The sequence below is a fragment of the Allobosea sp. Tri-44 genome, assembly GCF_004123845.1.
Lineage (GTDB): Bacteria > Pseudomonadota > Alphaproteobacteria > Rhizobiales > Beijerinckiaceae > Allobosea.
The window spans coordinates 53,955-109,572 of record NZ_NBDP01000053.1 but is presented as its reverse complement, the minus strand read 5'-3'; the positions used below and the strand labels follow the sequence as shown (position 1 = coordinate 109,572).

The 55,618-nt window shown below is 65.9% G+C and carries 57 protein-coding genes and 1 pseudogene (2 of these 58 only partly in view); 32 read left to right on the top strand and 26 right to left on the bottom strand.

All coding sequences use genetic code 11. From position 1 onward, the window contains the following. From tlpA to B6S44_RS25560, 4 genes are all read left to right on the top strand, one after another. Positions 1-380: the 3' portion of a thiol:disulfide interchange protein TlpA gene (gene tlpA, locus B6S44_RS25575; protein ID WP_248309759.1), read on the top strand. Its footprint begins 250 nt before the window's first position; 380 of the gene's 630 nt are visible here — the last part of the coding sequence; its start codon lies off the left edge, out of view; its stop codon occupies positions 378-380. A gap of 169 nt (positions 381-549) precedes the next feature. Next, entirely contained in the window at positions 550-1,542 is a 993-nt protein-coding gene (locus B6S44_RS25570; protein ID WP_129159690.1) for a hypothetical protein, read from the top strand. 89 nt (positions 1,543-1,631) lie between these two features. Next, positions 1,632-3,362 carry a carbamoyltransferase family protein gene (locus B6S44_RS25565; RefSeq protein ID WP_129160000.1) on the top strand — a complete coding sequence of 577 codons (1,731 nt, stop codon included), beginning with the start codon at positions 1,632-1,634 and terminating at the stop codon, positions 3,360-3,362. 50 nt (positions 3,363-3,412) lie between these two features. Further along, positions 3,413-4,021 (top strand): AAA family ATPase, encoded by a 609-nt coding sequence (locus B6S44_RS25560; protein ID WP_129159689.1) that lies wholly within the window; start codon positions 3,413-3,415, stop codon positions 4,019-4,021. Between the two features lie 7 nt (positions 4,022-4,028). On the opposite strand, the gene grxD is transcribed toward B6S44_RS25560, so the two are convergent. Genes grxD through purL form a run of 3 tightly spaced genes read right to left on the bottom strand, consistent with a single transcriptional unit; the run spans position 4,029 to position 6,869 of the window. Then, positions 4,029-4,364, bottom strand: a complete 336-nt coding sequence (gene grxD, locus B6S44_RS25555; RefSeq protein WP_091836387.1) for a Grx4 family monothiol glutaredoxin — start codon at positions 4,362-4,364, stop codon at positions 4,029-4,031. A 46-nt stretch (positions 4,365-4,410) separates the two neighbouring features. Further along, positions 4,411-4,647 (bottom strand): BolA/IbaG family iron-sulfur metabolism protein, encoded by a 237-nt coding sequence (locus B6S44_RS25550; RefSeq protein WP_129159688.1) that lies wholly within the window; start codon positions 4,645-4,647, stop codon positions 4,411-4,413. 11 nt (positions 4,648-4,658) lie between these two features. Next, positions 4,659-6,869, bottom strand: a complete 2,211-nt coding sequence (purL, locus tag B6S44_RS25545; protein ID WP_129159687.1) for a phosphoribosylformylglycinamidine synthase subunit PurL — start codon at positions 6,867-6,869, stop codon at positions 4,659-4,661. A gap of 159 nt (positions 6,870-7,028) precedes the next feature. Here purL and B6S44_RS25540 point away from each other — a divergent pair, with 159 nt between their 5' ends. Then, positions 7,029-7,244, top strand: coding sequence for a type II toxin-antitoxin system VapB family antitoxin (locus tag B6S44_RS25540; RefSeq protein WP_129159686.1), 216 nt, complete (start codon positions 7,029-7,031; stop codon positions 7,242-7,244). Beyond that, the gene (gene vapC / locus B6S44_RS25535; protein WP_129159685.1) at positions 7,241-7,630 is read left to right on the top strand and encodes a type II toxin-antitoxin system VapC family toxin; all 390 of its coding nucleotides are present in this window, start codon (positions 7,241-7,243) and stop codon (positions 7,628-7,630) included. Before B6S44_RS25540 ends, vapC begins: the two co-directional genes overlap by 4 nt. Before the next feature lie 6 nt (positions 7,631-7,636). Here the strand turns inward: vapC and B6S44_RS25530 are convergent, their stop codons facing one another. From B6S44_RS25530 to B6S44_RS25520, 3 genes are read right to left on the bottom strand one after another with little or no spacing between them, the layout of a single operon-like run. Continuing rightward, positions 7,637-8,074, bottom strand: a complete 438-nt coding sequence (locus B6S44_RS25530; protein ID WP_129159684.1) for an acyl-CoA thioesterase — start codon at positions 8,072-8,074, stop codon at positions 7,637-7,639. Next, positions 8,071-8,958 (bottom strand): methyltransferase domain-containing protein, encoded by an 888-nt coding sequence (locus B6S44_RS25525; RefSeq protein ID WP_129159683.1) that lies wholly within the window; start codon positions 8,956-8,958, stop codon positions 8,071-8,073. The genes B6S44_RS25530 and B6S44_RS25525 overlap by 4 nt, the downstream gene beginning before the upstream one ends. Positions 8,959-8,971: 13 nt before the next feature. Next, positions 8,972-10,813 carry a M3 family oligoendopeptidase gene (locus tag B6S44_RS25520; protein WP_129159682.1) on the bottom strand — a complete coding sequence of 614 codons (1,842 nt, stop codon included), beginning with the start codon at positions 10,811-10,813 and terminating at the stop codon, positions 8,972-8,974. Positions 10,814-11,016: 203 nt separating this feature from the next. Between B6S44_RS25520 and B6S44_RS25515 the strand changes: the two genes are divergently transcribed. The 3 genes from B6S44_RS25515 (at position 11,017) to B6S44_RS25505 (ending at position 16,532) form a co-directional block, all read left to right on the top strand. Further along, positions 11,017-12,507: a sigma-54-dependent transcriptional regulator gene (locus B6S44_RS25515; RefSeq protein WP_129159681.1), complete on the top strand. Its 1,491-nt coding sequence runs from the start codon at positions 11,017-11,019 to the stop codon at positions 12,505-12,507. A gap of 150 nt (positions 12,508-12,657) precedes the next feature. Then, positions 12,658-14,538 carry a L,D-transpeptidase family protein gene (locus B6S44_RS25510; protein ID WP_129159680.1) on the top strand — a complete coding sequence of 627 codons (1,881 nt, stop codon included), beginning with the start codon at positions 12,658-12,660 and terminating at the stop codon, positions 14,536-14,538. Positions 14,539-14,726: 188 nt separating this feature from the next. Beyond that, positions 14,727-16,532 carry a peptidoglycan L,D-endopeptidase MepK gene (locus B6S44_RS25505; protein ID WP_129159679.1) on the top strand — a complete coding sequence of 602 codons (1,806 nt, stop codon included), beginning with the start codon at positions 14,727-14,729 and terminating at the stop codon, positions 16,530-16,532. Between the two features lie 170 nt (positions 16,533-16,702). Here the strand turns inward: B6S44_RS25505 and B6S44_RS25500 are convergent, their stop codons facing one another. After that, a complete protein-coding gene (locus B6S44_RS25500) occupies positions 16,703-17,311 on the bottom strand; it encodes a glutathione S-transferase family protein (protein ID WP_129159678.1) in 609 nt (202 codons plus the stop codon). A gap of 78 nt (positions 17,312-17,389) precedes the next feature. After that, positions 17,390-18,370: a LysR family transcriptional regulator gene (locus B6S44_RS25495; protein WP_129159677.1), complete on the bottom strand. Its 981-nt coding sequence runs from the start codon at positions 18,368-18,370 to the stop codon at positions 17,390-17,392. On the opposite strand from B6S44_RS25495, the gene B6S44_RS29510 reads away from it, so the two are divergent. Then, on the top strand, positions 18,369-18,530 hold the full coding sequence (locus B6S44_RS29510; protein ID WP_164985961.1) for a hypothetical protein: 162 nt from the start codon (positions 18,369-18,371) through the stop codon (positions 18,528-18,530). The genes B6S44_RS25495 and B6S44_RS29510 overlap by 2 nt on opposite strands. A 24-nt stretch (positions 18,531-18,554) precedes the next feature. Then, positions 18,555-19,142: a nitroreductase family protein gene (locus tag B6S44_RS25490; RefSeq protein ID WP_129159676.1), complete on the top strand. Its 588-nt coding sequence runs from the start codon at positions 18,555-18,557 to the stop codon at positions 19,140-19,142. A 126-nt stretch (positions 19,143-19,268) separates the two neighbouring features. On the opposite strand, the gene B6S44_RS25485 is transcribed toward B6S44_RS25490, so the two are convergent. Together B6S44_RS25485 and B6S44_RS25480 are read right to left on the bottom strand one after the other, a co-directional pair. Further along, positions 19,269-19,511: a DUF2312 domain-containing protein gene (locus B6S44_RS25485; RefSeq protein WP_057191700.1), complete on the bottom strand. Its 243-nt coding sequence runs from the start codon at positions 19,509-19,511 to the stop codon at positions 19,269-19,271. Between the two features lie 79 nt (positions 19,512-19,590). Then, complete coding sequence (locus B6S44_RS25480) at positions 19,591-20,376, bottom strand: N-formylglutamate amidohydrolase (RefSeq protein WP_129159999.1); 786 nt, start codon at positions 20,374-20,376, stop codon at positions 19,591-19,593. A 111-nt stretch (positions 20,377-20,487) separates the two neighbouring features. Between B6S44_RS25480 and B6S44_RS25475 the strand changes: the two genes are divergently transcribed. The 4 genes from B6S44_RS25475 (at position 20,488) to pncB (ending at position 25,265) form a co-directional block, all read left to right on the top strand. Further along, entirely contained in the window at positions 20,488-21,795 is a 1,308-nt protein-coding gene (locus B6S44_RS25475; protein WP_248309758.1) for a glycerate kinase type-2 family protein, read from the top strand. Beyond that, positions 21,792-22,229, top strand: coding sequence for a DUF1036 domain-containing protein (locus B6S44_RS25470; protein ID WP_129159675.1), 438 nt, complete (start codon positions 21,792-21,794; stop codon positions 22,227-22,229). Before B6S44_RS25475 ends, B6S44_RS25470 begins: the two co-directional genes overlap by 4 nt. Before the next feature lie 91 nt (positions 22,230-22,320). Next, on the top strand, positions 22,321-23,760 hold the full coding sequence (gene pyk / locus B6S44_RS25465) for a pyruvate kinase (RefSeq protein ID WP_129159674.1): 1,440 nt from the start codon (positions 22,321-22,323) through the stop codon (positions 23,758-23,760). Between the two features lie 200 nt (positions 23,761-23,960). Then, positions 23,961-25,265 carry a nicotinate phosphoribosyltransferase gene (gene pncB / locus B6S44_RS25460; protein WP_129159673.1) on the top strand — a complete coding sequence of 435 codons (1,305 nt, stop codon included), beginning with the start codon at positions 23,961-23,963 and terminating at the stop codon, positions 25,263-25,265. 450 nt (positions 25,266-25,715) lie between these two features. Here pncB and B6S44_RS25455 read toward each other — a convergent pair whose 3' ends face one another. From B6S44_RS25455 to ykgO, 6 genes and pseudogenes are all read right to left on the bottom strand, one after another. Next, positions 25,716-26,246, bottom strand: a complete 531-nt coding sequence (locus B6S44_RS25455; RefSeq protein WP_129159672.1) for a dihydrofolate reductase family protein — start codon at positions 26,244-26,246, stop codon at positions 25,716-25,718. Positions 26,247-26,403: 157 nt separating this feature from the next. Beyond that, positions 26,404-27,100 (bottom strand): annotated as a pseudogene (locus B6S44_RS25450) (endonuclease/exonuclease/phosphatase family protein). A gap of 19 nt (positions 27,101-27,119) precedes the next feature. Continuing rightward, entirely contained in the window at positions 27,120-27,830 is a 711-nt protein-coding gene (locus B6S44_RS25445; protein ID WP_129159671.1) for an RES family NAD+ phosphorylase, read from the bottom strand. A 112-nt stretch (positions 27,831-27,942) separates the two neighbouring features. Continuing rightward, the gene (locus B6S44_RS25440; RefSeq protein ID WP_129159670.1) at positions 27,943-28,353 is read right to left on the bottom strand and encodes an MbcA/ParS/Xre antitoxin family protein; all 411 of its coding nucleotides are present in this window, start codon (positions 28,351-28,353) and stop codon (positions 27,943-27,945) included. Between the two features lie 186 nt (positions 28,354-28,539). Further along, positions 28,540-29,184 carry a tetratricopeptide repeat protein gene (locus B6S44_RS25435; RefSeq protein WP_129159669.1) on the bottom strand — a complete coding sequence of 215 codons (645 nt, stop codon included), beginning with the start codon at positions 29,182-29,184 and terminating at the stop codon, positions 28,540-28,542. 165 nt (positions 29,185-29,349) lie between these two features. Then, a complete protein-coding gene (ykgO, locus tag B6S44_RS25430; RefSeq protein WP_038363015.1) occupies positions 29,350-29,475 on the bottom strand; it encodes a type B 50S ribosomal protein L36 in 126 nt (41 codons plus the stop codon). 276 nt (positions 29,476-29,751) lie between these two features. On the opposite strand from ykgO, the gene B6S44_RS25425 reads away from it, so the two are divergent. Continuing rightward, positions 29,752-30,648 carry a tellurite resistance TerB family protein gene (locus B6S44_RS25425; RefSeq protein ID WP_129159668.1) on the top strand — a complete coding sequence of 299 codons (897 nt, stop codon included), beginning with the start codon at positions 29,752-29,754 and terminating at the stop codon, positions 30,646-30,648. Between the two features lie 69 nt (positions 30,649-30,717). Beyond that, a complete protein-coding gene (locus B6S44_RS25420) occupies positions 30,718-32,031 on the top strand; it encodes an MFS transporter (RefSeq protein ID WP_129159667.1) in 1,314 nt (437 codons plus the stop codon). 19 nt (positions 32,032-32,050) lie between these two features. Here B6S44_RS25420 and B6S44_RS25415 read toward each other — a convergent pair whose 3' ends face one another. Then, positions 32,051-32,386: an NIPSNAP family protein gene (locus B6S44_RS25415; protein ID WP_129159666.1), complete on the bottom strand. Its 336-nt coding sequence runs from the start codon at positions 32,384-32,386 to the stop codon at positions 32,051-32,053. A 2-nt stretch (positions 32,387-32,388) separates the two neighbouring features. After that, entirely contained in the window at positions 32,389-33,573 is a 1,185-nt protein-coding gene (locus B6S44_RS25410) for a pyridoxal phosphate-dependent aminotransferase (protein ID WP_129159665.1), read from the bottom strand. Positions 33,574-33,914: 341 nt separating this feature from the next. Between B6S44_RS25410 and B6S44_RS25405 the strand changes: the two genes are divergently transcribed. The 9 genes from B6S44_RS25405 (at position 33,915) to B6S44_RS25365 (ending at position 41,439) form a co-directional block, all read left to right on the top strand. Further along, entirely contained in the window at positions 33,915-35,753 is a 1,839-nt protein-coding gene (locus tag B6S44_RS25405) for an IlvD/Edd family dehydratase (RefSeq protein ID WP_129159664.1), read from the top strand. 145 nt (positions 35,754-35,898) lie between these two features. After that, on the top strand, positions 35,899-36,738 hold the full coding sequence (locus B6S44_RS25400) for an isocitrate lyase/PEP mutase family protein (protein ID WP_129159663.1): 840 nt from the start codon (positions 35,899-35,901) through the stop codon (positions 36,736-36,738). After that, positions 36,735-37,061: a hypothetical protein gene (locus B6S44_RS25395; RefSeq protein WP_129159662.1), complete on the top strand. Its 327-nt coding sequence runs from the start codon at positions 36,735-36,737 to the stop codon at positions 37,059-37,061. Before B6S44_RS25400 ends, B6S44_RS25395 begins: the two co-directional genes overlap by 4 nt. Continuing rightward, positions 37,058-37,732 carry a GNAT family N-acetyltransferase gene (locus B6S44_RS25390; protein ID WP_129159661.1) on the top strand — a complete coding sequence of 225 codons (675 nt, stop codon included), beginning with the start codon at positions 37,058-37,060 and terminating at the stop codon, positions 37,730-37,732. Before B6S44_RS25395 ends, B6S44_RS25390 begins: the two co-directional genes overlap by 4 nt. 1 nt (position 37,733) lies before the next feature. Next, positions 37,734-38,180 (top strand): GNAT family N-acetyltransferase, encoded by a 447-nt coding sequence (locus B6S44_RS25385; RefSeq protein ID WP_129159660.1) that lies wholly within the window; start codon positions 37,734-37,736, stop codon positions 38,178-38,180. Between the two features lie 24 nt (positions 38,181-38,204). Next, the gene (locus tag B6S44_RS25380) at positions 38,205-38,951 is read left to right on the top strand and encodes an SDR family oxidoreductase (protein ID WP_129159659.1); all 747 of its coding nucleotides are present in this window, start codon (positions 38,205-38,207) and stop codon (positions 38,949-38,951) included. 19 nt (positions 38,952-38,970) lie between these two features. Beyond that, positions 38,971-39,963, top strand: coding sequence for a D-erythronate dehydrogenase (denD, locus tag B6S44_RS25375; protein ID WP_129159658.1), 993 nt, complete (start codon positions 38,971-38,973; stop codon positions 39,961-39,963). Between the two features lie 29 nt (positions 39,964-39,992). After that, a complete protein-coding gene (gene denD / locus B6S44_RS25370) occupies positions 39,993-40,976 on the top strand; it encodes a D-erythronate dehydrogenase (RefSeq protein WP_129159657.1) in 984 nt (327 codons plus the stop codon). 115 nt (positions 40,977-41,091) lie between these two features. After that, positions 41,092-41,439, top strand: coding sequence for an MliC family protein (locus tag B6S44_RS25365; protein ID WP_129159656.1), 348 nt, complete (start codon positions 41,092-41,094; stop codon positions 41,437-41,439). A 57-nt stretch (positions 41,440-41,496) separates the two neighbouring features. Here the strand turns inward: B6S44_RS25365 and B6S44_RS25360 are convergent, their stop codons facing one another. From B6S44_RS25360 to B6S44_RS25350, 3 genes are all read right to left on the bottom strand, one after another. Further along, complete coding sequence (locus B6S44_RS25360; protein ID WP_164985960.1) at positions 41,497-42,321, bottom strand: AprI/Inh family metalloprotease inhibitor; 825 nt, start codon at positions 42,319-42,321, stop codon at positions 41,497-41,499. Then, positions 42,306-43,280 (bottom strand): 2-hydroxyacid dehydrogenase, encoded by a 975-nt coding sequence (locus B6S44_RS25355; protein ID WP_129159654.1) that lies wholly within the window; start codon positions 43,278-43,280, stop codon positions 42,306-42,308. The genes B6S44_RS25360 and B6S44_RS25355 overlap by 16 nt, the downstream gene beginning before the upstream one ends. A 179-nt stretch (positions 43,281-43,459) precedes the next feature. Next, positions 43,460-44,221, bottom strand: coding sequence for a FadR/GntR family transcriptional regulator (locus B6S44_RS25350; RefSeq protein WP_129159653.1), 762 nt, complete (start codon positions 44,219-44,221; stop codon positions 43,460-43,462). Between the two features lie 247 nt (positions 44,222-44,468). On the opposite strand from B6S44_RS25350, the gene B6S44_RS25345 reads away from it, so the two are divergent. From B6S44_RS25345 to B6S44_RS25325, 5 genes are all read left to right on the top strand, one after another. Next, the gene (locus tag B6S44_RS25345; RefSeq protein ID WP_129159652.1) at positions 44,469-45,521 is read left to right on the top strand and encodes an ABC transporter ATP-binding protein; all 1,053 of its coding nucleotides are present in this window, start codon (positions 44,469-44,471) and stop codon (positions 45,519-45,521) included. A 107-nt stretch (positions 45,522-45,628) separates the two neighbouring features. Further along, the gene (locus B6S44_RS25340) at positions 45,629-46,936 is read left to right on the top strand and encodes an ABC transporter substrate-binding protein (protein ID WP_129159651.1); all 1,308 of its coding nucleotides are present in this window, start codon (positions 45,629-45,631) and stop codon (positions 46,934-46,936) included. A 95-nt stretch (positions 46,937-47,031) separates the two neighbouring features. After that, positions 47,032-47,949 carry a carbohydrate ABC transporter permease gene (locus B6S44_RS25335; protein ID WP_248309789.1) on the top strand — a complete coding sequence of 306 codons (918 nt, stop codon included), beginning with the start codon at positions 47,032-47,034 and terminating at the stop codon, positions 47,947-47,949. Continuing rightward, on the top strand, positions 47,942-48,844 hold the full coding sequence (locus B6S44_RS25330) for a carbohydrate ABC transporter permease (RefSeq protein ID WP_129159649.1): 903 nt from the start codon (positions 47,942-47,944) through the stop codon (positions 48,842-48,844). Before B6S44_RS25335 ends, B6S44_RS25330 begins: the two co-directional genes overlap by 8 nt. A gap of 49 nt (positions 48,845-48,893) precedes the next feature. Continuing rightward, on the top strand, positions 48,894-49,784 hold the full coding sequence (locus B6S44_RS25325) for an NAD(P)-dependent oxidoreductase (RefSeq protein ID WP_129159648.1): 891 nt from the start codon (positions 48,894-48,896) through the stop codon (positions 49,782-49,784). Positions 49,785-49,893: 109 nt separating this feature from the next. Here the strand turns inward: B6S44_RS25325 and B6S44_RS25320 are convergent, their stop codons facing one another. Continuing rightward, positions 49,894-50,979, bottom strand: a complete 1,086-nt coding sequence (locus B6S44_RS25320) for a LacI family DNA-binding transcriptional regulator (RefSeq protein WP_129159647.1) — start codon at positions 50,977-50,979, stop codon at positions 49,894-49,896. A gap of 104 nt (positions 50,980-51,083) precedes the next feature. Between B6S44_RS25320 and B6S44_RS25315 the strand changes: the two genes are divergently transcribed. Next, positions 51,084-51,986, top strand: a complete 903-nt coding sequence (locus B6S44_RS25315) for an NAD(P)-dependent oxidoreductase (protein ID WP_129159646.1) — start codon at positions 51,084-51,086, stop codon at positions 51,984-51,986. 134 nt (positions 51,987-52,120) lie between these two features. On the opposite strand, the gene B6S44_RS25310 is transcribed toward B6S44_RS25315, so the two are convergent. The 4 genes from B6S44_RS25310 to B6S44_RS25295 all read right to left on the bottom strand — a co-directional run. Then, positions 52,121-52,993 (bottom strand): DMT family transporter, encoded by an 873-nt coding sequence (locus B6S44_RS25310; RefSeq protein WP_248309756.1) that lies wholly within the window; start codon positions 52,991-52,993, stop codon positions 52,121-52,123. A 155-nt stretch (positions 52,994-53,148) separates the two neighbouring features. Continuing rightward, positions 53,149-53,622 carry a MarR family winged helix-turn-helix transcriptional regulator gene (locus B6S44_RS25305; RefSeq protein ID WP_129159645.1) on the bottom strand — a complete coding sequence of 158 codons (474 nt, stop codon included), beginning with the start codon at positions 53,620-53,622 and terminating at the stop codon, positions 53,149-53,151. An 81-nt stretch (positions 53,623-53,703) separates the two neighbouring features. Then, complete coding sequence (locus tag B6S44_RS25300; protein ID WP_129159644.1) at positions 53,704-54,297, bottom strand: NAD(P)H-dependent oxidoreductase; 594 nt, start codon at positions 54,295-54,297, stop codon at positions 53,704-53,706. 7 nt (positions 54,298-54,304) lie between these two features. Further along, positions 54,305-55,618: the 3' portion of an FAD-binding oxidoreductase gene (locus B6S44_RS25295; RefSeq protein ID WP_129159643.1), read on the bottom strand. Its footprint extends 114 nt past the window's final position; 1,314 of the gene's 1,428 nt are visible here — the last part of the coding sequence; the start codon falls outside the window, past its right edge; the stop codon is at positions 54,305-54,307.

Sequence of the window (55,618 nt, the reverse complement as noted above, 5' to 3'; positions counted from 1 at the left end):
CCTTTCGTGGCAAGACCGTTCTGGTCAACCTCTGGGCGACCTGGTGCCTGCCCTGCCTGACCGAAATGCCGGCGCTCGACGCGCTCCAGGGTGCGCTCGGCGGCTCCGATTTCGAGGTCGTGGCGATCAACATCGACACGCGCCATCCCGACAAGCCAAAGAAGTGGCTGGCCGACAAGAACATCACCCGCCTCGCCTATTATGCCGACCCGCAGGCCAAGGTCTTCCAGGACATCCGCGCGGTGAAGAAGGTCGAAGGCATGCCGATCAGCCTGCTGGTTGACCCCGCCGGCTGCGAACTCGCTCTGCTCCAGGGCCCGGCCGAATGGGCGGGAGCCGACGCCAAGGCGATGATCACGGCTGCGATCGGCCGGCGCTGACCACCGCCCTCCATCGATCACGGCGCTGACACGCACAAGAGCGACAAGCGGCTTAAGGCCTCATCCTTCGATCGTAAGATCGCGGGATGTGAACCCATACCCGCTCAGCCAGTTGCAGCAAGGCCCGCCATCGGTGACGCGGGCCCACCGATCGTACAGGAGCGATGCGATGATCCGTTTCGACATGAACACAGTGCGCCACGCCGCCCGAACGACCCTTCGCCTGGCGATGAGCGGCCTGCTGGTCACCGGGCTGACAGTGAACGTGCAGGCGCAGGAGCGCACCGCGATTTCCGGGACCACAGTCTCGCTGACGCCGCTGAAGGGCTTTGCGCCGTCGGCCAAGTTCGCCGGTCTGGAGAACGTCGAGGCGAAGGCCTCCGTGCTCGTCGTCGAGCTGCCGCCCGAGGCGCATCCGCAATTGTCGGCGCTGTTCACCAATCTCGAGACGGCGAAGACCAACTTCGCCAAGCAGAACATCACCATCGACGACGCCGAGGACATCGAGACCGCCGCCGGCAAGGGCCGCATCCTGACCGGCCAGCAGGCCCTCGGCGCAGCGACCTTCGACAAATGGATCGTGCTGCTCAAGGGCGCCAAGACCGTGATGATCACGGTGCAGGCGCCGGATGATTCCGACCTTGATGGCGACGATGTCGTCGCCATGCTGAAGACCGTGTCGCTCGGCGCGGAGCCGACGCTCGACCAGAAGCTCGCCGCCTTGCCCTTCCGCGTCCGCGCCGCCGAGCCCTTCCGCGTCGTCGACACCTTCGGCGGCCTCGGCGTGCTGATGACCGTCGGCCCGCTCAACGCCGATCCCAAGGGTCAGCAGCCGATGCTGATCGTCAGCTATCAGACCGGCGGCCAGGCCGCCGCCGGTCAATTGGCCGCTGTCGGTGAAAAGCTGCTGCAGACGACGCGTGGTTTCGAGAAGGCCGAGATCACCAAGCGCGACACCGTCGCCTTCGCCGGCGACAAGAACGGCACCATGCTGTCGGGCACGACCACGGAAGGCTCCGCCCGCAAGCGCTTCGCCCAGTATATGGGACTGGGTGCCGATGGCCGCTTCGTGCGCATGATCGTCAGCGCCGACGAAGCGACGTATCCCTCGCTCGAACCGGCGATCAAGTCGATCGCCGACAGCATCGCCTTCGCCAAATAGACCCCAAGCACGCAGCCGGTCAGCCGACCTGGCGTCACCGATCTGCAACATTTGCCATGGCCGGCCGGCTGCTCCATACGCTGCCGGCCATGAGCTACACCATCGGCCTCGCCACCACTTTCCACGACCCGGCCATCGCCATCATCGACCCCGGCGGAGAGGTCCTGTTCGCCGAGGCCACCGAGCGCTATTTGCAATATAAGCGGGCGCCGAACTGCGAGCCGGACACGGCGGTGCGGATGGAAAGCCTGCTCAAGCGCTACATCCCGAAGGGCGCGAAGATCAGGCTCGCGACAAGCTGGGGCGAGGAGTTCACCGGCTTCCTCGACCAGATGAGCCGCGCCGGCGCCTTCAGCCTCGATTCACTGCTGAAGCTCTCGCCCGCCTTCAATCGCTCGCTCGTGCCGGAACGCAGCGAGCGCGCCTTGATCGCCTCGTTGCATCACCAGCAGCAGCGCGCCGGCCTCGGCACCTTGCTCGGTCTCGACCGGGCTTTTGGGGAGGCGAAGGTCACCGGGATCAAGCGCTACGGCCACCATCTCAGCCATGCGGCTTACGCCTGCTGGTCGTCGCCCTTCCGCGATGCCGCCTGCCTCGTCGTCGACGGCATGGGCGAGACCGGCGCTTCTGCGATCTTCGCGCTCAGGGATGGCCGCCTCACCGAGCTGAAGCGCCATCGCGGCCGCGAATCGATCGGCTTCTATTTCGGCTTCGTCACCGACCTCGCCGGCTTCGACCAGGCCAAGGGCGAGGAATGGAAGATCATGGGGCTCGCGCCCTATGGCCGAAGCGATCCCGAATTGCTCGCTCTGCTGCGCAAGCTCTATCGCGTCGAGGGCACCAAGCTCAGCTTCGCCGACGCCGCGACGGTCCAGCAGGTCGCCGCCGACATCCTCGCCCGCCGCCCGGCCGACGCGCTCGACAAGGGCTGGGCCGATCTCTCGCGCTGCGGCCAGGACGTCTTCGCCGAGATGATGGAGGCGCTGCTGGCCGAGACGGCGGCGCTCTGCCCATCGGAGAATCTCGTGCTCGCCGGCGGCTGCGCGTTGAACTCCTCCTTCAACGGCAAGATCGTCGGCCGCCACGGCTTCCGGCAGGTCTATGTCCCCTCCGCCCCGGCCGATGACGGCAATGCGGTCGGTGCCGCCTGGCTCGCCCATGCCGAAGCCAATCCGGACTGGCAGGCGCCGAAGGGGCCGATGACGCCCTATCTCGGCTCGTCCCTCTCGACCGAGCCCTTCGAGCGCATGGCGGCTTGGGAGCCTCGGCTGCAGAAGCTCGCGCCCGACGAGATCATCGTCGCAACGGCCAAGCTCCTGGCCGACGGCAAGCTGATCGGCTGGGCGCAGGGGCGCGCCGAGTTCGGGCCGCGCGCGCTCGGCAACCGCTCGATCCTGGCCGATCCGCGTCCCGCAGATGCCAAGGACCTCCTCAACGCCAAGGTGAAGTATCGCGAGGCCTTCCGGCCCTTTGCGCCTTCGATCCTGGCCGAGCACGGCTCCGACTGGTTCGAGAACTATCAGGACTCGCCCTATATGGAGCGCACCCTGACCTGGAAGGAAGCGGTGCGCTCGCGCGTTCCCGCTGTCGTCCACGAGGATGCGACCGGACGCCTGCAGAGCGTCACCGCCGAGCGCAATCCGCGCTATCATACCTTGATCAAGGCGTTCCACGAGCTCACCGGCGTACCGGTGATCCTCAACACCTCGTTCAACATCATGGGCAAGCCGATCCTGCACTCAAGCGAGGACGCGATCCTGATGTTCTACACAAGCGGGCTCGATGCACTGGTGGTCGAGGACTGGCTGCTGGTGAAGTGACCTGCCGCCTGACCGTGGCCTGCGCTGTCTGGGCGTGCTAGCCAAGCGAAATGACCGCCCAAAAACCGCAATTCTGGATTGTCGCCGGACCCAACGGTGTCGGCAAGACTACCTACGCCTTCCGGCATATCAGGGCCGTCTCGGGTAGCACGAGCTTCGTCAATCTCGACGAGATCGCGCGTGGTCTTTCCCCGCTGGACCCGTCGGCCGAGCAGCAACGCGCGGCTCGCGTGGCGCTGGCAATGACGCGGTCGCTGATCGCCGAAGGGCGCTCGTTCTCGATCGAAACGACTGTGTCGGGCAAAACGCATCTTCGTACGATCGCTGCCGCGCGCGAAGCCGGCTTCGCGATCAACCTGCTCTTCTTCCTGGTCGCTTCGCCGGAAGTGTCGCTGTCGCGTATCGCCCGCCGCGTGAGCGAAGGCGGGCATGACGTCGCCGAAGCCGATGTGCGCCGCCGCTTCGATAGGGCGATCTCGAACCTGCCGATTTATATCGGGGCTGTCGATCAGTGGCGCGTCTTCAACAATGCCACATTGCGCCCGCAGGTTGTAGCCGAAGGGCGGCGAGGCTGCCTCGCTCTCCTTGAGCGATCCGACAATCTGCCAAAGGCGCTCTGGAGCGCCCTCGAAACATTGCCCGCCTGCGCCGAAGCTTGAGCTGGGTTCAGCTCGCCTGCTTGACGGCGATGCCCTTCTCTTCGAGCAGCGCCTGTAGTTCGCCGGCCTGGAACATCTCGCGGGTGATGTCGCAGCCGCCGACGAACTCGCCCTTGACGTAGAGCTGCGGGATCGTCGGCCAGTTCGAATAGGCCTTGATGCCCTCGCGGATCTCCTGGTCCTCGAGCACGTTGACGCCCTTGAACGGCACGCCGACGTAAGAGAGGATCTGCACGACTTGGCCCGAGAAGCCGCACATCGGGAATTGCGGCGTGCCCTTCATGAAGAGCACGACGTCGCTGGACTTCACTTCGGCATCGATGCGGGCGTTGACGTCGCTCATGTCTTTTCTCCTGCGGCGGGTTCAAGGCCCGCTGGATGAACTCGTTCTAATCTTGGGGAACCGTCGTCGTCAGCGCAAGGGCATGCAGCACGCCGCCCATGTTTCCTTGCAGCGCGGCATAGACCATCTGGTGCTGCTGGACGCGCGATTTGCCCGTGAAGGCCGCCGAGGTCACGGTCGCGGCATAATGATCGCCATCGCCGGCGAGATCCTTGATCTCGACGATAGCGTCGGGGAACGCCGCCTTGATCATGCGCTCGATCTCGCTTGCTTCCATCGCCATGACTGATCTCCTCAAGCGGCCTTGCCGGCCATGTAGTCGGGCAGCCAGCTCTCATGCGCCGTGCGCAGCGCGGCGATCGAAACGGCAGCTTCGCCCGGCAGCGCCAGCTCGCTGCCGCCCGTCTTGCCGATGAGCTGCGCCGGAACCCCGGCTGCCTTCGCCTCGGCAACGATCGCATCAATGGCGCCGGCGGCGACGCTGAGCAGATAACGGCCCTGGTCCTCGCCGAACAGTACGGCATGGGTCGGTCCGGCCGGCAGCGTCTCGATCGTGGCGCCGATGCCCTTCGCCATCGCCATCTCGGCGAGCGCGACCGCAAGCCCGCCATCCGACAGGTCGTGACAGGTGGTCACTCGGCCAGTCGAGATCAGGGAACGGACGAAATCGCCGTTGCGGCGCTCAATGGCGAGATCGACCGGCGGTGGCGCACCCTCCTCGCGGCCGCAGACCGTCGCAAGATAGGCGCCCTGTCCGAGCCAGCCCTTGGTCTCGCCGATCAGCAGGATCGCCTCGCCCTCGGCCTTGAAGCCGATCGTCGCATGCTTGGTCACATCGGCGAGCAGGCCGACGCCGCCGATGGTCGGGGTCGGCAGGATCGAGACGCCGTTGGTCTCGTTGTAGAGCGAGACATTGCCGGAGACGACCGGGAAATCGAGCGCCTTGCAGGCCTCGCCGATGCCGCGGATGCATCCGACGAGCTGGCCCATCACCTCGGGCCGCTCGGGATTGCCGAAGTTCAGATTGTCGGTGATGGCGAGCGGCAGTGCGCCGACCGCGGTCAGGTTGCGCCAGGCTTCGGCGACCGCCTGCTTGCCGCCCTCGAACGGGTCGGCCTCACAATAGCGCGGCGTCACATCGGCGGTCATGGCGAGGCCCTTGGGGCCGTCCTCGATGCGCACGATGCCGGCGTCCCCACCCGGCGTCACCGCCGAGTTGCCGAGGATCAGCGTGTCGTACTGCTCATAGATCCAGCGCTTCGACGAGAGGTCGGGCGAACCGACCAGCGCGAGCAGGGCTTCCGTGTTCGGCATCGGCGGGATGACGCTGGCGGCATCGACCACCGGCCGCTTCGGCGTCTCGACCCAGGGCCGGTCATATTCGGGAGCCTCGTCGCCGAGCTCCTTGATCGGCAGGTCGGCCATCGTCTCGCCGTCATGCTTGACGACGAAGCGCAGCGTGTCGGTGGTCTTGCCGACGACGGCGAAGTCGAGGCCCCATTTGCGGAAGATCGCCTCGGCCGGCTCCTCGTGGCCGGGCTTGATCACCATGAGCATGCGCTCCTGGCTCTCCGACAGCATCATCTCATAGGCGCTCATGCCATCCTCGCGGCAGGGCACCGCGTTGAGGTCGAGCTCGACGCCGAGATCGCCCTTGGCGCCCATCTCGACGGCCGAGCAGGTCAGGCCGGCCGCGCCCATATCCTGGATCGCGTCGACATGGCCGGCGGCCATGATCTCGAGGCAGGCTTCGAGCAGCAGCTTCTCGGCGAAGGGGTCGCCGACCTGCACGGTCGGGCGCTTCTCTTCGGCGCCCTCGCCGAAGGCGGCCGAGGCCATGGTCGCGCCATGGATGCCGTCACGGCCAGTCTTGGAGCCGAGATAGACGATCGCCTTACCGACGCCCGAGGCCTTGGCGTAGAAGATCTCGTCGGAGCGCGCGAGGCCGACCGCCATGGCGTTGACCAGGTTGTTGCCGTCATAGCGCCGGTGGAAACCGGTGGCGCCGCCGACATTAGGCACGCCGAAGGAGTTGCCGTAGCCGCCGATACCGGCGACGACGCCGGAGACCAGATGCCGGGTCTTGGGATGGCTGGGATCGCCGAAGCGCAGCGCATCGAGCACCGCGATCGGGCGCGCGCCCATGGTGAAGACATCGCGCAGGATGCCGCCGACGCCGGTGGTCGCGCCCTGATAGGGCTCGATGAAGGACGGATGGTTGTGGCTCTCCATCTTGAAGACCACGGCGAGCCCGTCGCCGATATCGATCACGCCGGCATTCTCGCCCGGGCCCTGGATCACCCAGGGCGCCTTGGTCGGCAGCGTCTTCAGGTGGATCTTTGAGGATTTGTACGAGCAGTGCTCGTTCCACATCGCCGAGACGATGCCGAGCTCGGTGATCGACGGCTCGCGCCCGATCAGGTGCAGGAAGCGCTGGTACTCGTCCGGCTTGAGGCCGTGCTCGGCGACCAGCTGCGGGGTGATCTTGATGTCGTTGGGAATCACGCGGCCTGTTCCTGACGGAGGGGGCGAACGCAGGGCTCGATCTCAAGCGGGGGCAATAGCCTAAAAGCGGCAGGCGAGACAATCACGGCGAGGCGCACAGATTGAACGGCCGGCAAATGATGTGTATGTTTTGCACAACTCTTACACATCGAGGCTGCCATGCGCACCAATATCGAGCTCGATGACGACTTGCTCGCCGAGGCGATGGAAGCGACGGGCTTGCCGACCAAGCGTGCGACTGTGGAAGAAGCGTTGCGCAAGCTAGTGCAGCAGTATCGCCAACGTCAGGCGCTGAAAGAGCTCGACGGACTGGGATGGGATGGCGATCTCGACACCATGCGGCGCGATATCGACGAGCCGGCCGAAACCTGGTGATCGTCGTCGACAGCTCCGCCTGGATCGGGCTGCTTCGCGGCGACCGCTCACCACCGGTGGACAGGCTGCGCGAGCTGGAGGAAACGCAGAACGTTCTCGTCGGCGACATCGTTCTCTTGGAGATCCTGCGGGGCGCCCGAAGCGATCAGCAAGCTCTCGCCATCGAGACAAGGCTGCGTCGGTTTGCGGTCGCCCGCATGCTCTCTCCTGCTCTCGCGCGAGAGGGGGCCGCGCACTACCGCGACCTGCGGGCTCGTGGCATTACCATCCGCAAGACGCCCGACTTGATCATCGCGACCTACTGCATCGCCAACCGCCATCGCCTTCTGCACCAGGACCGAGATTTCGAGCCTTTCGTCGCGCACTGCGGCCTGCTGCTGGCCTGACAGCCTTCAGACGAAGATCTCCGCCATGGCCGCGCGCAGTTTGGCTGGGATCGGCACCGGCGTCTGCGGACCGCGCTCGACATAGACATGGGTGAAGAGGCCCTGCGCCGCCGTCAGCTCCCCGCCCTGCCGGAAAATGCCGATCCGATAGGTCACAGAGGAGCGGCCGAGCTTCTCGACCGCCAGCGCTCCCTCGACGATCTCAGGGAAGGCAACGCTCTCAAAATAGTCGCAGCGCGTGCCGACCACGAGGCCGACGATCTCGCTGTCCTTGACGTCGAGGAAGCCCTGCTCGATCAGCCAGGCGTTCACCACCGTGTCGAACCAGTTGTAGTAGATCACATTGTTGACGTGGCCGAAGACGTCGTTGTCGGCCCAGCGCGTCGGGATCGTGCGGAACAGGCGGAAATCGGCCCGCCCGAGCCTGGCCGGCTTCTCGCTCATCGCTCTCCCCCGCCGCCCGCCTTGTCGCCCGTGCCGATCTCGATCGCGCCGAGCGCATCCGCCAGCCGCGCCTTGGCCGAGCCGGGCCGCAGCGGCTTCTGCTGGCTCTCATGCGGCGCCCAGCCCGAGAGCCAGACGATCTCGAAGGTCGCACGCAGGCGACCGTCGGAATCGGAAAAGCGCTCGGCATAGAGTTCGGCCGCCCGCAGCAGCACGCCGCGCCGCAGCGGCTTGCGGCTGCGCTCGGTCAGCGCATTGGCCCAGCCCATGGCGCGCAGATCGCGCAGCAGGCCGAACATGTCGCCATAGCGCACGGTCACGTTCTCGCTGTCGATCACCGGTAATGCGAAGCCCGCGCGCTGGAGCAGGCTGCCGAGATCGCGCAGGTCGGCGAAAGGGGCAACGCGCGGGCTCGCGCCGCCAGTCACCTCGACCTCGGCCGCGAGCAGCGACTGGCGCAATTCGGTCAGGCTCTGGCCAGCGAGCAGGCAGGCGATGAACAGGCCGTCCGGCCGCAGGCTCCGCCTGATCTGCACCAGCGTACCGGGCAGGTCGTTGACGACATGCAGCGACAGCAGGGAGGCGATGAGATCGAGCGATTCCGGCGTGAAGGGCAGTGCCTCCAGATCGCCGACGAGGCCGGCGCTGGCGTCTGGCACTTCCGCTATGCGCAGCAGTTCGCCTGCCCGCGCCCGCAGCGCCGGCGCCGCCAGTGGCAACGGCGTGCCGAGATCAGCCGCCCGCTCGAAGCGGCGCAGCACGGCGGAGAGCCGCTCGTCGAGATCGGCGACGCAGCGCGCGAGCAGGAAATCGGGATAACCGGCAGAAAGCGCTGCCGTGAGGCGGCGACGATAGAGCGCGCGATCGAAGACGACGGAGCTCATCGCGCGCCTCGCTTCATTCCATTCCTTCGAGCTCGATGATCAACCCCTCGATCATCTTGAGCCCGATCTGCCAGAAGGCCGGATCGCGCGCATCGAGACCGAACGGCTTCAGCAGCTCGGAATGGTGCTTGGTGCCGCCGGCCGAGAGCAGCGCGAAATAGCGCTCCTGAAAGCCCGAGGCCGAGTTCTGGTAGACGCCGTAAAGCGAGTTCACCAGGCAATCGCCGAAAGCGTAGGCGTAGACATAGAAGGGCGAGTGGATGAAGTGCGGGATATAGGCCCAGAAGGTCTCGTAGCCCGGCCCGAGCCGGATCGCGGGGCCCAGGCTCTCCGACTGCACGCTGAGCCAGAGATCGCAGAGATTCTCGGCCGTCAGCTCGCCCTGCCGGCGCGCCTCGTGGACCTTGCGTTCGAAGGAGTAGAACGCGATCTGGCGCACGACCGTGTTGATCATGTCCTCGACCTTGGCCGCCAGCATCGCCTTGCGCTGCTTTTGATCCGTGGTTCCATCGAGCAGCTTTCGGAAGGTCAGCATCTCTCCGAACACGCTCGCCGTCTCGGCAAGCGTCAGCGGCGTCGGCGCCATCAGCGCCCCGTTCGGCCCGGCGAGAACCTGGTGCACGCCATGGCCGAGCTCATGCGCCAACGTCATCACGTCGCGCGGCTTGCCCTGGTAGTTCAGCAGCACATAGGGATGTGCGGATGGCACCGTCGGATGTGCGAAGGCGCCCGGCGCCTTGCCGGGTCGGGCCGGCGCATCGATCCAGCTTTCGTCGAAGAAGCGCTGTGCGATCCCCGCCATCTTCGGCGAGAAGGCGCCATAGGCGTCGAGAACCGTGTCGCGCGCCTCGGTCCACGGAATCGTGCGCTGCTCGACCTTGGGCAGCGGCGCGTTGCGATCCCAATAGTCCAGCACCTCCTGGCCGAACCAGCGCGCCTTCAGCTTGTAGTAGCGGTGCGACAGCCTTGGATAGGCCTCGCGCACAGCGGCGACCAGCGCATCGACCACCTCGCGCTCGACCCGGTTCGCCAGATGGCGTGAATCGGCGACGTCCTCGAACTTGCGCCAGCGGTCCGAGATTTCCTTGTCCTTGGCGAGCGTGTTGGTGATCAGGCCGAAGGTACGCAGGTGCTGGCGGAAGACCGTGCCCAGTACCTCCGCCGCCTGCTTGCGCACGGCACCGTCGGCGTCCTGCAGCCGGTTCAGCGTCAGTTCGAGGGTGAGATCGTCGTCGCCGACCTTGAAGCGCAGCGAGGCGATGGTCTCATCGAAAAGCCGGTTCCAGGCGCCGTGGCCGGTGACCGACTTCTCGTGGAAGAGCTCCTCAATCCGGTCCTCGAGCTGGTGCGGCTTGTCCTTGGCGAGGTCTTCCAGCCAGGGCTTCCAGTGGCTGAGGGGAGCCTGCGCAGCCACCTTGGTCAGCAGCGCCTCGTCGATCCGGTTGAGCTCAAGCCCGAAGAACAAGAGCTCGGTCGAGATCGCGGTGACCTTGTCCTGCGTGTCGCCATAGAATTTGGCGCGCTGCGGGTCGGTGGTGTCGCCAGAATAGACCAGGCCGGCATAGGACATGATCTTGCCGACCAGGTCCTCCAACCGCTCATAGGCCTTGACCGCTTCGGTGAGCGCCGAGCTGGCATCGTCACGCGCGGCGAGTGCCGCAAGCTTGCCGCGGTAGAGCTCGGCGAAACGCCGCGCCTCCACCGCTGCACGCTCGACATCGGCAGCGAAGGCCGGCGAATCCATCGCCGGATAAAGATGCGTCAGGTCCCATTCCGGCAGGGCGCCGAGCGCCTCGGCCGCGCCTCCGGCATGGGCGGCGCGGGCAGGTGCGGGACGGTCGAAGGGGCGGGTCATGTCGTCGTCAGCCTCGGCCTGTCGGGAAGGATTGTGGCCCCCTCATATGCGCGGGCTGCCGCCCGCGATCAACGGCGACGCTGTCACAGGCGCCCGATTTCCTACGAGCTTCGCCGGCTTAAGCGGCGCTTAACCCTTCTCCCTGACAGTGACCCGAAACGGAACAGCCGCTTCCGGCTGATTGCCTGGCCTATCGAGGATTCATGTCCGCCACCATCCTCGTCGTCGACGACGATCCCGTGCAGCGCCGGCTGCTCGATGCGATGCTGAAGCGCTTCGGTTACGAGGTCGCGCTTGCGGAAGGCGGCGAGCAGGCCCTGGCCGTTCTCGTCGACGAATCACGTCGCATCGACTGCCTGATCCTCGACCTCGTCATGCCCGGCCTCGACGGCATGGGTGTGCTCGCGGCGCTGCGCGAGCGCGGCACCGAGGTACCCGTGATCGTTCAGACCGCGAACGGCTCGATCGAGACCGTGGTCACGGCGATGCGCGCCGGCGCCGTCGATTTCGTGGTCAAGCCGGCCGGCGCCGAGCGCCTGCAGATCTCGCTCAAGAACGCGCTCAAGCTCGGGGCTCTCGAGCACGAGATTCGCTACATGAAGCGGCGCGCCTCCGGCCAGCTCGGCTTTCGCGATCTCGCCAGCAAGAGCCAGGATATGGGCCGCGTCATCCAGTTGGCGGAACGCGCCGCCCGCTCAAACATCCCGATCCTGATCGAAGGCGAATCCGGCGTCGGCAAGGAGGTGCTGGCTCGCGCCATTCAGGGCACCAGCGACCGCAAGGGCAAGCCCTTCGTCACTGTCAATTGCGGCGCGATCCCGCACAATCTCGTCGAATCCATCCTGTTCGGCCACGAGAAGGGCTCCTTCACCGGCGCGACCGAGCGCCATATCGGCAAATTCGTCGAGGCCAATGGCGGCACGCTCTTCCTCGACGAGGTCGGCGAATTGCCGCTCGATGCACAGGTCAAGCTGTTGCGCGCCATCCAGGAGAGCGAGGTCGACCCGGTCGGCGGCAAGAAGTCCGTGCGCGTCGACATCCGCATCATCTCGGCGACGAACAAGAGCCTGCTGGAGCAGGTCAAGCGCGGCGAGTTCCGCGAGGACCTCTATTACCGGCTCAACGTCTTCCCGATCACCCTGCCGCCCTTGCGCCGGCGCCGCGAGGACGTGGCCGATCTCGCCCGCGGCTTTCTTGCCCGCTTCGCCGCGGAAGAAGGCCGCAAGCTGCGCGGCATCAGCGCCGAGGCGCTCGGCCTGCTCGCCGACTATGACTGGCCGGGCAATGTCCGCCAGCTCGAGAACGCGATGTTCCGCGCCGTCGTGCTCTCCGATGGCGACGAGCTCACCGTTGCCGAATTCCCACAGATCGCCGCGCAGATGGACGGGTTCGACGTCCGCATCCCACCGGCGCCGGCCTCCATCGCCAGCGAACCACGCGGTGAAGCGCCGCCGCGCATCATCCAGGTGCCGGTCCGCGATCCGAACGCGCTCGATCTCGTCGCCGGTTCCGATATGCGCACGCTCGATGAGCTGGAACGCGAGATCATCCGGTTCGCTCTCGCCCATTACCGCGGCCACATGTCCGAGATATCGCGCAAGCTCGGCATCGGCCGCTCGACGCTCTACCGGAAGCTCAAGGATTACGGGCTGATCGAAGGCGAGGACGCCGCCGACGGCGCCGACGCGGCTTAAGCCCGTCAAAATCGAAACGCGTTCTGCGACCCACAGGGGACGGGTAGCAGAGGGCGAATATGGGCCGCTGTTGCAGGGCGGCATCTTGTCGAAGCAGGCCGAGTCACGCAGTTATCGGCGTGGATCGGTCGGGACCGGGGAAGTTAATCGATGCGCCTTCGCCGTCTGGTGGAAACTGTCTCAGCCACCACTCTTGGCCTCGCGCTCCTGCTCGCTCCGGCGACTGCCCAGGAGACCACCGGCGAGCTCGGCATCCCGCTGCCCGAACAGCCTGCCCTGGTCATCGTCAAGCGCGATGCCGAGCCACAGAGGCTCGATATTCCCGCGCCGGTTGAGGTCACGCTCGATCTGCGCCCGTCCACCGACCTTCAATCGGCCGATGCCGCCGAGACCAAGGAGATGGTCACCGGCGCGCTCTCGACCCAACCCGATCGCAGCCTGATCGATCTCGACCTGCCCGAGCCGGAGATGCCGCCGGTCGACCCGGCGCTGACCAAGCCGATCGAGCCGGTGCAACCGCAGCTGGCCAAGCCGGCCGCACCGCAGATCGATCTGGCGCCTTTGCCAGAAGTCGCGCTCACGCTGCCGGCCGGGCTCGAACTCTCCGGCCGGATCGCAGCCCAGGCCGAGATCGCGGCCGCGCTGCCGCGCCTGTCCACTCGTGAGCGCGCCGATATCGTCGCCGCCTATGCAGCCAACGAGAACCGACCGTTCTGGATCGACGGCAAGGATCTCAGCGCCGCCGGCAAGCAGATCGCCGTCCGGTTGGGCCATGCCGGCGAGGATGGCTTGCGCACCGGCGACTACCTGCTGCCGGTCTTCGAGGCGAACGACAAGGACAGCCTCGCCGCGGCCGATATCCGGCTGTCGGCGCTCGCCGTGCTCTATGCCCGCGATGCCCGCGGTGGACGCATCGATCCGCGCCGCCTCTCGAAGCTGATCACGCCGAAGCTCGAGCTGCCGTCGGCGACAGAGGTGCTATCCGAGCTCACCGGCGCTGCCGATGCCGGCACCGTGCTTGCCGCCTACAATCCCCAGCATCCCGGCTATCAGCATCTGAAGGCAAAGCTCGGCGAGCTGCGTGCCGACAAGCCCGAGACGCCTGTCGCCCGCATCCCGGCCGGCCCCGCCCTCAAGGTCGGCATGCGCGATGCCCGCGTGCCGCTGGTCCGTGCCCGGCTCGGCCTCGGCAGCAGCGAAGAGCCGGTCTATGACCGCTCGATCGCACTGGCACTGGCCGATTTCCAGAAGCAGGCGGGCCTGCGCGCCGACGGCGTGCTCAGCGACCAGACCGTCGCCGCCCTCGCCATGCCGCGCTCGACGCGCCTGGAGAGCGACATCATCGCCCAGATGGAGCGCTGGCGCTGGCTGCCGACCGATCTCGGCGAGAACCACATCATCGTGAACATCCCCGAATACCGGATGCGCGTGATGCACGGCGACAAGATCGCGCATGAGGCGCGGGTCATCGTCGGCAAGCCGGAATCGGCGACGCCGGTCTTCTCGCACAAGATGGATCACGTCGTCGTCAATCCGTCCTGGTTCGTGCCGCCTTCGATCCTGAAGAAGGAATTCCTGCCCGGGCTCGCCGCCGATCCGAACTATGGTGCCAGGCGGGGCTATGTCGTGACGCGCGGCAAGAACGGCAACATCTCGGTGCGCCAGCCGCCGGGCGAGCGCAATGCGCTCGGCTGGATCAAGTTCATGTTCCCGAACGACCATGCCGTCTATCTGCACGACACGCCCAATCGCAGCCTGTTCGGCGCCGGCAAGCGCGCCTTCAGCCATGGCTGCGTGCGCGTCGAGAACCCCTTCGCCCTCGCCGACCAGGTGCTCGGGCCCGAATGGACGAGCGAGCGGCTGAAGCGGTTGATCGGCTCCGGCGAACGTACCATCAAGCTGCCGCAGCCTTTGGCGATCCACCTCGTCTACGAAACGTTCGTCGTCAACGAGGCCGGCACGGTCTCCACCTTCGACGATATCTACGGTTTCCACAGGCTGGTGCGGAACGCGCTCGAGCAACGTTCCTGACCAACCCGGCTGGGAAAAGTCCCATTCGGCACGGTTTCGCCACGATCTGCCGGTAGCGAGCAATCTTGCTTGCCGGAATCCGGCGGGGAGTTGCCTCGCTGGTAACCTCCCGTTAAGCCTTCTCGGCAACTGTTCCTTCACGTTTACCGCTCCGGCTTTCCCCGGCGCTTCGAGACGAGTCTGACAGAGTGAGCAGGTCGAAAGCCGAGATCGCAGCACGGCTCCCGCATTCTTTGCGGCACAGCACACGCGTCGGCTTGCTCCTGATCGCCAGCACGAGCCTCCTCGTCCTCGGGGCCCGCAGCACGCAGAACGCCGTCGCCAACGGCGACACCCGCACCATCACCATTAAGCACATGCACACCAAGGAGGAGACGACCGTCACTTTCAAGCGTGACGGGCGCTACGATTCCTCGGGGCTGGAAAAGCTCAACTGGGCGCTGCGCGACTGGCGCACAGACGAGCCGATCCGGATGGATCCGCGCCTGTTCGACATCGCCTGGGAGGTCCATCGCAAGGTCGGCTCAGACCAGCCCTTCCATGTCGTCTCCGCCTATCGCTCGCCCGGCACCAACTCGATGCTGCGCCGGCGCTCGCGCGGCGTCGCCAAGCACAGCCAGCACATGCTCGGCAAGGCGATGGATTTCTACCTGCCCGACACCCCGACGGCTCGCATGCGCGAGACGGCGATGCGGATGCAGCGTGGCGGCGTCGGCTTCTATCCCGGTGCCCATACACCCTTCGTCCATCTCGACGCCGGCTCCGTCCGCTCCTGGCCGCGCATGACCCGAGACCAGCTCGTGCGTCTCTTCCCCGATGAGAGGACCGTGCATTTGCCGGCCGACGGCAAGCCGCTCGGCGGCTACGAGACCGCGAAAGCCGAAATCCTCTCCGGTGGTGGCTCGGTGATGGGCTATGGCGCCGGGGATTATGATGAAGGCGCGATCATGGCCTCCAGCGGTGGCGGCAAGGGCTTCTGGGCCGCGCTGTTCGGCGGCGACGACGAGGAGGCCGACGCACGCCCGGCCCGCGGCCGCGCCGCAGCGCGTCGCGCTCCGACGCCGCAGCCGACCGTCATGGCCTATGCTGGGGACAGCAATAGCGGCGATGGCGGCCGCTTCTCCATCTTTGGTGGGCAGCCGGCCCAGCCCGAGCCAGCTGGGCGCGCCGTTCTCCGCGAGCGCTCGAACCGCGCGACCACGACCACGACGCAGCCGCCGGAGGAGACGCAGGTCGCAGCGCTCGCTCCCGCCCAAGCCGCGCCGCCCGAGCCGCCGAAGCCGAGCCCGATCGCGACCGCCCTGCCCGTCGCACGTCCGAACGATCTGACACCGCCCGCGCCGAACCCGCCGGCCGGCTCGCCTCAACTCGCCGCCCTGGCAGCGGAAGCTTCGGCCCTGCCGCTGCCCGCGGCCGAGCAGAAGCTCATCCTCGCCTCGCTGCCGCCGCGGCGGCCGACCGACCTGCCGGCAGCCCCGGCGCTCGAAACTATCCTGACCGGCCGGCCCGTCTCGGCGCCGTTGCCGCCGTCACGCCCGGTCGCGCTGGCGAGCCTGTCGACCGAGGGCCTGCGGCTCAACGACGAAACCGAGGACGCCGTCGCCGTTCCCGACGGCGCCAAGCTGGTCGCGGTCAATCATCCGCTGCCGCCGATGCGGCCGCGCCCGCCGGGTGCCGCGCCGGAGCCTGCCGGCACGACTCAGATCGCCGCGCGGCCGCGCACCACGCCGATCGCCGCCGAATACAACGCCGATCGCGCCGGCCTCGACTCGCTCTTCGCCGCCGCGTCAGCACCGGACGCGCCCGCACGCCGGACAACTGTCGCGACCGCCAAGGCGAAGGCCGGCTCGGAAGCCCAGGCCAAGGGCTGGGTCGTCGGCGCGAGCCCGGCCGCCGCTCTCGGCTTCTCCGCCAGCGAGCCGAGCGATGTCGGCACGAGTGGCTTCACGGGCCCCGCGGTAAAGCCGCTGCCGACCACTTTCGTCCAGAACTGACCGTCATTCCGGGGCAAGCGCGCAGCGCTTGAGCCCGGAACCCAGAACCGATGGACCCTGGTCGGAAGGCGAGCCAGCCTGTGAGCCTTTGCGAGCGCGCGCATCGGTTCTGGGTTCCGGGCTCGGCCCTACGGGCCGCCCCGGAATGACCGCGTGGTTCGTCGCCCAGCCTACTCCTTGTCGATCGGCCAGGCCTTGAACACGTCAAGCTCCTCGCAAGCCACCGCCTGACGCGCCAGCGCCGGCCAGCGCCCCTCCGGGGCGAAATCCGGGATGACGAAGCGGCAGAAGCCCCAGGCGATCGCCGCGGCGATGTCACCCGGCTTGAGTTCTGGCCCGGCGCGGATCTCGCCGCGCCCTGCAGCCTGGTCGAGCAGGTCGAGCGCGGTGTGGAGCTGCGCCAGGATGCGCTCTTGCCAGTTCTCGTAGCGCTTCTCTTCCGGCCGCTTGCGTTCGTACTCGACCGAGACGGCCTTGTCGGCGGCGACGATGCCGATGCCGGTCAGGCTGAGGTCTCTGACCCGTGCTGTCGGCTCGAGCGGCCGCAGCGAACGGCCCGCGACATCCTCGAAATGCTGGATGATCAGAGCTGAGTCGGTAATTACCGTGCCGTCGTCGGCGACCAGCGTCGGGGCCTTGATCAGCGGATTGATCTTGCGGAATTCCGGCATGTGCCGGAACACCGAGACGGAACGGTGCTCGAATTCAACGCCAAGCAAGGTTCCGGTGATGGCGGCGCGCCGCACATAGGGGCTGTCGAGCATTCCAACCAGCAGCATGATGATCTCCCGTTGTCGTGGGAGCAACACTGACGGCTTGCGCGCCGCTTGCCTCACGAATTCGCGTGAAGCAAGACTTCACGCCATTTGATGCTCGTCGGCAGGATAGTCCTCGGGTGCCAATTCACCGGCCGCGATCTTCGCCTGAACGGCCGCCTGGCAGGGATCCCAGGAGGGCGTGTCACCGAAGCGCTCCAGCATCAGATCGATCAGGACACGCACCTTGCCGGGCACGTAAGGTCCCGGCGGGCGCACGACGTGTAGCGCGCTCTCGCGCATCGGATAGCGCCAGAGAATGTGCTCGACCGTTCCGGCGCGGATCGCATCGCTGGCGATGAAGGTCGGCAGGACGGTGATGCCGAGCCCGGCCTCGGCCCAGCTCAGCAACGTGTCGCCATTGTCGGAACGCAAGCGGCTGGAGGGGCGCACGGAAACCCAGCGCCGGTTCATGCGAAACCCCCAGTCGACGACGCTGTTGCCCGAATAGACCAGGCATTCATGGCGGGCGAGGTCGAGCGGTGTCTCCGGCCGGCCATGGCGGGCGAAGTAATCCGGGCTGCCGAGCACCGCTCCTTTCACCGGCGCGATGCGGCGTGCGACCAGGCTGGAATCCTTGAGCGAGCCGATGCGGATCGCGGCGTCAAACCGCTCGCCGATCAGGTCGACCTGGCGGTCGCTGGCCTCGACGTCGAGCTCCAGTCGCGGGTGCCGCTGTGCGAGTTCCGCCAGCACCGGCGCGAGATGGCGGTAGCCAAACGAGAGCGGCATCGACAGGCGCAGCCGCCCGGCAACGCCCTCGGATTGCTGCGTCATCGCCTCGCGCGCCTCGGCGAGCTCCGAGAGGATGCGTTCGCCGCGCGCCTTGAATTCCAGACCTGCCTCGGTGGCGGCGACGCCGCGCGTCGTGCGGCTGAGCAGCCTTGTGCCGAGATCGGCCTCCAGCCGAGCGATGCGGCGGCTGACGATCGATTTCGCCAGGCCGAGGCTATGCGCGGCCCGGCCGAAGCCACCGGCATCGGCGACGGCGATGAAGCTTCTGATATCGTCGATCTCGGACATGAAGCGTTCCTGGATGAGCAACAGACTGGTGCCCAATATGGGCATTCCGGTGCGGCAAGTGAACCGCTACCTCTCCCTCATCAAATCCCGGTTCCGCAGGGACGGCGCCTTACGAGGCGCTCCGAGAAAAACCACCCGTTTCATCGGCCTGCCGGCGTGACACGCGTTCACAGATGAGGAAGCCATGCTCGAAAAGCTCAAAAGGCGCCGTACGCAATACGCGCTTGGAAAGAATCTGCCGATTACCGAAACGCAGGTGGATGGCCTGATCCGGGAGGCGATCCGCCTGTCGCCCTCCAGCTTCAACTCGCAAAGCTCGCGCGCCGTCATTCTGTTCGGCAAAGAGAGCGACAAGTTCTGGAACATTGCCAAGGAGGCGCTTCGCGCGATCGTGCCGGCTGCCGATTTCGAAGGGACAGCCAAGAAGATCGACGGCTTCGCAAACGGCGCCGGGACCGTGCTGTTCTTCGAAGACCAGGAGCCGGTCAAGGCTCTCCAGGCCAACTTCCCGCTCTACGCGCACAACTTCCCGATCTGGTCCGAGCATTCGACCGGCATGGCGCAGTTGGCGGTGTGGACCACGCTTGCCGATGTCGGTATCGGCGCGAGCCTTCAGCACTACCATCCGCTCGTCGACGCGGAAGTCGCCAAGACCTGGAACATTCCTGCGTCCTGGAAGCTCACTGCGCAGATGCCTTTCGGCTCCAATGAGGCGGCGTTCCAGGAGAAGACCTTCATCGATGATGAGCTGCGGTTCCGCACCCACCGTTGACCGAAGCTCGGGATCAGGCGGCACCGCCCAGGCCAAGCTCAAGCTCGTCGCCTGAACCACATCCCTGAAAAGCAAAACGCCGCCCGGAATGTCCCGGGCGGCGTTTTGGCGTTCGATGGCTGAAGCTCAGGCGCTCTCGCCAACCGCCTGGAGATAGAGGTCGAGGATCGCCTCCTCTTCCTTGCGCTCGTCGAGGTCGCGCTTGCGCAGCGCGACGACCTTGCGCAGCACCTTGACGTCGTAGCCATTGGCCTTGGCCTCGGAATAGACCTCCTTGATGTCGTCGGAGATCGTCTTCTTCTCTTCCTCAAGCCGCTCGATGCGCTGCACGATGCTCTTGAGCTGGTCGCCTGCAACCGGATCGTCCATTCTCAAAACCCTTCTTCGGAATTCGGCCGCAGGGGTTCGCAAGGATGAGCGGCGAGGTCAAGCAAGAACGAGCCTGAGTTCACATCTCTCGTGCCGCAGCGAGCGCTCCCGGCAGCAGACGCGCCAGCCGGAGACCCCAGGCACGCGCTGCATGCGGCTCCCCGATCAGGTCCTGCCTGATCTCGATCAGCGCGTCGAGCAGGCCGCGGCGCGTCGCATGGCGGTCGATCGTGTCGCCGGGCAGGCCGCCATTATAGGGCTCGTTGTCGCCGACGATCAGGTCACCCTCCACCTGCAGCGCGGCGATCAGGGCCTTTGCCAGCCGGCCCTCGTGATCCCAGAGCACGCCGGCGTGCCAGGGCCGCGCCACACCTTTCCAGAATGGGGTGAAGGAGTGCAGCGAGACGATCGCGGGTGGATGGCCGGCTGCGATCGCCGTCTCGATCGCAGTATCGATCGCCGCGTCATAGGGCGCGTAGTAGCGCGTAGTCCGCTCGGCGATGCCAGCTTCGTCGATGCGGGCATTGCCCGGCACGATCGCGCCGTCCGAAATCCGCATCACCAGGGTCGGATCGTCGCGGCCGCGATTGGGATCGATCAGCAGGCGCGAGAAATTGCTGAGCACGGCCGGCGCACCGAGCGCCTGCGCCATCGCCCGCGTCATCTCGGCGGCGCCGATATCATAGGCGATGTGGCGCTCGAGCTGCTGCGGCGGCAGGCCGAGCGAGTTCAGCTGGGGAGGGATCGCGTTCGTCGCGTGATCACAGAGCAGCAGGATGCCTGTCGCCGGGTTGCCGGAGATGATTTCGACATCACCGGGTTGCCGAACCGGAGCACTGCTCTGCAAGCTCTCGTCCGCACGCATCATGACCTCGAACTACATCATCAAATCGCGGGTGACGCCCAGCCTTGCGCGACATAGAAGGGGCTGAGACGAAAGTCGATTGCCAACAGCAGATTCGCACGAGGAAGCGGCTTGGAGCAGCGGGACGACGCAATCGCGGAGCGGCGCCAGATCGCGCAGCGGATCTTCGACGCGGCTGTTGCACGCGCCCATCCGCGGAGCTGGCTCGCCGCACATCTGCCCCCGCCCCCACCGAATGGCCGCCTCATCCTGCTCGCAGCCGGCAAGGCGGCCGGCAGCATGACGCTGCTGGCCGAGGCGCATTATCTCGATATGCTGAAGTTGCCGCCCGAGCGCTTCCTCGGCCATGCCGTGGCGCGCCATGGCTATGAGGCGCAGACCCGCCACATCCCGATGCTCGCCGCCGGCCACCCCGTGCCCGACGAAGGCAGTATTGCCAGCGCGACGCGGGCGCTTGAGCTCGCTGCCTCAGCCACCGCCGACGATCTTGTGCTCGTTTTGCTCTCCGGCGGCGGCTCGGCCAACTGGGTCGCGCCGGCGGGCTCGCTCGCGCTCGCCGAGAAGCAGGCGGTCAACAAGGCGCTGCTGCGCTCCGGCGCGCCGATCGGCGAGATGAACATCGTCCGCAAGCGCCTCTCGCGCATCAAGGGCGGGCGGCTCGCGCTCGCCGCCGCGCCAGCGCGGCTGCTGACGCTGGCCGTCTCCGACGTGCCGCATGACGACCCGGCGGCGATCGCGTCGGGGCCGACCGTGCCCGATCCCAGCACCATGGCCGATGCCCGCGCCATCGTCGCCCGTTACGGGCTCGCGCTGCCGCCGGCCGCGCAGGCGCTGCTCGCGGACGACGCAAGCGAAACGCCAAAGCCCGGCAATCCCGCTTTTGCCAACAGCGAATACCGCATCGTCGCCCGCCCGGCCGACGCCATCGCCGCGGCGGTGAAGGCAGCCGCCGAGGCCGGCTACGAGCCGATCGATCTCGGTCCCGATCTCGAAGGCGAGGCGCGAGAGGTCGCGGCCGCCCAGGCGAAGCAGGCGCTCGCGCTCAAGGCCGCCGGCCGCCGCGCCGCGCTGATCTCCGGTGGCGAGCTCACCGTGACCATCAAGGGCAACGGCCGCGGCGGGCCGAACCAGGAATTCGCGCTGGCGCTGGCGATCGCGCTCGCGGGCGAGCCCGGCATTGTCGCACTCTCCGGCGACACCGACGGCACTGATGGCGGCGGTGGCGAGGCAACCGACCCGGCTGGTGCGGTCATCGACGAGACCACACTGGTGCGTGCTATCAGCCTTGGCCTCGATCCCGCCCAATCACTGGCCGAGAACGACTCGACCGGCTTCTTCTTAGCCCTTGGCGATCTGTTGCGGACCGGCCCGACCCTGACCAATGTCAACGATTGCCGCGTGATTCTGATCGATCCATGAGCCGAAGTGGACGCCTCCATCTGATTCTGCTTGCAGCGGGGCTACTCATAGCCGGCGCCAGTCCCGCGCTGGCTGACCTGCGCATGTGCAACACCACCGGCAGCCGTATCGGCGTCGCCCTCGGCTATCGCGATGCGCAGGGCTGGGTCACAGAAGGCTGGTGGAATCTGGCGCCACGCGCCTGCGAGACCCTGCTGCGCGGCACGCTCGCGGCGCGCTTCTACTACGTTCACGCCGTCGACTACGACAAAGGCGGCGAGTGGACCGGAAAATCCGTCATGTGCACGCGCAACAAGGAATTCACCATTCGCGGCATCGAAGACTGCCTGGCGCGCGGCTACGAGCGCTCCGGCTTCTTCGAGGTCGACACCGGCGAGCAGAAGGGCTGGACGATCCAGCTCACCGACACGGCGGGGGCCGCGCCGCGTCCATGACGGCAGTGCGGAACCAGCTTGCTCTAATCGTTTGAATCGGCGAGGCCTGCGTTGGGCGGGCACGAAATGATCTTACAAGGGAAATAGCGCGATGAAGCGGGAACGGCGGATCAAGATCATCGCGACGCTGGGGCCGGCCTCGTCCACCCCGGAAATGTGCGCCGCCCTGTTCAAGGCCGGCGTCGACGTCTTCCGCATCAATATGAGCCACACCCAACGCGAGGACCTGCCCGCCAGAGTCGCGATGCTGCGTGGACTGGAGAAGGAGTTCCGCCGGCCGGTCGGCATCCTCGCCGATCTGCAGGGGCCGAAGCTGCGCGTCGGCCAGTTCGGCGGCGATGGCGGCGTGATGCTGGAGAAGGACGCCCGCTTCGTCCTCGATTCCGATCCGGCGCCGGGGACTATCAAGCGCGTGCACCTGCCGCATCCCGAGATCCTCACGGCGCTGGAGCCCGGCCATCATCTCATCCTCGACGACGGCAAGATTCGGCTCGTCGTCGAGAAGGCCTCGCCGAAGCAGGCGGTGACCAAGGTCATCGTCGGCGGCCGGCTCTCCTCGCGCAAGGGCGTCAGCCTGCCCGACACCACGATCCCTGTCTCGGCCATGACCGAGAAGGACAGTTCCGACGCGGAAGCCGCGGCCGAGGCCGGCGTCGACTGGATCGCTGCCTCCTTCGTGCAGCGGCCGGAGGATATGGCGGACCTCCGGAAGATCGTGCGGGGCCGGGCGCTCGCGCTCGCCAAGATCGAGAAGCCGCAAGCCGTTGCCCGGCTGGAGGAGATCATCGAGGCCTCCGACGCGATCATGGTGGCGCGCGGCGATCTCGGCGTCGAGATGCCGATCGAGAAGGTGCCAGGCACGCAAAAACGCATCACCCGCATGGCGCGGAAGATGGGCAAGCCCGTCGTCGTCGCGACGCAGATGCTGGAGAGCATGATCACCGCGCCGGTCCCGACCCGCGCCGAGGTCTCCGACGTCGCGACCGCCGTCTTCGAGGGCGCCGATGCCGTGATGCTCTCGGCCGAGAGCGCCGCCGGCCAGTACCCGATCGAGGCGGTGACGATGATGAACCGCATCGCCGAGGAGGTGGAGAGCGAATCCATCTACCGGTCGATCCTCGAATCGCAGAAGGCCGAGCCGGAGGCGACCGGCGCCGACGCCATTGCCAAGGCCGCGCACGAGATCGCCGACGCGCTCCATCTCAAGGCGATCGCCGCCTGGACCTCCTCGGGCTCGACCGCCTTCCGCATCGCCCGCGAGCGGCCGAACTCGACCGTGGTCGCGCTGACGCCGAACGCCGCCACGGCGCGCCGCCTCACTCTGGTCTGGGGCGTACATTCGGTGGTGACCAAGGACGCCAGCGACGTCGACGACATGGCCTTCCGCGCCTGCAAGTTCGCTGTGCGCGAGGGTTTTGCCGCCGAGGGCGACCGGCTCATCGTGGTCGCCGGCGTCCCCTTCGGCACGCCGGGCGCGACCAACATGGTCCGCATCGCCTTCGTCGCGAAGGAGCATGTCGAGCAGGCGTGAGCATGCGCGTGCCGGAGACGTCATTCTCGGGCGAAGCGAAGCGCAGGCCCGGGAATCTCAGGACGAGAAGGCGCTGATAGGAGCCTCCTCCGGCCTGAGATGCTCGGGTCAAGCCCGAGCATGACGAAAGCCCGCCATTCCCCTCCGCACTCCCCTGCTCTACTGGTTGAGTGTCTGCCCTCGCGAGTCCAGCGACGCCCATGGCCCTCACCGACATCGCCACAAGGACCTATAATCACAGCTGGCGGCTCGACCCGATCATCCGCAGCCTGCTCGACACCGATTTCTACAAGCTCTTGATGCTGCAGATGATCAGGAGCTTCCATCCGGAGGTCCAGGTCACCTTCGGCCTGATCAACCGCTCGAAACAGATCCGCCTCGCCGACGTCATCGAGGAGGCCGAGCTGCGCGCCCAGCTCGACCATGCCCGCGAACTGCGCTTCACCAAGAAGGAGCTGATCTGGCTCGCCGGCAACAGCTTCTACGGCAAGACCCAGATGTTCACGCCGGACTTCATCGCCTGGCTCGCCGAGTTCCGCCTGCCCGAATACGAATTGCGCAAGGTCGACGGCCAGTACGAACTGACCTTCGCCGGCCCCTGGACCCACTCGATGATGTGGGAGATCCCGGCGCTCGCCATCGTCAACGAGTTGCGCTCGCGCCAGGCGCTGAAGGCCTGGGATCGCTTCGCGCTCGACGTGCTCTATGCCCGCGCCAAGTCGAAGCTCTGGGACAAGGTCGAGCGGCTGAAGAAGCTGCCGGACCTGCGCATCTCCGATTTCGGCACGCGCCGGCGCCATGGTCATCTCTGGCAGCGCTGGTGCGTCGAGGCGCTGAAGGAAGGGCTGGGGCCGACTTTCACCGGTACCTCCAACGTCCTGCTCGCGATGGAGCACGATCTCGAGGCGATCGGCACCAACGCCCATGAACTGCCGATGGTGCTGGCCGCCCTCGCCAATGACGACGAGGAGCTGAAGCGCGCGCCTTATCGCGTGCTCGACGAATGGCGCCAGGTCTACGGCGGCAACCTCCTGATCGTGCTGCCGGACGCCTTCGGCACCACCGCCTTCCTCGAAGACGCGCCGTCCTGGCTCGCCGACTGGACGGGTTTCCGCCCCGACAGCGCCCCGCCGATCGAGGCAGGCGAGCAGATCATCGCCTGGTGGAAATCCCAGGAGCGCGATCCCAGGACCAAGCTCCTGATCTTCTCCGACGGCATGGACATCGACTCGATCGAGGAGGCCTACCGCCATTTCCATGGCCGCGTCCGCACCGGCTTCGGCTGGGGCACCAACCTGACCAACGACTTCGTCGGCTGCTCGCCGGTCGGCACCCCCGATCTCGACCCTATCTCACTGGTCTGCAAGGTCGTCAGTGCCAATGGCCGCCCGGCGGTGAAGCTCTCCGACAACCCCAACAAGGCGACCGGCGACCCGGCCGAGATCGCTCGGTATCTCAGGGTGTTTGGCGGGGCGGATCGCAAGGCGAAGGTGGTGCGGGTTTAGCTAGCGGCAGGGCTTTGCGCGTCTGCTTCCGGCCCACTGCAGACGGCGCGAGGTTGCATCTCATGGTCCCGGGTTGGGAAGGTTTGCTATCAGAAATAGGCTTGTGACCAGAGCAACAATGCCAATCCCGCTATACCCATCCATAGCATACGCGAAGCTTGCAAATGGAATAGACAGCGCAATTATTAGCGCAAATGTATAACGCTGCCGACCTTTGTGCCCTAAGAGCAGTGCGGGTGCCCAAATGAGAAATGAGAAGCCGAAAATCGTCAGGGCAAACAGGAATAAAAACTCCATCCTTGCTCCTGCGCCGTTGAAAGATCCAAAGCTACGCCATGCATTGCGATTAGATGCGGAAACCTAGCACGACAGTTACCGGTTGCAACCGACGTCAGCTTTCAACCTACAGCAGACGTCCCGTTTTAGTGCCGTTCAGCGGGAGAGCCATGACTAGCCAGGAACATACGTCAACCTGATCACGCTCTCGCCAATGCGATCGCTGGCGACGAGGCGGAACGGTGGCCGGGGGCCTGCAAAGAACGGCGTGCCGTGGCCCAGCACATGCGGGTGGAAGTAGAGCCGATACTCGTCGATGAGACCAAGCTCGGTCACGCTTTGCGCCAGCTTCGGCCCGGACACCGAAATCTCGCCCGCCAGCTCATCCTTCAGCCTGCGGATCGCCGTCTCCATGTCATCCGCGACGAGCGTTGCGTTGGAGCCGACCGACGCCAGCGAGCGCGACACGACCCATTTCGGCAGGCGCCGCCATGCCACCGCAAAGTCGCGGAGATCCTCAGTCCATTCGGGATGGTCTTCGTCCCAATAGCGCATGATCTCATACATACGGCGGCCGTAGACGCTGCCCGCCAGGCCCTGCACATGGTCGATCCAGTGGCGAAAGAGCACGACATCGGGCGCAAACGCCTCGTGATCGACATAGCCGTCCAGGGACAGGTTCATTCCGAATACGAGCTTGGCCACGCCGCAAAGCCCTCCACGCAACTCTTTCAGGATAGCCTGAGCCGTGGCCGCGCAGAAGCGAACTCGGACATGGTAGCTACCTTGCCGCCGCGCTGCTTCTGCGGATCTCCAGCCGGCCCCTTCGCCAGCAAACTCGCGCGGTGCGCAAAATGCGCTTCTAGATTTCGAGCAGCAGCGGCCGGTGATCGGAAACCTCGGGCTGTTCGACGACCTCGAAGGCGAGGACATCGACAGTTCCATTCACCAGCATGTAGTCGGCATGGCGGCCCGGCTTTTGTAGTGGCCGCAGACGATGAGCCGGTCTCCCGGCTGCGCCACGCGCTGGATCAAGGCGACGAGGCGATGCGCCTGATCGAGACGCTCGCGCGTGTCGACCTTGCCCTGGGGTCCCTCAGCCCGTGCATATGCGCGATCGTGATCGGCCAGCCGCGATCGAAGTCATGCAGCCGGACGACATGGGCATTGCGCGAGCGCGGATGGTCGCCATAGCCGTCCGGCGAAAAGCCCTTGTGCACGAAGCCCTGCGCCTGCGCGATGACGGGAAAGCTGCGATGCACGAAAGTCGCGAGCCCCCATTGCGATGAAACGGTATCGTCGCCATCCCAGAGGACGCCCTGCGCCGCCGGGCAGAAGATCGCGACGTGCTCCGGCAGGGCCGCGGATACGTCGCGGAAGAAGTTGGCGCGCTGCGGCAGCGCATGGTCGCCATCGCGGTAGGTCAGCCACTCCTTCGCTGTCGCAGGCGTATGCACGACCTCCTGAAGGCAGAGGACGTCGGGTGCTTCTCGCGAGAGATAAGCCTGCGCCTCTTCGTGCAGCGTTCCGCCCCAGCCATTCAGGCACATGATGCGCAATGCAATCCTCCCCGGCAGCCTACCCGATCCGGAACACTCGTCCCGTCCCAGCCTCGCGGTAGAGATCCACCCGCGCCCCGTTCCAGTGGTAGTCGAGATGCCGGCCCTGGACGGGATTGCCCGCGAGATCGGGCCAGAACAGCCCGGCGCACTCTCCGCCCGGCCGGCGCACGCTCGGATAGACGACGCCCTCCGACTTGGCCGCACGCAGCTTCGCGCCGAGCGCCTGGCTGGCGACGTAATCGTTCGGCCGCAGCAGCGCGCTCTCCCCTGCCCGCTCGTCGCGCAGATCGTGCAGGCTGGCGTCGACCGACAACACCAGCTCGCGGAACTGCGAGGTCCAGCCCGGCGGTTCCTTGGTTCGCGCCATGAAGCGGCCGTGGTGGTGGATCGTCTCGAACAGCGCCGTCTCGAAGCTCTCGGCGACATAGAGCACACCATAACCTCCGTCGCTGAACCGGCTCGGCCGGTCGCGGCTGATATGGGTGAAGGGCGCCATCAGCCAGCTTGCACCCTGCCCCGAGACGCGGCGCGCCGGCGGGACCAGGTCGAGATTGCCGATCGTCTCCATCAATCGCGGATTGGTCTTCATCTCGGCCTGGATGAGCAGAGGCCAATCGGCCGGGTCGGCGATGTCCTCGAACAGGTCGATCGGCGGAAAGGCGCTGCGGATGATGCGGACCGCTGCCGGCCATTCGACCCGCGCGACCGGGTAGTCGGTGGCGCTCACGGGCGCGCTTTCCGTTCGACCGGAACCGGTCGAACGATCAGAATTCGCGCCAACTCATAGTGCTGGAGCATGTTCTAATCGCAAAAGTGGTATCCACTTTTGCGGAACATGCTCAAAGCCCGCGCTCCGCGTCGAGATAGCGTCGCACCCGCATCAGATCGGTGAGCTCGCCGCCAAGCATCACGGCGAGTGCCGGCTTGCCCGCGAAAGCCTCATTGCCCGCTTTGATCCAGGCATAGCCGCGCTGCGGCTCACGAAAAATCAATCGCAGCGCCTTGTGGATGCCCATCAGATTGGAGAGGCGCGCCCTTGTGTCGCGATCGAGGCGGCCGATCTCGCCCGTCTTCCAGCGTCGATAGCTGCGCACCGGCTGGTCGAGCAGCACCGCGGCCTCCTCATCGGTCAGACCCCAGAGCCGGAACAGATTCACGGCGGCGCGGAACATTGCCGCCGCCTCGGCTTCGGTGATCGCCGCAGGCGAGAAGGCGTCCGGCACAGTCGGAATCGGTGAGAGCTGGCTCATCGGGCAATCTCCATTTGGCAGAATATAGGTAAAATGCTGCCAAATGGCAAGACGCAGCGCGAGATGCCACACGCAGCGTCATTCTCGGGCGCAGCGCAGACTGGAGAATCCCAGGGCGAGAAGGTGCTACGGGAAGCACGTTCGGCTTGAGATGCTCGGGTCAGGCCCGAGCATCACGGAGGCCACTCACGCGTCGCGGCCGTCGACCTCGAGCTTGAGCGCCTCGACGGCGTCCTTCACGACGTCGAGCTGTGGGTAGACCACGAGCGCCCGGCGATAGGCGACCATGGCGCGCTTGTCGTCGCCCTGCTGGCGCAGGATCGAGCCGAGCCCCATCATCGCGCCGTAATGGCGTGGCTCGCGCTTCAGCGTCTCGGCGATGTCGAGCATGGAGCGAATCGGATCGCCCTGCAGGAACAGCGCATTGGCCCGCTGATTCCAGCCCTCGGCCCAGTCTGGCTCAAGGGTGACGACGCGGTCGAGCAGTTCGATCGCCAGCGGCAATTCGCGTGCCTTCAGCGCATCCTGCGCCCGGGTCATCAGGAGATCGGCGGTATCCGAGCCCGAGCGAGCCCAGCGCCGCTGGATCAGATTGGCGATGCCCTTCGCCTCTTCCGACGTCTTCGCTGCGGCGAGCCGTTCGAACAGCCGGTCCAGAGTGGCGGCCGGCGTGCGCGACGGCGGCGCTTCCGGCAGATTCGGCTTGTCGTCGCGATCGGCATTCGGCACTGCGCCATCGCGCAGTGGCGACTCCTGCGCAAATCCCGCCGGCGCGGCCACGAAGAGCAGCCCCGGAATCAGCGCAGCACGGGCAAGTCGAGCGAACCTCATACCCCCAAGGTGGGGCCAGCCGGGTCTTACGTCAATTCACGGGCCAGCGAGATCACCAGTGAACAAGAAGAAGCACACGCCAAAAGAGCGGGCTGCACCTTGTGCAGCCCGCTCTTTTAATCTCGACAAGGAAGCCTGCGGCGCGGCGTTGAGCCGCGCGAAGCCTCAGCCCTGACGCGCCTTGAAGCGCTTCTGGACCTTGTTGATGATGTAGACGCGGCCCTTGCGGCGCACGAGCTGGTTGTCGCGGTGACGCGCGCGGAGCGACTTCAGCGAATTGCGGATCTTCATGGTCCGGACTCCCGTCGATCGGCCTTTCGGCCAGACCGGTCAAAAACGAAAGGCGCGACGCGAACCGAACCGGTCCTCATCGAACAAACGACATGCGCGCCTGATGCGATGCCGGCTGTATAAGGATTTTGCTGCGATTGGCAAGGCCCCGAAGCATATTTCCGCCGCCTTGTGCGAGCCGTCATGCTCCCGTCGCAATCGCAGGGCCGCACTGGTAGTGCGGTCAGCGCATACCTAGATTGCACCCTGCGACAGACTTTCCCCGGAGTTTCCTCGATGTTCAACGCCAAGTCCCTCCTCGACGCCCTCGTCAATGCGGGCAGCCAGGTTGGCGCCCAGGGCGGCCAGGCCAGCGGCGGCCTTGGCGGCGTGCTCGGAAATCTCGCCCAGCAGGTCCAGCAGGCCGGCGGCCAGGGCGGCTTGACCGGCATGGCCGGCCAGATCTTCGGCCAGGCGACCCAAGGCGTGCAGGAGGCCGGCCGCAACACCGGCCTGCAGCAGGGCGCGACCGACATCGTCGGCCAGTTCTCCGGCGGCAAGACGCCTGAGCAATTGATCGAGCAGGCCAAGGGCATGCTTGGCGGCAATCAGCTCGCTGCCGGCGCGATGCTCGGCGGGCTCGGCGCACTGATCTTCGGGACCTCGGCCGGCCGCTCGCTCGCCGGTTCCGCCGCCAAGGTCGGCGGTCTCGCCTTGATTGGTGGCCTCGCCTACAAGGCCTTCCAGAACTACCAGGCCGGCAAGCCGCTGCTCGGCGCCGACCAGCAGGCAGTGCTGCCACCTCCATCGGGCTCGGGCTTCGAACCGGAAGCGGCGAGCGACGCCAGCGCCCTGATCTTCATCCGCGCCATGATCGCCGCCTCGGCCTCCGACGGCCATATCGACGAGACCGAGCGCAACGCCATCCTCGGCGGCCTGCGCGAGGCCGGCCTCGACGCGGAAGCCAATGAATGGCTCACCAACGAGCTCGCCAACCCGGCGAGCGTCGACGCGCTGGTCGAGGGCGCCGAGACGCCTGAGCTCGCCGCGCAGATCTATACGGCGGCGCGCGTCGCCATCAATCCGGACACCCCGGCCGAGAAGGACTTCCTCGCTGGTCTCGCCGGCTCGCTCGGCCTGGATGCCGAGCTGGTCGCGAATATCGACGCGGCGGCGAGCGCTGCGAAGGTCTGACCCCTGACGCAGATCTGGGGTGCGTCGGGTGCGGATTGACGCCTGACGTACCCGACCGACCAATGCGGTATGCATTCACCCTCCCCGCATTGGTCGGCGCGCCTGCCGTTCTACTATGGCTGGCTCATCGTCGGCGTCGCCTTCGTCACCATGGCGGTGGCGGTCAGCGCACGCACGTCCTTTTCGCTGCTGCTGCCGCCGCTGATCGATGAATTCGGCTGGGATCGCGGGCTCGCCTCGGGCGCGTTCTCGTTCGGCTTCCTGCTCTCGGCCGTGACCAGCACCTCCGTCGGTCGCGTCATGGACAAGCATGGCCCACGCGTCGTGATCGAGACCGGCGTGGCGATGCTGGCGGCGGGCATGCTGATCGCGCCCGCGATCGGCGCGGCCTGGCACCTCTATGTGACGCTCGGCGTCCTGGTCGGCTGCGGCGCCAATCTGATGAGCTTCTCGGCGCAATCGCAGTTCCTGCCGAACTGGTTCGTGCGCCGCCGTGCTTTTGCGATCAGTATCGCCTTTTCCGGCGTCGGCGTCGGGGCGCTACTGCTCCTGCCCTGGCTGCAATCGATCATCAGCCGCGAAGGCTGGCGCGCCGCCTGCTGGATCATGGGCCTGCTCGTGCTGTTTCTGCTTGGTCCGCTCAACCTGCTCGTGCGTCGCAGGCCGCAGGATCTCGGCCTGCTGCCGGATGGCGAGCGCAGCTCGGCCACGGCCGGGGCGGCGCGCAACGCCGCCGGGGTGGTCGACCAAGCCTGGGTCGCGATCGAATGGACACTCGCCCGCGCACTGCGCACTGCCCCCTTCTGGTGGATCGTGCTCGGCTACTTTTGTGCGATGGTCGCCTGGTATGCGGCGCAGGTCCATCAAACGAAGTATCTGATCGAGGTTGGCTTTTCCCCACTGACGGCGGCCTGGGCACTGGGCCTGGTCAGTGCCGTCGCCATACCCGGCCAGATCGGACTGGGAGCCCTGTCGGACCGCATCGGCCGGGAATGGGTCTGGACGGTAGGTTGCCTGGGCTTCGCCATCTCCTATGCCGCGCTGATCGCGCTGGAGCACACGCCGTCTTCTATCCTGCTCTATGTGATGGTGATCGCCCAAGGCTTTCTGGGCTATGCGCTGACCTCGGTATTGGGCGCGATCGTTGTCGAGATTTTCGAAGGGCCGCAGTTCGGGGCGATCTTCGGGACGATCACGGTGGCTGTACTTGCGGGCGGCGCGGCCGGGCCTTGGCTGGCCGGCACGATTCACGATGCCACCGGCAGCTATCGCCTGGCCTTCCTGCTGGCGATCGCCTGCTGCCTTGTCTCGGCGGCGGCGATCTGGCTGGCGGCGCCGCGAAAGGTGCGGCTGGTGCCGGGGCGTGTCAGGCCTTCCGCTTGATTAGCGAGATGGCCGGTGATCAGGGCGCGCGTTTGACGCCTTGATCGTCCTCGAAGACCGGCCGGAAGAAGCTGCGCTCATAGCTGATGATGAAGCGGTGCTTCTCGTTCTCCGCGACCACGGAGAGGCACTCGGCGTCCTTGAACGAGGCCTCGCGATAGGTTTCGTACTCCGCGAAGGACGGAAAGCTGAACATCGCCAGCGCGACGTTCGACGTGCCTTCCGACGGCATGAAATAGCCGTGGTGCTTGCCGCCGAACCGCTCGACCAGCCGGATCCAGGCCTTGCCATAGGCCTCGAAGGCCGGGAGCTGGTAGGGGTCGACGATGTAACGGAGATGGCAGGTGATCGTCATCGTCAGGCCGCCTTCGCGCTCTTGAGAAACTCGCCCATCCGCCCCAGCGCCCGCTCGATATTCTCGAGCGAGTTGGCATAGGAGAGCCGGATATAGCCTTCGCCGTGGACGCCGAAATCCGGCCCGCCGATGGTGGCGACGCCGGCATCCTCCAGCAGCGCCGAGGCCAGCTTCTTCGCCTTCCAGCCGGTCTGCGAGACGTTCGGGAAGGCATAGAACGCCCCCTTCGGCACGATGCAGGAGACGCCGGGCAGGCCGTTCAGCCCGGCGACCACCGCCTTCCGGCGCCGGTCGAATTCCGCCAGCATCATCGCGACCGCATCTTGTGGGCCGGTCAGCGCGGCCAGGCCCGCCCATTGCGCCGGGGCATTGACGCAGGAATGCGAGTTCACCGCGAGCTTGCGGGCATTGTCGTAGAGCGGCTTCGGCCAGATCGAGAAGCCCATGCGCCAGCCGGTCATGGCATAGGTCTTCGACCAGCCATTGAGCAGGATCAGCCGGTCGCGGATTTCCGGATAGCTCAGCAGGCAGACGTGGCTTTCGCCGTCGTAGAGCATCTGGTCGTAAATCTCGTCCGACATGATCGCGACATCGGGGAAGCGGGCGAGGCCGGCGACGAGCTTGTCGACCTCGGCCTTGGGCGTGACGCCGCCGGTCGGGTTCGCCGGCGAGTTGACGATCAGCAGCCGCGTCTTCGACGTGATCAGCGACAGCGTCTCCTCGGCCGAGAAGGCAAAGCCGTTCTCCTCGCGGATCGGCACCGGGATCGGCGTCGCCCCGGTATACTCGATCATCGAGCGGTAGATCGGGAAGCCGGGATCGGGATAGAGGATCTCGGCGCCGGGCTCGCCGAACATCAGGATCGCCATGAACATGGTGACCTTGCCGCCCGGCACGATCATCACCTCCTCAGGCGAGACATTGACCTGGAAGCGCTTGTGCAGATCGGCGGCGACCGCTTCACGCAGCGGCAGGATGCCGTTCGCCGGCGTGTAGCCGTGATGCCCGTCGCGCAGCGCCTTTACCGCCGCCTCGACGATGTGCTCCGGCGTCGGGAAATCCGGCTGGCCGATGCCGAGATTGATGATGTCCTTGCCCTGGCGCTGCAATTCTGTCGCCCGGGCGAGCACGGCGAAGGCGTTCTCTTCGCCGATCCGGCCGAAGGAAGGGACCACGTGGAGCGTCATGGCGGTTTCCTCTTCAGTCGCGGCCGGTCTGCGCGCCGCCGCATCGTCTCAAACCTGTCTTGGCCGCAAAGCCGGCGGCCGCGCAAGTGCGCCTCTTGCGTCCCGGTCCGGACAGGGACGCATTTGGAACACTTGCAAACTGCGCCGCGGCGACCTTTGCTGGCGCAGGCGCCCTCCAAGCGATTGGCACGGCGCGCCAAGTCGTTGTATGCAGCATACAGCAACTGCGGCAAGCGTCCTTGCCGTTCTGCTCGTGATTGGCATGACCTGCCGATCAAATCGATTTAAAGACGATGCCGAAGCGGCGCGAAGGCCGCCTGGCCGCGAGAGGGAATGACGGGATGGCCAAGACGCCGATTAGCAAGACGCCTAATGGGAAGAAGCCGGTGCGGAAGATCAAGCCGGAGCAGCTGCGCTCCAAGGCCTGGTTCGACAATCCGGCCAATGCCGACATGACCGCGCTCTATATCGAGCGGACCATGAATTTCGGCCTATCGCGCGAGGAGTTGCAGTCGGGCCGCCCGATCATTGGCATCGCCCAGACCGGCTCCGACATCGCCCCGTGCAACCGCCATCATCTCGAGCTCGCCCATCGCGTCCGCGACGGCATCCGCGAAATGGGCGGCGTGCCCTTCGAATTCCCGATCCATCCGATCCAGGAAACCTGCAAGCGGCCGACCGCCTCGCTCGACCGCAACCTGCAATATCTCTCGCTCGTCGAGATCCTCTACGGCTACCCGATCGACGGCGTCGTGCTGACCACGGGCTGCGACAAGACCACCCCGGCGCAGATCATGGCGGCAGCGACCGTCGACATCCCGGCGATCGCGCTGCCGGGTGGGCCGATGCTGAACGGCTCCTTCCGCGGCGAGCGCACCGGCTCGGGCACGATCGTCTGGAAGGCCCGCCAGATGATGGCTGCCGGCGAGATCGACTATCGCGGCTTCGTTGATCTTGTTGCGTCGTCAGCGCCATCCGCGGGTCACTGCAACACCATGGGCACGGCCTCGACCATGAACGCGCTCGCCGAGGCGATGGGCATGACCCTGCCCGGCGCCGCCGCGATCCCCGCCCCCTATCGCGACCGCTACGAGATGGCCTATCTCACCGGCCGTCGCATCGTCGAGATGGTTTGGGAGAACCTGATCCCCTCGAAGATCCTGACCCGCGAGGCCTTCGAGAACACCATCGTCATCAACTCGGCGATCGGCGGCTCGACCAATGCGCCGGTCCACGTCAACGCCATCGCCAAGCATATCGGCGTCAATCTCGACAATGAGGACTGGACCAAGATCGGCTACGACACGCCGCTGCTGGTCAACATGCAGCCGGCCGGCGAATATCTCGGCGAGGACTATTACCGCGCCGGCGGCCTGCCCTCCGTAATCGCCGAGCTGATCGCCAAGGGCAGGCTCAAGCCGGCGATCACCGCCAATGGCAAGACCCATATCGAGAACTGCGAGGGCGCTTTCACCGGCGACCGCAACGTCATCAAGGCCTATGACGAGCCGATGAAGAAGGAGGCCGGGTTCCTCAACCTCTCCGGCAACCTGTTCGACTCGGCGATCATGAAGACCTCGGTGATCACGCCGGAATTCCGCAAGCGCTATCTCGACAACCCGAAGGACCCGATGGCCTTCGAAGGCAAAGCCGTCGTTTTCGACGGGCCGGAGGACTACCACCACCGCATCGACGATCCCGCGCTCGGAATTGACGAGCACACCGTGCTGTTCATCCGCGGCGTCGGTCCCGTCGGCTATCCCGGCGCGGCAGAGGTCGTGAACATGCGGCCGCCGGATTACCTGATCAAGAAGGGGGTCACCGCGCTCGCCTGCGTCGGCGACGGCCGCCAGTCCGGCACGTCGGGCTCGCCCTCGATCCTCAACGCCTCGCCGGAAGCGGCGACAGGCGGCGGGTTGGCGCTGCTGAAGACCGGCGACAAGGTCCGCATCGATCTGAAGAAGCGCACCGCCAACATGCTGATCTCGGACGAGGAGCTCGAAAAGCGCCGCGCCGAATTCAAGGCCGCCGGCGGCTACAAGTATCCGAAGAGCCAGACCCCCTGGCAGGAAATCCAGCGCAAGATCGTCGACGAACTCTCCGAGGGCATGGTGCTGAAGCCGGCGGTCAAGTACCAGAAGATTCACAAGAAATTCGGCATACCGCGCGACAACCACTGACACGGTTCAAGGCCGGCGGCGGACTCCTGCCGCCGGCATTCCCGCGACGCATTCCCGCTCGACGGCAGATGCGCGCAAGCGGGGCTGACAAATCGGCTCAGGGGCGACAGTATGACGCCCCTGAGCTCATTTGAAACGATTTAAAATGACTTACAGCCCGCAAGTCGACGCGTTTCGCCAACTCCACGAATCCGGCTGCTTCGTCATGCCGAACCCCTGGGACGAGGGCTCGGCGCGCTGGTTGCGCGGCCAGGGCTTCAAGGCGTTGGCCTCGACCAGCGCCGGCTTCGCCTTCACGCAGGGGCGCGCCGACCAGGATGTGCCGCGCGACATGATGTTGGCGCATCTGTCGGAGCTGGTGAAGGCGGTCCCCGATTTGCCGATCAACGCCGATTTCGAGAACGGCTATGCCGACACGCCCGACGGCGTCGCCGCCAATATCAAACTCTGCATCGCGACCGGCGTCGCCGGCCTCTCGATCGAGGACGCGACCGGGCGCGCAGGCGAGACGCTCTACCCGTTCGAGCTTGCCGTCGAGCGTGTGAAGGCGGCGCGCCGGGCCGTGGACGAGACCGGTTCCGGCGTGCTGCTGACCGCCCGCGCCGAATGCTTCCTCACCGGCCATCCCGAGCCTCTGAAGGAGGCGGTCCGCCGGATCGAGGCCTTTGCCGAGGCAGGAGCCGACGTGCTCTATGCCCCCGGCCCCAGGACGGTCGCCGACATCGGAGCAATCGTCGCTGCCGCCGGCGGCAAGCCGGTCAACGCTCTGGTCTATGGCGATTTCGGTCTCAGCGTGTCCGACATCGCCGCCGCCGGAGCTCGCCGCATCTCGATCGGCGGTGCCTTGGCGCGGGCCGCCTGGGCCGCCTTCATAGAGGCGACGCGCCTGATCAAGGACGAAGGCAGCTTCAAGGGCTTCGCCGGCAACGGCGCCTCGGCGCCGCTCAACCCATTCTTCCGCGACGACCTCAAGGCGCGCTCGTGAGTGGAGAACTGCTCATCGCCCCGGAATGGCTCGGCAAGAGCGGGCTCTGGCTGATCGATGCCAAGGGCAAGCGCAAGCCGGTCGATGCCGACGATGTCGGCTTGTCGGACGATCTCGCCGACCGGCTGGAGAGCTGGATGGACGTCTTCGACGCCATCTACGACGAGGCCGACGAGGCAGCCTCCGATTTCGCCAGCGAAGCTGAAAGGCTCGCCTGGGAAGCGGAAGGTGCCGCGCTCGCTGGCACCATCGCTGCCGAGCTCGGCTCAAGCTGGCAGATCACCCATGATTTCGCCGTCTGGCGCAAGAAAGTCACGGCATGACCAAGCTTGACTGGACTCCCCGCCCCTTCCCGCCCGCCAAGGTGCTGCAGGGCCGCTGGTGCCGCCTCGAGCCGCTCGATCCGGCCCGCCATCTCGACGACATCTGGCAGGCGATGGCGGGCCACGACCATCTCTGGCAGTGGATGCCGACGATGCCACCGCAAGACAAGGCCGCCTATGGCGAGCTGCTCGCGACGATGGCGGCCAAGGCCGGCATCGTGCCGCTCGCGGTGGTCGACGAGGCCGATGGCAAGGCGAAGGGCCATCTCTGGATCATGGAGATCCGGCCGGAGCACGGCGTCTTCGAAGTCGGCTTCATCACCTATTCGCCGAGCCTGCAACGCACCCGTACTGCAACCGAGGCGATCTATCTCGTCGGCGAGTACGGCTTCTCGCTCGGTTATCGCCGCTATGAATGGAAGTGCAACAACCGCAACGAGCCCTCCAAGCGCGCCGCTCTGCGCTTTGGCTTCCAGTATGAAGGCCTCTTCCGCCAGCATCAGGTGGTGAAGGGCGCCAACCGCGACACGGCCTGGTTCTCGATCCTCGACAGCGAATGGCCGCAGGTCGGGCAGGCCTTCCGGGCCTGGCTCACGCCGGAGAATTTCGACGCCCAAAGCCAGCAGAAGAGCTCGCTGGCCGATTGCATGAAGACTGCTGGGGCCGCCTGAGATGGCCCTGCGTCGCGCCACGACCGAGGATATTCCGGCGATCGTCGCGCTGACTGAGGCCGCCTATCTGCCAAACGAGAGCATCATCGGCGTGCCTTCGCTGCCGCGCATCGCCAACTACCGGCAGGTGCTGGCGGAACATGAAATCTGGCTCGCCGAAAGCGAAGGCGCGCTCGATGGCGTTCTGGTGCTCGAGGACGAGCCGGCGAAGTTCACGCTCTGGAGCATCGCGGTCTCGCCGGCAGCCACCGGCAAGAAGGTCGGCTCTCGGTTGATGGATTTCACCGAGGAGCGCGCCCGCGCCCTCGGCCACGACGCCGTCCATCTCTACACCCACGTCAAGCTCGCCGACCGCATCGGCTGGTATGAGCGGCTCGGCTACCAGACCACCCATTACGAGGATCTGCCGGACCGCCGGCTGATCCATATGCGCAAAAGCCTTCGATAATCGGAAAGTAAGGGAAGAAACGACATGGCAGGACGTTTGAAGGGCAAGGTCGCAGTGGTGACCGCAGCCGGCCAGGGCATTGGCCGGGCGATTGCCGAGGCCTTCGTCGCCGAGGGCGCGACCGTCTGGGCGACCGACAAGGACGTCGCCCTGCTCGACGGCATCCCGAAGGCGAAGAAGCGCAAGCTCGACGTGCTCTCGACCAAGGCGGTCGAAGCCTTCGCCGAGAAGGTCGGCACCATCGACATCCTCGTCAACGCCGCCGGCTACGTCCATCACGGCACGATTCTGGAGTGCGACGACAAGGCCTGGGAGTTCTCCTTCGACCTCAACGTCAAGTCGATGCACCGCACGATCAAGGCCTTCGTCCCCGGCATGCTCGCCGCCGGCAAGGGCTCGATCGTCAACATCGCCTCGGGCGCCGGCTCGGTACGCGGCATCCCGAACCGCTATGTCTACGGCGCGACCAAGGCGGCGGTGATCGGCCTGACCAAGGCGGTCGCGGCCGACTACATCAAGAAGGGCATCCGCTCGAACGCGATCTGCCCCGGCACGATCCAGTCGCCCTCGCTCGACCACCGCATCATCGAGCTCGCCAAGGTGACGAAGACGACCGAGGCAGCCGCCCGTCAGGCCTTCGTCGACCGCCAGCCCATGGGCCGCCTCGGCACCGCCGAGGAGATCGCCTGGCTCGCCGTCTATCTCGGCTCGGACGAGGCGAGCTACACCACCGGCCAGATCCATCTCGCCGATGGCGGCTTCGCGCTCTGAGTAGCACGGGAGTAGCGCCGTGCACGTCCTGATCACTGGCGCCGCCGGCATGATCGGCCAGCGGCTCGCCGCGCGCATCGCTCGCGAGGGCATGTGTGCCGGTAGGCCGCTATCGCGACTGACGCTGACCGACGTCGTGGCGCCGCCGCGACCGGCCGGGTTCGATGGGCCGATCGACATCCGCACCGAGGATTCGAGTTCGGCTGCGATCGCGACCGAACTCGCCGCCCTTCGGCCCGACATCATCTTCCACCTCGCCGCGATTATCTCCGGCGAGGCGGAGCGCGATTTCGACAAGGGCTACCGCATCAATCTCGACGGGATGCGGAACCTGCTCGAGGCGATCCGGCAGGAGAGCGCGAAGAACGGTCTCTATGTGCCCAAGCTCGTCTTCTCCTCGTCGAGCGGCATCTTCGGAGCACCCTTCCCGCCTGCGATCTCTGACGAGTTCCACGTCACGCCGCTGACCAGCTACGGCGCGCAGAAGGCGATCGGCGAATTGCTGCTCGCGGACTATTCGCGCCGCGGCTTCGTCGAGGGCGTCGGCATCCGCTTCCCCTCGATCGTGATCCGGCCCGGCAAGCCCAATGCCTCGGCCGGCGGCTTCTTCTCCGGCATTATACGCGAGCCGCTGCAGGGCCAGGAGGCGCTGCTTCCCGTCGGGGACGATGTGCTCTTCACCCATGCCAGCCCGCGCTCGGCCGTCGGCTTCCTGCTGCACGGCGCTTCGCTCACGCGGGAGCAGCTCGGCCTGCGTATCAACCTGAGCATGCCGGGCGTCTGCGTCACCGTCGGCGAGCAGATCGAGGCGCTGCGCCGCATCGCCGGCGACAGGGCAGTGAAACTGATCAGGCGCGCTCCGGATCCGGCGGCCGCCGACATCGTCAAGGGCTGGCCGACCCGCTTCGATGCCCGCCGCGCGCTGTCGCTCGGCTTCCGGGCCGAACAGGATTTCGACGAGATCATCCGCGTCCATATCGAGGACGATCTCGGCGGCCGCCTACCCAACTGAACGCAAGAACCACGATCGGACATAAAGACATGCATATCCTCGTCATCGGCGGCGCCGGCATGGTCGGCCGCAAGTTCATCGAGCGCCTGGCGCGCGACGGCGGCCTCGGCGGCAAGGCGATCGACAAGGTGACGGCGCAGGACGTCTTCCCGGCTTCGGCACCGGCGAATGCGCCCTTCGCCTTCGAGTCGCTGACCTCCGACCTGTCGCAGCCGGGCGAGGCCGAGAAGCTGATCGCCTCGCGGCCGGAGCTGATCGTCCATCTCGCGGCGATCGTCTCCGGCGAGGCCGAGGCCGATTTCGACAAGGGCTACCGCATCAATCTCGACGGCACGCGCTACCTCTTCGACGCGATCCGCCTTGTCGGCGACGGCTACAAGCCGCGCGTGATCTTCACCTCCTCGATCGCCGTCTTCGGCGCGCCCTTCCATGACAAGATCGAGGACGAGTTCTTCACCACGCCGCTGACCAGCTACGGCACGCAGAAGGCGATCGGCGAGCTTCTGCTTTGCGACTACAGCCGCCGCGGCTTTTTCGATGGCGTCGGCATCCGCCTGCCGACGATCTGCGTGCGCCCCGGCGCACCGAACAAAGCGGCCTCCGGCTTCTTCTCCAACATCATCCGCGAGCCGCTCGCCGGGCAGGAGGCCGTGCTGCCGGTCTCCGACCAGGTTCGCCACTGGCACGCCTCGCCGCGCTCTGCCGTCGGCTTCCTCGTCCATGCCGCGACCATGGACACCGGCGTGATCGGCCCGCGCCGGGTGCTGACCATGCCGGGCTATTCGGCGACCGTCGCCGAGCAGATCGAGGCGCTGCGCAAGGTCGCCGGCGAGAACGTGGTGAAGCGGATCAAGCGCGTGCCCGACCCGGTGATCGACACCATCGTCGCCGGCTGGCCGCGCAATTTCGATGCGAAGCGCGCACCCTCACTCGGCTTCAAGGCGGAATCGAGCTTCGAGGAGATCATCCGCGCCCATATCGACGACGAGCTCGGCGGCACATTCGTCGCGTGAGTATTGGCCTGGGCATGGATAGCGTCGCGCGCCCGATACAAACGCTTGCCATCTGTGCATGTTGGAGGCTGCCCCCGCCACGCTGGGGCAGCCTTTGGAACATTGAGGGGGGTTTATGAGCAAACTGGTTCGCGTGTCCGGGCGCACATCCGCAGTCGCCACCTTTCTGGCAGCCGGCCTCTGGGCCGCTACGGCGGCGGCCAATCCAGCGACCGAAGAATATGATTGTTCGCCCAGCCTTCCCCAAGGCAAGCGGGTGACGGTCGATTTCAATTCCGGCCACCAGTCGATCACCGTCACCTTTCCGAACGGCAGCTCGTATCAGCTGCCGAAAGCCATGTCGGCCTCGGGCGTGCGCTATGCCGGCAGCAATGTCGAAATATTCGAGCGAGGCGCGAGGCCGCTCGTCCTCAATGTCGGCGGACAGCCGTCGCGCGAATGCATCCGCGTGAAGCCTCGCTGAGCGGCGTCCCATCCTAGCCTGCATTTCGCAGGCCCGGACTGGCGGCGCGCGGACGCGCTATGGCAGCTTCCTCAGCATCAGTGGCGCGCCGACCGCCGGGTCCTTGCGCCACTGCCCGCCCTCGAAGACCAGCTCGACCTTGTGGCCCTTGCGGGCGATCAGCTCGAGCCGGCCTGCCTCATAGCGCCAGGCGATAGGCGAAAAGATCGTCAGCCCGGTATCGGGACAGAGCCCGTCGAAACTCACGACTGACGCACCTGCATTGGCGGACGGGCTGGTCGAGAGCACGAGCTTGCAGATGTCGCGCCCGGCTTGCCGCATCACGGTATAGCGGCCAGGCACGCTCCCTGCCGCGGGCGCACTCGCAGGATCGACAGCAGTCGGACGCGCCGCTGCCGTCGCCGCGAGCTCCGCGCGGCCCGGTGTCGGTCGTGCCGCGGCGCGGACGTACCCCTTCGGATCGAGGCCATACTGGCTGCCATCATTGCCCTTGCCGCGGCGCCCGGGATCGGCTTTCTCGTCGAAACTCACGAGCGCCTTGCCGGAGCCATCGAGCAGGCGCGGCGCGCCACCGGACACGTCCCAGGCGACGACATCATCCAGCATCGGCAGAGCGCGCCGGCACGTCGCCGGGAAACGGATCTGCCGGCCCTGCCCTGCGACCTCTGCCCCGAAGGTCACGGTGCATTTCCGCGACGCGCCGAGCTTCTCGATGTCCCAGGAGCCGATGAACGGCTTCAACGCCTCGGGCGCCTGCTCGGCGCCGCGCGGCAGCGGCGCCGTCTGTGCTCCAGCGGGCGAGACGGACAGCAGAGCCAGAGCGGCAATGATCGCACCTCGCCGCATGAGGCGTGCCCCTGTCGTGATCAGGCTTTTGTCCATGGCGTCTCGGCAACCGGTGTCAAAGGACCCTTGCCATCGAACCATGAAACCAGGTTGTCGACCAGAAGCTGACCCATCTGTTCGCGCGTATGCACCGATGCCGAGCCGACATGCGGCAAGAGCACGATGTGATCCATCGCGATCAGCTCGGCCGGCACGCGCGGCTCGTCCTCGAATACGTCGAGGCCAGCGGAGAGGATCGTCTTGGACTTCAGCGCCTCGATCAGCGCTAGCTCGTCGATCACCGTACCACGCCCCACATTGACGACGATGCCGTTCGGCCCGAGCGCCCTCAGCACCTCGGCGTTGATGATGTGATAGGTCGAGTCGCCGCCCGGCGCGACCGAGACCAGCGTGTCGACATCGGCCGCCATCTCGGCGAGCGAAGGATAGTAGCGATAGGTCACATCGGCCTGCCGCGAGCGGCCATGATAGGCGATCGGCACGTCGAAGGCTTCGAGCCGACGCGCCACGGCCTTGCCGATCCGCCCGAGCCCGACGATGCCGATCTTGCGCTTGCGCAGCGAAGTCGTCAGCGGGTAGGCGCCCGAGAGCCACTTGCCGGCGCGCAGATAGCGGTCGACCTGCGGCAATTGCCGGACAGTCGCAAGCAGGAGGCCGATGGCAAGGTCGGCGACCTCGTCGGTCAGCACGTCCGGCGTATTGGTGACGAGGATGCCGCGCTTGCCGGCGGCAGTCGCGTCGACATTGTCATAGCCGACGCCGAAATTCGAGACGATCTCGAGCTTGGGCAGCGCATCGAACAGAGCATCGTCGATGCGCACATGTGCGCCGCCGCCAGCGACGCCGCGCACGCGATCCTTCACGGCCGCCAGCGCCGCCTGGCGATCCTGCTCCTTCCAGAGCTCATGCACGGTGAAGCGCGCCCTGAGCTGGTCGGCGGCATAGGCCATCAGCGGCCCGGTCATGACGATCTCGATCTTGTTCTGCGCGGTCATGGTCCTGCTTTCGTGGAACGCGTGCGTGGCTTGATTTCAAACTCTTAAAACGATTAAATCAACATAGCCGCCAGAAAGGCGCCGGGGAATTCCCAGCGCGCGCAAGTAGGGGCTGCTTGCAGAGCCGGTTATGACATCCCGGCTCGGCTGTCTATTCAGCTCCATATAGTATGATTTAATCACGCGATTTTGCTCGCAATCGCCTCCGCTCGACCGGCGAGCAGACGCAGTGTGCTGTTCAGACTGTCGATCACCAGCCCGCTCATCCGCGCCGCCGCGAGCTCGCCATCGCGCTGCACGATCGCCTCGAGCACACGCTCATGATCGATCAATGACGCCGTGAAAAAGAAGCGGTCGTCCGGCGCCTTCAGGAACAGCGACCATTGGATCGTTGCACACACAGCAGGCGCGAGGCACTGCAGCGGCGGATTGCGGGTCGCGGCGAAGATCGCCTCGTGAAAGGCGAGGTCGGCATTGACCGTCCGCTCGGCATAGGGCGGGTTCTCGACCATGCCGCGATAGGCCGCCTCGACCCGCTGCAGATCGGCCGCACTGCGCCGCTGCGCTGCGAGGCGAGCGGCGCTCGGCTCAACGAAAAGCCTGAGTTCGAAGAGGTCGCGGATGAACTTCTCGTTCGGATCGGCTTCGAAATGCCAGGCAAGGACATCCGGGTCGAGCAGGTTCCAGGCCTCGCGCGGCGCCACCCGCGTGCCGCTTTTCGGCTTGGCCTCGACCAGCCCCTTGCCACTGAGGAATTTGACCGCCTCGCGATAGGCGGTGCGCGAGACCGAAATCTCGCCCTTCAGATCGTCCTCGTTCGGCAGCAGCGCGCCGGCCGGCGACGCCCCGGTGATGATCGCGACCGCAAGACGGTGCGCCACCTGGCCGAAAAGCCGGTCGGGGTTGAGCCTCGTCGGGCGCGCCTGGACATGGAGCCGCATCGAACCTACGCTTTTCCTCCAAACATCGGCAGCGTCGGAGAGCTCGCCCCGCTGGCCGCCCGGCGCTTGACACGCCTCTTTCTATCGTATGACTTTATCCGCGAACGAGGTTGACGCAACAGGCGGCTCGCCTGGATTGCGTGGTCTCGTGTCGATCGGTCGTCAGAAGCCGATGATCTGCAGCGCCGCCGACGGGGATTGTGTCAGGCACCCCGGGGCAACCTAAAGAGCGGGAGAGAAACCAAAGATGGCATCCGTCCAGATTGCCGACGTGCGCAAGGCCTATGGCTCGACGCAGGTCATTCACGGCGTCGATATCGACATCAACGATGGCGAATTCGTCATCCTGGTCGGCCCGTCGGGCTGCGGAAAATCGACCTTGCTGCGCATGATCGCCGGCCTCGAGAACATCACCGGCGGCGAGATCCGCATCGGCCCGCGCGTCGTCAACGACGTGCCGCCGAAAGAGCGCGACATCGCCATGGTCTTCCAGAACTATGCGCTCTATCCGCATATGACGGTGGCCGACAACATGGCCTTCTCGATGAAGCTGCGGAAGGCGCCCAAAGCCGAGATCGACGAGCGCGTCGGCAAGGCCGCCGGCATCCTCGGCCTCGACAAGCTGCTCGACCGCTATCCGCGCCAGCTCTCCGGCGGCCAGCGCCAGCGCGTCGCCATGGGCCGCGCCATCGTCCGCGATCCGCAGGTCTTCCTCTTCGACGAGCCGCTGTCGAACCTCGACGCCAAGCTGCGCGTGCAGATGCGCACCGAGATCAAGGAACTGCACCAGCGCCTCAAGACCACGACGGTCTACGTCACCCACGACCAGATCGAAGCCATGACCATGGCCGACAAGATCGTCGTGATGCATGACGGCATCGTCGAGCAGATGGGCGCCCCGTTGGATCTGTACGACAACCCCACCAACCTCTTTGTCGCCGCCTTCATCGGCTCGCCCTCGATGAACCTGCTGAAGGGCACGATCCGCGCCAACGGCTTCGAGACCGAAGGCGGCGTGATCTGGCCGATCGGCAAGCATCCGGCGGATTCGAATGACCGGGCCGCCGTGTTCGGCATCCGCCCCGAGCATATCCAGCTCGATTCCTCCGGCCTGCCGGCCGAGGTCGTGGTCATCGAACCGATGGGCTCCGAGACCCAGGTTATCGTGCGCTGCGGCGGCCAGAGCCTGACCTGCATCTTCCGCGAGCGCATCACCGCCAAGCCCGGCGAGAACATCCATATCCGGCCCGATACCTCGGTCACGCATCTCTTCGACGCGGCGACGGGCAAGCGCATCTGATATATTGAGGGCCGCTGCACGGAGAATACTCCGGCGGCGGCACTGTCCCGACAAATCGCGACGAGGCTCCCATGCAGGGCCTCGCGGCCACCCGGAGGAGACAAGCAATGACGATTTCCAGACGCGATGTATTGATCGGTGGCGCAGGCCTCGCAGCCGGCGCCACCTTGCCTGTGCCGTCGATCGCTCAGACGGCCAATATCGAGAAGGGCGCGACGCTGCGCGTGCTGCGTCCGACCAAGTTCGTCGACCCCGACCAGACGATCTTCAATGAGAACACCGAAGCCTTCACCAAGGCGACCGGCGTTCAGGTCCGCGTCGACTATGCCAGCTGGGAGGATCTGCGCCCGCAGACCGCCGTGACCGCCAACACCGGCGCCGGGCCCGACATCGTCGTCGGTTGGGCCGACGATCCGCATATCTTCGCCGACAAGCTGCTCGATCTGACGCAGGTCGCCGAGGATCTCGGCAAGAAACATGGCGGCTGGTACCCGGTCGCCGAGAAATACGGCAAGAAAGACAAGACCAACACCTGGATCTCGATCCCGATGGGCGGTTCCGGCGGCCCGGCGGTCTATCGCGAATCCTGGGTCAAGGAAGCGGGCTTCGACACCTTCCCGAAAGACCATGCCGGCTTCCTCGACCTCTGCCGCAAGCTCAAGGCGAAGGGCCACCCTTCCGGCTTCGCGCTCGGCAACGCGGTCGGTGACGGCAACTCCTTCTGCAACTGGCTGGTCTGGTCGCATGGCGGCTACATGGTCGACGAGAACAACAAGGTCGCGATCAACAGCAAGGAGACGATCGAGGCGCTGAAATACGCCAAGGCGCTCTACGAGACCTTCATCCCCGGCACCCTGTCCTGGCTCGACATCAGCAACAACAAGGCGCTGACCGCCGGCGAAATCGGACTGACCCAGAACGGCGTCTCGCTCTACTTCTCGATCAAGAACTCGAAGGACGAGAAGATCTCGGCGATCGGCAAGGACCTCAATCATGCGCCGATGCCGGTCGGCGCCGGGGTCGGGCGGCCGACCGAGACGGCGCTGGTGATCAACGCCATGGTGTTCAAGCACACCAAGTTCCCGAACGCCGCCAAGGAGTATCTCCGCTTCATGATGGAGACGGAGCAGTACGACAAGTGGCTGACCGGCTGCTTCGGTTACTGGACACAGCCGCTCAAGGGCTACGCGAAGAGCAAGGTCTGGGAGGGCGATCCCAAGATCCTGGTCTATCGCGACACCTGGGAGCGGGCGCTCTGGAGCGGCTACAAGGGCGCGATCACCGAGGCCGCCGGCACGGTCAACGCCGAATACGTCATGGTCCAGATGGTCGCCTCCGTCTGCGCCGGTCAGGCAACGCCTGAGGAAGCCGCCGCCGAGGCCGAGCGCCGCGCCAAGCGCTACTACCGCACCTGATCGCCGCGACCGCGCCGCCGGACCTCCGGCGGCGCGGCTGTTTCACGGAAAGGAGCGCCATGACGATCGCCGCGGAAGCCAGGACCGTCCACCAGATGCCGCAGAACTGGCTGGTCCGGCTGCTCGACAACAAGTCTGTCCTGATCTTCCTCTGCCTCCTGCCGGCGGCCGCCCTGCTGCTGATATTCCTGACCTATCCGCTGGGCTTAGGGATCTGGCTCGCCTTCACCGACACGAAGATCGGACGTTCCGGCCATTTCATCGGCTTCGAGAACTTCACCTCGCTGATGCAGGACCGGGTCTTCATTACCTCAGTCTGGAACACGCTGCTCTATACCGGCGTCGCAACGGTCGGGAAGTTCGCGCTCGGCCTCTGGCTGGCGCTGCTGCTGAACAATCACCTGCCGTTCAAGTCGCTGCTGCGGGCGTTGATCCTGGTACCCTGGATCGTGCCGACAGTGCTCTCGGCGATCGCCTTCTGGTGGATCTACGATCCGCAGTTCTCGATCATTTCCTATGTGCTGGTCGACGTGCTCGGTTGGCGCACGACCTATATCGACTTTCTCGGCGAGCCCTGGGCCGCGCGCTGGTCGCTGATCGCGGCGAACACCTGGCGCGGCATTCCCTTCGTCGCGATCTCGCTGCTCGCCGGCCTGCAGACGATCTCGCCGGCGCTCTACGAGGCAGCGATGCTCGACGGCGCCAATGCCTGGCAGCGCTTCCGCCACGTCACCTTCCCGATGCTGATGCCGATTCTGGCGGTGGTGCTGACCTTCTCGGTGCTGTTCACCTTCACTGACTTCCAGCTCGTCTACGCCATCACCCGCGGCGGGCCGATCAACTCGACCCATCTGATGGCGACGCTCGCCTTCCAGCGCGGCATTCCCGGCGGCCAACTCGGCGAGGGCGCTGCGATCGCGGTCGCGATGATACCCTTCCTCGTGCTGGCCACCCTGTTCAGCTACTACGCGCTCGCCCGCCGCAAATGGCAGCAGGGAGAAGACAATGACTGATCACGCTGCCGCGGAGCGCCCGCACCTCGTCGAGAAGGAGAATACCGGCGTCATCGACTGGTCTTCGAGCCCGCGCCGCTTCATCACGGTCTACCTGCCGCTGTCGATCTTCGTGATCGTGCTGCTCTTCCCGTTCTACTGGATGGCGATCACCGCCATCAAACCGAACGCCGAGCTCTACGATTACAAGACCTACAACCCGTTCTGGGTGAGTTCGCCGACGCTGGACAACATCAAGCGGCTGCTGTTCCAGACCGATTATCCGCAATGGCTGCTGACGACGATGACGGTCGCGACCGTCGCGACAGTGCTCTCGCTGTTCTCCAGCGTGCTCGCCGCCTATGCGATCCAGCGCCTAAAGTTCAAGGGCTCGCAATATGTCGGCCTGGCGATCTACCTCGCCTATCTGGTGCCGCCCTCGATCCTGTTCATCCCGATGGCGACGCTGATCTTCCAGCTCGGTCTGTTCGACTCGCAATGGGCATTGATCCTCACATATCCGACCTTCCTGATACCGTTCTGCACCTGGCTCCTGATCGGCTACTTCAAGTCGATTCCCTACGAGCTCGAGGAATGCGCCATGATCGACGGCGCGACTAGGCTGCAGATCCTCTGGCAGATCACCTTGCCGCTGGCCCTGCCCGGGCTGATCTCGGCCGGCATCTTCGCCTTCACCCTGTCCTGGAACGAGTTCATCTACGCGCTCGCCTTCATCCAGTCGGCCGAGAAGAAGACGGTGCCGGTCGCGGTCTTGACCCAGCTGGTCGAGGGCGACGTCTACCATTGGGGCTCGCTGATGGCCGGCGCTTTGCTCGGCTCGATCCCGGTCGCCCTGCTCTATTCCTTCTTCGTCGACTACTACGTCGCCTCGCTCACCGGCGCGGTGAAAGAGTGATGTCGTAAGACGGCGGCCTCCAAGCCGCCCCAAGCCAAGGCCAAGAAACGTGACTTCCATTGCCTTCATCGGGCTCGGCGCCATGGGCGCGCCGATGGCCGAGAATCTCGTCAAGCGCCAGTTCCGCGTCACAGGTTTCGATATGAGGGAGAGCGCGCGCGCGGCCCTGGTGGCTGCCGGCGGTCACGCCGCCGACAGCGCTGTTGCTGCTGCCGAGGGCGCCGACACACTTGTGCTGATGGTGGTCAACGCCGCTCAGGCCCGCTCGGTCCTGTTCGACGCCAGAGCGCTCGATGCGCTCGCCCCAGGCGCCACCGTGGTCCTGATGGCGACCTGCCCGCCGGGGGAGGTCGAGGCCATCGCCGAAGCCGTGACCAAGACCGGCCGTTATTTCGTCGATGCACCAGTCTCGGGCGGCGTGAAGGGCGCTGAAGGAGGCACGCTCACCATCATGGTCGGCGCCCCGGTCGAGAGCTTCGCCAAGGCCAAGCCCGTGCTCGACGCGATGGGCGACAAGGTCTTTCATGTCGGCGAGAAGCCGGGCCAGGGCGCGACGGTGAAAACCGTCAATCAGCTGCTCTGCGGCGTCCACATCGCGGTCGCGGCAGAGGCGCTCTCGCTGGCGCAGAAGGCCGGCATCGACGGCAAGGTACTGTTCGAGATCATGGGCGGGTCGGCCGCCTCGTCCTGGATGCTGAAAGACCGCGGCCCGCGCATGCTCGAAGACGAGCCGCCGGTCGCCAGCGCCGTCGACATCTTCGTCAAGGATCTCGGCATCGTCCTCGATGCCGGGCGCGCCGCGAAGGCGGCGCTGCCCCTCGCCGCAGCGGCGCACCAGATGTTCCTTGCCGCCTCCGGCCTCGGCCATGGCGGGCGCGACGACTCGCATGTGGTGCGCGCCTATCGGGCGCTGAACCGCAAGCCGGACAACGATGCCTGAACCAGAGCATTTTCGAGCGAAGTGGGCACCGGTTCGCGTGAAGAAAATGCATCAAAACAAAAACTTTGAGCGTTTCCGTGTTTCGGAGAAACGCGGAAACGCTCCGGCCTCAGCGCGCCGCCCTCGGCGGCGCCGTCGTCCCGCGCACAACCAGTTCGGGGGTCAGCACGACGCGCTGCGGCGGCGCCGACGGATCGGCGATCCGGCGCAGCAGCAGCTCCGCCGATGTCCGCCCCATATCATCCTGGAAATTCTTCAGCGTCGTCAGCGCCGGATACCATTGCGACGCTTCCTGGACGTCATCGCAGCCAATGACCGAGAAGTCCGCGCCGGCCTCCAGGCCGCGATGACGCAAGCCGAGCATCGCGCCGAAGGCGGTGAGGTCGTTGAAGCAGACTGCGGCGGTCGGCGGATCAGCAGCGTCGAGCACTTTCTGGACACCCTTCAGGCCGTTCTCGCGCGTGCCATAGGCCGAATAGACGATCGTCGGATCGAGCGGCAGGCCGTGCTTGGCCAGTGTCTCGCAATAGCCGCGATAACGGTTGCGGCCGGTCGAGATCAGCGGGCTCTCGCCGAGGAAGGCGATGCGGCGATGGCCGAGCCCGAGCAGGTGCTCGACGGCGAGCACGGTGCCGTGCCGGTCATCCGAGCCGACGAAATCGAGGCCGATGCCGGGAATCTCCCGCGAGAGCTGCACCAACGGCACCTGCGCCGCCATCAGGTGCTGCAAGGTCTCCGCCGTGGTACCGCCGGCCGGGCAGATGATCATGCCGTCGGGCCGGTATTCCTTGAGTGTGTTGAGGACACGGTCCTGCCGCTGCAGGTTCTCCGCATAGGTCCCGAGCAGGATCGAGCGGCCATGCGTCGTCGCCGTCTCCTCGATCGCGGCGAGCAACTCGGCGAAGTAAGGATTGGTGATGTCGTGGAAGCCGACGCCGAGGATGTTGGTCCGGTCGGTCCGCAGCGAGGCCGCGCTGCGGTTGTAGCTGTAGCCCATCTCTCGCGCGATTTGCTGTACGCGCAGGCGGGTGCCATCGGCGACCAGCGGACTCTCGCGCAGCGCGAGCGAGACGGTCGCGGTCGAAACCTCCAGCCGGTCGGCGATGATCTGCAAGGTAACGCGGCCACGGCCACCGGGTTTGACACCCGCCCTCCCGGCCCCCGAGGGGTCGCGCGAGTGTCCGTCATTCGCCATCAATCGCTTCTCCTGAAGCCTGGAAGCCGCTGCATTCAACCAGTTCTTGGCCAAATCGTTCCGCATTCCCTTGTTCCATCTCATATAATTCGGAGAAACTGAAGATGAGCACGACTAAAGAATCTATCGGCTTCATCGGCGTTGGTTACATGGGTCAAGGCATGGCGAGTTGTATTCTCGCCAAGGGCTTCCCGCTCACGGTCATGGGCCATCGCAACCGCAAGCCCGTCGAAGAGCTCAAGGCTGCGGGCGCAGCGGAAGCCGCGACCCCGCGGGAACTCGCCGGGAGGGCGAGTATCATCTTCCTCTGCGTCACCGGCTCGCCGCAGGTCGAGCAGGTCATCAGCGGTCCCGATGGCATCGCGGCCGGCGCAAAGCCCGGCACGATCGTCGTCGACTGCTCGACCTCCGACCCCGTCTCGACGATCGCCTTGGCGGAACGGCTTGCTGCCATGGGCCTGCACCTCTGTGACGCGCCGCTGGGCGGAACACCCGCCCAGGCTAATCTCGGTCAACTCTCGACGATGATTGGGGCCGACAGTGCGGTTTTCGAGCGCATCCGCCCGGTCTGCGAGGCCTGGGCCCAGAAGATCGTTCATCTCGGCCCCGTCGGGGATGGCCACAAGATGAAACTGCTCAACAACTTCCTCTCGCTCGGCTATGGCGCGATCTACGCCGAGGCGCTGACCCTGGCGCAGAAGGTCGGCATCAGCCCGCAGACCTTCGACAGCGTCATCACGGGCGGACGCATGGAGTGCGGCTTCTACCAGACCTTCATGAAGTACGTGCTCGAACGCGATCCGGATGCACATAAGTTCACGCTGTCCAACGCGCTGAAGGACGTGCGCTATCTGGAGAGCCTCGCCAACGCCGCCGGCGTTCCGAACCCGGTCGGCGGAGCCGTCAAGAACGTCTATGCGGCAGCCGTCGCGAGCGGCATGGGCGAGCACTATGTGCCGATGCTCTCCGACTTCGTCGCCGGGCAGAGCAAGGTTTCGCTCGGCTGAGCCCGGCGCTTGTGCCGTAACGAGACGCGTCCGGACCACAACTGTGCCGAACGGGGCCGCCGATAGCCAGTTGCGGTATAAAACCGTCATCAAGGCCTCCATCCACGGGTGGAGGCTTCAAGGACCGTGCCGGGTCAGTCGAGCCGGGCCGAACCCTCGGGCACGTGCCGGACACGTTCGCGATAGAGCAGGTAGAGTCCGGAGGCGATGACGATCGCGGCTCCGATGAAGGTGAAGCGGTCGGGAATCTGGCCGAAGACGAACCAACCGAGCAGGATCATCCAGACGATCTGCGAATAGATGAAGGGCGCGAGGATCGTCGCCGGCGCACGCTGATGCGCAAGGATCAGCAGCCAGTGGCCGAGCGCCCCGAAGAACCCGGTTCCGCCCATCAGCAACCAGCTCTGCCAGTTCGGCGGCCATGACCAGAACAGCGGCAGCAGCGGCAGCATCAGGACGACGCCGCCGATACCGGAATAGAACATCGTCGTTTGCGGAGAATCGCTCGAGGCCAGCATCCGCGTCGACAGGCTGTAAAAGGCGTAGCAGAAGCAGCCGCAGACAACGAGCAGCGCCGCAGGGTGCAGGCCTCCTATCCCGGGCCTTGTCACCACCAGCACCCCGAGGAAGCCAACGCCGATCGCGATCAGCCGACGCGGCCCGGCCCATTCGCCGAGCAAGGGCCCGGCGAGCAGCGCAACCAGCAGGGGCCCCGCGAACATGATCGAGACCGTCTCGGCGAGTTGCAGATATTGCAGCGCGACGAAGTTGAGCGCGGTCGAGCCCAGCAGCAGCAGTGAGCGGAAGCCCTGCAGCCAGGGTCGCTTGGTCCGGGTGATGCCGGGGTGGCTCCAGGGATTGAGCAGGAGCGAGACCAGGGCGACGCTGACCAGATAGCGCGCCAGCACGACCTGCATCGGGTGCATCGTCCCGCCGAGCCATTTCGCACAGGTGTCGAGCAGCGAAAAGCAGATGATCGCCCCACTCATCAGGGCGATGGCGGTCAAGCGTGTCCGGCGCGTATCCGGAAGCGGAGCGGGAGCGGCCGACAAGCGCGGTTTCCGTCATGCTCTGGAGGAATGACAGATAACCAATGAACCGATTTAAGGCTTGAAACCAGCCTCTCAGCGCATGCGAGTCATGCCGCTAGAGCCGAGCCTGATCAGGCTGCGTCCTCGGCCTCGTCCTCGCCGTCGTCAGCATCGGCCCCGGCCTTCGACAGGCCCTTCGACGCCTTACGCAGCAATTTGCGCAGCTGCTTGCGCTCCTTGGCGTCGAGCTTCTCGAGCAGCTCTTCCTCGACTTGATTCCAGACCGCGTCGAGCGCGGCCGCAGTCTTCTGGCCGTTCTCTGTCAGCGCCACCTGAACCAGCCGGCCGTCACGGCCGCCGCCCTCGCGCGTCACCAGCCCTTGCAGCGAGAGCCGGCCGATCGTCTTCGAGACGGTCGGCGGCTTGACCCGCAGCAGGCTCGCCAGCTCGCCCATCGTCATCGGCGCCGTCTGAAGCGATTTCAGCGCCTGTTCCTGGCCTGGAAAGAGTCCGAGCGCGTTGAGGCGCTCGCCCATCCGCGCTCTGTGCAGGCGCGCCGTCACCAGCAAGGCACGGCCGACGCTTTTTTCGAGGGACTTGGTCATGAGCCGGCCCTTGGAAAAGGTTGCGGATACTTTTCGCCGGCTGTGCAATCGCCCGCCTTCATGACAGGCTGATGACAACTGTCAGACAGGCTCTTGAATCCGCGCGATTTCCTGCTCGATCTTGGTCATAAATGCTGCGCGGCTCTCTGGCGTCGAACGGTTCATGTCGTAATGCGCCAGATAGGAAACTCGTGCTGCCGGATGGCAAACAGCGCGCAATCCCCGCTTGATCTGCCGACGTGGCGGATCACCCATCAGCATGGTGCGCCAGCGCGAGCCGCCATAGGTGGCCACAGTCATCAGCCGGCGAATATTCCAGAGGTTGGGGCGGATCGAGCCGTCGACCAGCTTGAACGAGACACCCGGCAGGAAGACGCGATCGAAATAACCCTTCATGATCGCCGGATAGCCGTAGTTCCAGACCGGGAAGCACAGGAACAGCGCCTCCGCTCGCATGAGGCGCTCGACATAGCCGGCTACAGAATTCCGGTTGCTGGCGAGATCATGGTAGCCGACGCGCTCCTCGCGGCTCAGCACAGGGTCGAAGCCTTCGGCGTAGAGGTCGCAATCGTCGACCTCGTGACCGGCGCGGCCCAGCGCCGAGACAACAGTCTCGTGCACCGCCGCCCCGAAGCTCGCGGGATCTGGATGCGCGTAGAGGACGAGCGCCCGCATCGTCGGATCAGGCGCCGACGCCGGCTTCGCCAAGCGCCTTGAACAGGAAGGTCTTGCCCGAACGGTAATCGTAGTTCGGGTCCTCCCAGGCGATCATCTTGCCGGGATTGAGCAGCCCCTGCGGATCGGCCTCGCGCTTGAAGGCGAGCTGGACCTCGTCGGTCTGCTTCATCCCGCCCTCCTCCAGCGTGTAGCGGTGCGGGTTGAAAATCGGCGCACCCATCTCCTCATGGATCGCCATGATCTCCTCCAGCCGTTCCTCGCTGGTGAAGCGCACCAGCGGCAGGCCGAAGCAGGTGATCTTACCGTCGAAGCGGACGAATTCGAGATGGCAGGTGACCTCGTCGCCGAAGCGGGCATGGATCTTGTCGACGAGATCGACCTGGTTCGGGAAGGGATAGAGCACCTGCAGATAGGTGATCGAGGGATCGACGCGCAGCGCGCGCAAGGTGGTGTGGTTCCAGCCGAGCTCGAAAGTCGGCGGCAACCCCTTCGCCTCCTCCGTCGTCAGCTTGTCGGAGCGCATCAGCAGCTGCGGGCCGCCGAAGCGGCGGGCGAAGGCCAGCATCGACTCGACCGCGAAATCGGCGACCATGATCAGGACGCAGTGACTCTCGCGTGGCAGGAATTTCCTGTGGCGCAGGAAATAGTCGTGCGGTGCAGGCGCCGCGACCACGGCGAGGTTCTTCAGCGCCAGCCCGTCCTGCTCGCCTAGCGCATTGGCAAACTCGGTCGCGGCCCGCAATTCGTCGAAGCCGAGGATGACGTCGACCCAGGCATAGGCCGGACCGAGCGGCATCTCGACCTGCGTAATGATGCCGTTGGTGCCATAGGCATGGGCGACCTTGTGCAGGTCCTCGCCCTGGAGCTCGAGGATGCGGGGCGTGCCCTCCATCGTCGCGACGCGCAGCGAGATGATGTTGCCCCAGTCGCGCAGGCCGCCCCATTTGATCGAGCCGACACCGCCGGAGCCGCCGGCGATGAAGCCGCCGACCGATGCGGTGTGATAGGTTGATGGGTGCAGCCTGATCTCCTGGCGGGAGTGAGCGCACGTCTCCTGGTCGATCTTGGCCAGCACGGCGCCGGGCTCGGCGACATAGCGCCCGGCCTCGATGCTCGTCACCTTGTTGAAGCCGGAAAGGTCGAGCACGATGCCGCCCGAGAGCGGCATCGCCTGGCCGTAATTGCCGGTGCCGGTACCGCGCGGCGTCACGGGAATGCCGAGCGCATGCGCCGCCGAGAGCGTCTCCAGCACCTGCGCTTCGCTCGTGGGCGAGACGATGATGTCGGCGACGACATGGTCGAGCTGGCGCTTCAGCTT

Bases quoted from the DNA above. Each gene is read 5' to 3' on its own strand.
- B6S44_RS25570 (WP_129159690.1), top strand. From the start codon at position 550: ATGATCCGTTTCGACATGAACACAGTGCGCCACGCCGCCCGAACGACC.
- B6S44_RS25565 (WP_129160000.1), top strand. From the start codon at position 1,632: ATGAGCTACACCATCGGCCTCGCCACCACTTTCCACGACCCGGCCATC.
- B6S44_RS25560 (WP_129159689.1), top strand. From the start codon at position 3,413: ATGACCGCCCAAAAACCGCAATTCTGGATTGTCGCCGGACCCAACGGT.
- grxD (WP_091836387.1), bottom strand. From the start codon at position 4,364: ATGAGCGACGTCAACGCCCGCATCGATGCCGAAGTGAAGTCCAGCGAC.
- B6S44_RS25550 (WP_129159688.1), bottom strand. From the start codon at position 4,647: ATGGCGATGGAAGCAAGCGAGATCGAGCGCATGATCAAGGCGGCGTTC.
- B6S44_RS25540 (WP_129159686.1), top strand. From the start codon at position 7,029: ATGCGCACCAATATCGAGCTCGATGACGACTTGCTCGCCGAGGCGATG.
- B6S44_RS25530 (WP_129159684.1), bottom strand. From the start codon at position 8,074: ATGAGCGAGAAGCCGGCCAGGCTCGGGCGGGCCGATTTCCGCCTGTTC.
- B6S44_RS25525 (WP_129159683.1), bottom strand. From the start codon at position 8,958: ATGAGCTCCGTCGTCTTCGATCGCGCGCTCTATCGTCGCCGCCTCACG.
- B6S44_RS25520 (WP_129159682.1), bottom strand. From the start codon at position 10,813: ATGACCCGCCCCTTCGACCGTCCCGCACCTGCCCGCGCCGCCCATGCC.
- B6S44_RS25515 (WP_129159681.1), top strand. From the start codon at position 11,017: ATGTCCGCCACCATCCTCGTCGTCGACGACGATCCCGTGCAGCGCCGG.
- B6S44_RS25510 (WP_129159680.1), top strand. From the start codon at position 12,658: ATGCGCCTTCGCCGTCTGGTGGAAACTGTCTCAGCCACCACTCTTGGC.
- B6S44_RS25500 (WP_129159678.1), bottom strand. From the start codon at position 17,311: ATGCTGCTGGTTGGAATGCTCGACAGCCCCTATGTGCGGCGCGCCGCC.
- B6S44_RS29510 (WP_164985961.1), top strand. From the start codon at position 18,369: ATGAAGCGTTCCTGGATGAGCAACAGACTGGTGCCCAATATGGGCATT.
- B6S44_RS25495 (WP_129159677.1), bottom strand. From the start codon at position 18,370: ATGTCCGAGATCGACGATATCAGAAGCTTCATCGCCGTCGCCGATGCC.
- B6S44_RS25490 (WP_129159676.1), top strand. From the start codon at position 18,555: ATGCTCGAAAAGCTCAAAAGGCGCCGTACGCAATACGCGCTTGGAAAG.
- B6S44_RS25485 (WP_057191700.1), bottom strand. From the start codon at position 19,511: ATGGACGATCCGGTTGCAGGCGACCAGCTCAAGAGCATCGTGCAGCGC.
- B6S44_RS25480 (WP_129159999.1), bottom strand. From the start codon at position 20,376: ATGCGTGCGGACGAGAGCTTGCAGAGCAGTGCTCCGGTTCGGCAACCC.
- B6S44_RS25470 (WP_129159675.1), top strand. From the start codon at position 21,792: ATGAGCCGAAGTGGACGCCTCCATCTGATTCTGCTTGCAGCGGGGCTA.
- pyk (WP_129159674.1), top strand. From the start codon at position 22,321: ATGAAGCGGGAACGGCGGATCAAGATCATCGCGACGCTGGGGCCGGCC.
- pncB (WP_129159673.1), top strand. From the start codon at position 23,961: ATGGCCCTCACCGACATCGCCACAAGGACCTATAATCACAGCTGGCGG.
- B6S44_RS25440 (WP_129159670.1), bottom strand. From the start codon at position 28,353: ATGAGCCAGCTCTCACCGATTCCGACTGTGCCGGACGCCTTCTCGCCT.
- B6S44_RS25435 (WP_129159669.1), bottom strand. From the start codon at position 29,184: ATGAGGTTCGCTCGACTTGCCCGTGCTGCGCTGATTCCGGGGCTGCTC.
- ykgO (WP_038363015.1), bottom strand. From the start codon at position 29,475: ATGAAGATCCGCAATTCGCTGAAGTCGCTCCGCGCGCGTCACCGCGAC.
- B6S44_RS25425 (WP_129159668.1), top strand. From the start codon at position 29,752: ATGTTCAACGCCAAGTCCCTCCTCGACGCCCTCGTCAATGCGGGCAGC.
- B6S44_RS25420 (WP_129159667.1), top strand. From the start codon at position 30,718: ATGCATTCACCCTCCCCGCATTGGTCGGCGCGCCTGCCGTTCTACTAT.
- B6S44_RS25415 (WP_129159666.1), bottom strand. From the start codon at position 32,386: ATGACGATCACCTGCCATCTCCGTTACATCGTCGACCCCTACCAGCTC.
- B6S44_RS25410 (WP_129159665.1), bottom strand. From the start codon at position 33,573: ATGACGCTCCACGTGGTCCCTTCCTTCGGCCGGATCGGCGAAGAGAAC.
- B6S44_RS25405 (WP_129159664.1), top strand. From the start codon at position 33,915: ATGGCCAAGACGCCGATTAGCAAGACGCCTAATGGGAAGAAGCCGGTG.
- B6S44_RS25400 (WP_129159663.1), top strand. From the start codon at position 35,899: ATGACTTACAGCCCGCAAGTCGACGCGTTTCGCCAACTCCACGAATCC.
- B6S44_RS25390 (WP_129159661.1), top strand. From the start codon at position 37,058: ATGACCAAGCTTGACTGGACTCCCCGCCCCTTCCCGCCCGCCAAGGTG.
- B6S44_RS25385 (WP_129159660.1), top strand. From the start codon at position 37,734: ATGGCCCTGCGTCGCGCCACGACCGAGGATATTCCGGCGATCGTCGCG.
- B6S44_RS25380 (WP_129159659.1), top strand. From the start codon at position 38,205: ATGGCAGGACGTTTGAAGGGCAAGGTCGCAGTGGTGACCGCAGCCGGC.
- denD (WP_129159657.1), top strand. From the start codon at position 39,993: ATGCATATCCTCGTCATCGGCGGCGCCGGCATGGTCGGCCGCAAGTTC.
- B6S44_RS25365 (WP_129159656.1), top strand. From the start codon at position 41,092: ATGAGCAAACTGGTTCGCGTGTCCGGGCGCACATCCGCAGTCGCCACC.
- B6S44_RS25360 (WP_164985960.1), bottom strand. From the start codon at position 42,321: ATGGACAAAAGCCTGATCACGACAGGGGCACGCCTCATGCGGCGAGGT.
- B6S44_RS25355 (WP_129159654.1), bottom strand. From the start codon at position 43,280: ATGACCGCGCAGAACAAGATCGAGATCGTCATGACCGGGCCGCTGATG.
- B6S44_RS25350 (WP_129159653.1), bottom strand. From the start codon at position 44,221: ATGCGGCTCCATGTCCAGGCGCGCCCGACGAGGCTCAACCCCGACCGG.
- B6S44_RS25345 (WP_129159652.1), top strand. From the start codon at position 44,469: ATGGCATCCGTCCAGATTGCCGACGTGCGCAAGGCCTATGGCTCGACG.
- B6S44_RS25340 (WP_129159651.1), top strand. From the start codon at position 45,629: ATGACGATTTCCAGACGCGATGTATTGATCGGTGGCGCAGGCCTCGCA.
- B6S44_RS25335 (WP_248309789.1), top strand. From the start codon at position 47,032: ATGCCGCAGAACTGGCTGGTCCGGCTGCTCGACAACAAGTCTGTCCTG.
- B6S44_RS25330 (WP_129159649.1), top strand. From the start codon at position 47,942: ATGACTGATCACGCTGCCGCGGAGCGCCCGCACCTCGTCGAGAAGGAG.
- B6S44_RS25320 (WP_129159647.1), bottom strand. From the start codon at position 50,979: ATGGCGAATGACGGACACTCGCGCGACCCCTCGGGGGCCGGGAGGGCG.
- B6S44_RS25315 (WP_129159646.1), top strand. From the start codon at position 51,084: ATGAGCACGACTAAAGAATCTATCGGCTTCATCGGCGTTGGTTACATG.
- B6S44_RS25305 (WP_129159645.1), bottom strand. From the start codon at position 53,622: ATGACCAAGTCCCTCGAAAAAAGCGTCGGCCGTGCCTTGCTGGTGACG.
- B6S44_RS25300 (WP_129159644.1), bottom strand. From the start codon at position 54,297: ATGCGGGCGCTCGTCCTCTACGCGCATCCAGATCCCGCGAGCTTCGGG.